38 protein-coding genes and 1 riboswitch (2 of these 39 cut by a window edge) are annotated in these 57671 nt (G+C 72.0%); of the genes, 29 read left to right on the top strand and 9 right to left on the bottom strand.

Translation table 11 applies throughout. The features are described from left to right. Both LP52_RS04285 and LP52_RS04280 read left to right on the top strand, forming a co-directional pair. Window positions 1-332 carry the end of an ABC transporter permease gene (locus LP52_RS04285; RefSeq protein ID WP_040270862.1) on the top strand. It extends 355 nt beyond the left edge of the window, so 332 of the gene's 687 nt are visible here — the last part of the coding sequence; the start codon falls outside the window, past its left edge; it ends in the stop codon at window positions 330-332. A gap of 40 nt (window positions 333-372) precedes the next feature. Continuing rightward, window positions 373-1281, top strand: coding sequence for an ABC transporter substrate-binding protein (locus LP52_RS04280; protein ID WP_040270861.1), 909 nt, complete (start codon window positions 373-375; stop codon window positions 1279-1281). A 349-nt stretch (window positions 1282-1630) separates the two neighbouring features. Here LP52_RS04280 and LP52_RS04275 read toward each other — a convergent pair whose 3' ends face one another. Together LP52_RS04275 and LP52_RS04270 are read right to left on the bottom strand one after the other, a co-directional pair. Then, the gene (locus LP52_RS04275; protein ID WP_040270856.1) at window positions 1631-2134 is read right to left on the bottom strand and encodes a flavin reductase family protein; all 504 of its coding nucleotides are present in this window, start codon (window positions 2132-2134) and stop codon (window positions 1631-1633) included. After that, entirely contained in the window at window positions 2131-3930 is a 1800-nt protein-coding gene (locus tag LP52_RS04270) for a S49 family peptidase (protein ID WP_040270855.1), read from the bottom strand. The genes LP52_RS04275 and LP52_RS04270 overlap by 4 nt, the downstream gene beginning before the upstream one ends. A gap of 210 nt (window positions 3931-4140) precedes the next feature. On the opposite strand from LP52_RS04270, the gene LP52_RS04265 reads away from it, so the two are divergent. After that, a complete protein-coding gene (locus tag LP52_RS04265) occupies window positions 4141-4824 on the top strand; it encodes a hypothetical protein (protein WP_040270854.1) in 684 nt (227 codons plus the stop codon). A gap of 64 nt (window positions 4825-4888) precedes the next feature. Here LP52_RS04265 and glgB read toward each other — a convergent pair whose 3' ends face one another. The 4 genes from glgB to LP52_RS04245 form a co-directional block, all read right to left on the bottom strand. Then, window positions 4889-7099, bottom strand: a complete 2211-nt coding sequence (glgB, locus tag LP52_RS04260) for a 1,4-alpha-glucan branching protein GlgB (protein WP_394298175.1) — start codon at window positions 7097-7099, stop codon at window positions 4889-4891. 29 nt (window positions 7100-7128) lie between these two features. Continuing rightward, window positions 7129-8538, bottom strand: coding sequence for a maltokinase N-terminal cap-like domain-containing protein (locus LP52_RS04255; protein ID WP_040270850.1), 1410 nt, complete (start codon window positions 8536-8538; stop codon window positions 7129-7131). A gap of 20 nt (window positions 8539-8558) precedes the next feature. Beyond that, entirely contained in the window at window positions 8559-10409 is a 1851-nt protein-coding gene (gene treS / locus LP52_RS04250) for a maltose alpha-D-glucosyltransferase (protein WP_394298179.1), read from the bottom strand. Between the two features lie 142 nt (window positions 10410-10551). After that, on the bottom strand, window positions 10552-12537 hold the full coding sequence (locus LP52_RS04245; protein WP_040270849.1) for an alpha-1,4-glucan--maltose-1-phosphate maltosyltransferase: 1986 nt from the start codon (window positions 12535-12537) through the stop codon (window positions 10552-10554). Between the two features lie 574 nt (window positions 12538-13111). Here LP52_RS04245 and glgP point away from each other — a divergent pair. The 10 genes from glgP (at window position 13112) to LP52_RS04195 (ending at window position 26795) form a co-directional block, all read left to right on the top strand. Further along, complete coding sequence (gene glgP, locus LP52_RS04240; RefSeq protein ID WP_040270848.1) at window positions 13112-15736, top strand: alpha-glucan family phosphorylase; 2625 nt, start codon at window positions 13112-13114, stop codon at window positions 15734-15736. Between the two features lie 116 nt (window positions 15737-15852). Next, a riboswitch (TPP riboswitch) is annotated at window positions 15853-15959 on the top strand. A gap of 173 nt (window positions 15960-16132) precedes the next feature. Further along, on the top strand, window positions 16133-16717 hold the full coding sequence (locus tag LP52_RS04235; RefSeq protein ID WP_040270975.1) for an ECF transporter S component: 585 nt from the start codon (window positions 16133-16135) through the stop codon (window positions 16715-16717). Then, window positions 16714-18378, top strand: coding sequence for an ABC transporter ATP-binding protein (locus LP52_RS04230; protein WP_084722859.1), 1665 nt, complete (start codon window positions 16714-16716; stop codon window positions 18376-18378). Before LP52_RS04235 ends, LP52_RS04230 begins: the two co-directional genes overlap by 4 nt. Beyond that, the gene (locus LP52_RS04225) at window positions 18375-19286 is read left to right on the top strand and encodes a CbiQ family ECF transporter T component (RefSeq protein WP_084722858.1); all 912 of its coding nucleotides are present in this window, start codon (window positions 18375-18377) and stop codon (window positions 19284-19286) included. The genes LP52_RS04230 and LP52_RS04225 overlap by 4 nt, the downstream gene beginning before the upstream one ends. Window positions 19287-19520: 234 nt before the next feature. Next, complete coding sequence (locus tag LP52_RS04220; protein ID WP_040270846.1) at window positions 19521-20330, top strand: enoyl-CoA hydratase/isomerase family protein; 810 nt, start codon at window positions 19521-19523, stop codon at window positions 20328-20330. Window positions 20331-20467: 137 nt separating this feature from the next. Then, on the top strand, window positions 20468-21004 hold the full coding sequence (locus LP52_RS04215) for a YbaK/EbsC family protein (protein WP_040270844.1): 537 nt from the start codon (window positions 20468-20470) through the stop codon (window positions 21002-21004). Between the two features lie 418 nt (window positions 21005-21422). Next, complete coding sequence (locus LP52_RS04210; protein ID WP_238580719.1) at window positions 21423-23486, top strand: serine/threonine-protein kinase; 2064 nt, start codon at window positions 21423-21425, stop codon at window positions 23484-23486. A gap of 242 nt (window positions 23487-23728) precedes the next feature. Beyond that, window positions 23729-24508, top strand: a complete 780-nt coding sequence (locus LP52_RS04205; RefSeq protein WP_040270841.1) for an electron transfer flavoprotein subunit beta/FixA family protein — start codon at window positions 23729-23731, stop codon at window positions 24506-24508. Between the two features lie 30 nt (window positions 24509-24538). Continuing rightward, window positions 24539-25483 (top strand): electron transfer flavoprotein subunit alpha/FixB family protein, encoded by a 945-nt coding sequence (locus tag LP52_RS04200; protein WP_040270839.1) that lies wholly within the window; start codon window positions 24539-24541, stop codon window positions 25481-25483. Window positions 25484-25619: 136 nt separating this feature from the next. After that, the gene (locus tag LP52_RS04195; RefSeq protein WP_040270837.1) at window positions 25620-26795 is read left to right on the top strand and encodes a cysteine desulfurase family protein; all 1176 of its coding nucleotides are present in this window, start codon (window positions 25620-25622) and stop codon (window positions 26793-26795) included. Between the two features lie 262 nt (window positions 26796-27057). Here the strand turns inward: LP52_RS04195 and LP52_RS04190 are convergent, their stop codons facing one another. Then, window positions 27058-28242 (bottom strand): DUF695 domain-containing protein, encoded by a 1185-nt coding sequence (locus tag LP52_RS04190; RefSeq protein ID WP_040270836.1) that lies wholly within the window; start codon window positions 28240-28242, stop codon window positions 27058-27060. 145 nt (window positions 28243-28387) lie between these two features. On the opposite strand from LP52_RS04190, the gene mnmA reads away from it, so the two are divergent. The 7 genes from mnmA (at window position 28388) to gatA (ending at window position 38043) form a co-directional block, all read left to right on the top strand. Further along, window positions 28388-29473, top strand: a complete 1086-nt coding sequence (mnmA, locus tag LP52_RS04185) for a tRNA 2-thiouridine(34) synthase MnmA (RefSeq protein ID WP_193789940.1) — start codon at window positions 28388-28390, stop codon at window positions 29471-29473. 150 nt (window positions 29474-29623) lie between these two features. Further along, window positions 29624-30169 (top strand): DedA family protein, encoded by a 546-nt coding sequence (locus LP52_RS04180; RefSeq protein ID WP_040270834.1) that lies wholly within the window; start codon window positions 29624-29626, stop codon window positions 30167-30169. A 204-nt stretch (window positions 30170-30373) separates the two neighbouring features. Next, a complete protein-coding gene (locus LP52_RS04175; RefSeq protein WP_040270833.1) occupies window positions 30374-31396 on the top strand; it encodes a methionine synthase in 1023 nt (340 codons plus the stop codon). 21 nt (window positions 31397-31417) lie between these two features. Beyond that, window positions 31418-33595: an NAD-dependent DNA ligase LigA gene (gene ligA / locus LP52_RS04170; RefSeq protein WP_040270832.1), complete on the top strand. Its 2178-nt coding sequence runs from the start codon at window positions 31418-31420 to the stop codon at window positions 33593-33595. 366 nt (window positions 33596-33961) lie between these two features. Beyond that, a complete protein-coding gene (locus LP52_RS04165; RefSeq protein ID WP_052809402.1) occupies window positions 33962-36043 on the top strand; it encodes a putative bifunctional diguanylate cyclase/phosphodiesterase in 2082 nt (693 codons plus the stop codon). Between the two features lie 201 nt (window positions 36044-36244). Continuing rightward, window positions 36245-36544, top strand: coding sequence for an Asp-tRNA(Asn)/Glu-tRNA(Gln) amidotransferase subunit GatC (gene gatC / locus LP52_RS04160; RefSeq protein ID WP_040270831.1), 300 nt, complete (start codon window positions 36245-36247; stop codon window positions 36542-36544). Beyond that, entirely contained in the window at window positions 36541-38043 is a 1503-nt protein-coding gene (gene gatA, locus LP52_RS04155) for an Asp-tRNA(Asn)/Glu-tRNA(Gln) amidotransferase subunit GatA (RefSeq protein ID WP_040270830.1), read from the top strand. The genes gatC and gatA overlap by 4 nt, the downstream gene beginning before the upstream one ends. Before the next feature lie 227 nt (window positions 38044-38270). Here gatA and LP52_RS04150 read toward each other — a convergent pair whose 3' ends face one another. Then, window positions 38271-39485: a thioester domain-containing protein gene (locus LP52_RS04150; protein ID WP_157036195.1), complete on the bottom strand. Its 1215-nt coding sequence runs from the start codon at window positions 39483-39485 to the stop codon at window positions 38271-38273. A gap of 492 nt (window positions 39486-39977) precedes the next feature. Continuing rightward, window positions 39978-41192, bottom strand: a complete 1215-nt coding sequence (locus tag LP52_RS04145; protein ID WP_040270828.1) for a thioester domain-containing protein — start codon at window positions 41190-41192, stop codon at window positions 39978-39980. 541 nt (window positions 41193-41733) lie between these two features. Here LP52_RS04145 and gatB point away from each other — a divergent pair. The 9 genes from gatB to cimA all read left to right on the top strand — a co-directional run. Then, window positions 41734-43284 (top strand): Asp-tRNA(Asn)/Glu-tRNA(Gln) amidotransferase subunit GatB, encoded by a 1551-nt coding sequence (gatB, locus tag LP52_RS04140; RefSeq protein WP_040270827.1) that lies wholly within the window; start codon window positions 41734-41736, stop codon window positions 43282-43284. A 1131-nt stretch (window positions 43285-44415) separates the two neighbouring features. Continuing rightward, window positions 44416-47118, top strand: coding sequence for a putative bifunctional diguanylate cyclase/phosphodiesterase (locus LP52_RS04135; RefSeq protein WP_040270826.1), 2703 nt, complete (start codon window positions 44416-44418; stop codon window positions 47116-47118). Window positions 47119-47731: 613 nt separating this feature from the next. Continuing rightward, complete coding sequence (locus LP52_RS04130; RefSeq protein ID WP_274518776.1) at window positions 47732-49540, top strand: acetolactate synthase large subunit; 1809 nt, start codon at window positions 47732-47734, stop codon at window positions 49538-49540. Between the two features lie 46 nt (window positions 49541-49586). After that, the gene (gene ilvN, locus LP52_RS04125) at window positions 49587-50111 is read left to right on the top strand and encodes an acetolactate synthase small subunit (protein WP_040270824.1); all 525 of its coding nucleotides are present in this window, start codon (window positions 49587-49589) and stop codon (window positions 50109-50111) included. Between the two features lie 138 nt (window positions 50112-50249). After that, complete coding sequence (ilvC, locus tag LP52_RS04120; RefSeq protein ID WP_193789939.1) at window positions 50250-51245, top strand: ketol-acid reductoisomerase; 996 nt, start codon at window positions 50250-50252, stop codon at window positions 51243-51245. Between the two features lie 322 nt (window positions 51246-51567). Beyond that, a complete protein-coding gene (serA, locus tag LP52_RS04115) occupies window positions 51568-53160 on the top strand; it encodes a phosphoglycerate dehydrogenase (protein ID WP_040270822.1) in 1593 nt (530 codons plus the stop codon). Window positions 53161-53872: 712 nt separating this feature from the next. Further along, window positions 53873-54940, top strand: coding sequence for a 3-isopropylmalate dehydrogenase (locus tag LP52_RS04110; RefSeq protein ID WP_040270819.1), 1068 nt, complete (start codon window positions 53873-53875; stop codon window positions 54938-54940). Window positions 54941-55218: 278 nt separating this feature from the next. After that, window positions 55219-56337 (top strand): branched-chain amino acid aminotransferase, encoded by a 1119-nt coding sequence (locus tag LP52_RS04105; RefSeq protein WP_040270817.1) that lies wholly within the window; start codon window positions 55219-55221, stop codon window positions 56335-56337. 326 nt (window positions 56338-56663) lie between these two features. Continuing rightward, window positions 56664-57671, top strand: the 5' portion of a protein-coding gene (gene cimA / locus LP52_RS04100; RefSeq protein ID WP_040270815.1) for a citramalate synthase. It continues 585 nt past the right edge of the window; 1008 of the gene's 1593 nt are visible here — the first part of the coding sequence; the start codon lies at window positions 56664-56666; its stop codon lies off the right edge, out of view.

Genomic DNA, 57671 nt, shown 5'->3' with positions numbered 1-57671 from the left:
TCACCGACGCGGCCCGGGGCATGGGTATGCGCGGCCGCGAGGTCCTGTGGAGCCTGGAGATACCGATGGCCATGCCGCTGATCCTGCTGGGCCTGCGCACCGCCGCCATCCAGGTCGTCTCCACGGCCACCATCGCCGCCTACGTAGGCATCGGCGGGCTGGGCCGGTTCATCGTCGACGGCCAGTCCCAGCAGATCATCGAGCAGATCCTGGGCGGGGCGCTGTTGGTGGTCCTGCTGGCCCTGGCGGTCACGACCCTGTTCGCCCTGCTGCGCCGCCGGGTGATCGCCCCCGGGCTGCGCGCCCGCTCCGCCGCCTCCCCCGCGAACTGACCGCACCCGCATCCGCACCCGCACAACGAGAAGGTGAACCATGCGCACTCCGACGCGAACCGCGATCGCCACAGCGCCCTTGCTCCTCCTGGCCGCCTGCGGCGGAGGCGGGGACCCCTACTCCGGCGAGGACCAGGGCGGCGGTGAAGGCGGCGGCGCTGTCGTCGTGGGCTCGGCGAACTTCCCCGAGAGCACCCTGCTGGCCCACATCTACGCCAAGGCGCTCGAAGCCGAGGGCATCACGGTGGAGACCCAGCTCGACATCGGAAGCCGCGAGGTCTACTACGACCAGGTCACCGAGGGCAACCTGTCGGTCTTCCCCGAGTACAACGGAGGGATCCTCTACCACCTGAACCCCGAGGCCGAGTCGGGCACCACCGAGGAGACCAACCAGGCGGTGCGCGAGGAGCTGCCGGAGGAGTTGACCATCCTGGAGTCCGCGCCGGCGCAGAACAAGGACTCCATCACCGTGACCCGGGAGACCGCCGAGGAGCACGGCCTCAGCACGATCGGCGATCTGGCCGAGGTGGCCGACGACATGACCCTGGGCGCCCCCGCCGAGTTCGAGAACCGTCCGCAGGGCGTGTCCGGGCTGCAGGACGTCTACAGCGTCGAGTTCGGGGAGTTCCGGCCGCTGGAGGGCAACCTGCTGGTGGAGGGCTTGCGCGGCGGCGACGTGCAGGCCGCGAACCTGTTCACCACCGACCCGGCGTTCACCACGGGCGACTTCGTGGCGCTGGAGGACCCCGAAAACCTGTTCGGCTCGCAGAACGTCACCCCGCTGGTCAACGAGGAGGCGGTCGACCAGCAGGCCCGCGAGGTCCTGAACTCGGTTTCGGCCGAGCTGACGACCGATGCGCTGATCGAACTGGACGCCCGGGTGCAGCTCGACCACGAGGAGGCCGACGAGGTCGCCGCCGACTGGCTGAAGGACACCGGGCTGGCCTAGGCACGCCGCGCACCGCGCACGCCGGACGACGGCGGCGCGGCGCCGGACATCCCGCGTCAGGCGGGCGGCGCCGCGCCGCCGATCCGGGGCGCCCCACGGAGGGCGGGCGCCTGCGGTCGAGACGGGGGCGAGGGCGTGTACGCCGCGGCCGGCATGGCCCTTCGTGGCCGCGGTTCGGCGGTCAGAGGATCATGGCCAGGATGAGCCCGGCCACCAGGATTCCCAGCGCGGTGTAGAAGCCGTCCATGCCTCCATTGGACGATGCCCCGGCCGGTGGGTGAACTAGCCCGGCCGCACAGAAACCCGTGGCGGACCCTCCGCGAAGAGTTATCTCTCTAGCGAGTTTGGCTCAGCCCAGAGCGCGGTATCGGCTGCCGTAGCGGATCAGCGGACGCGCATCGGCCGGGCGCTGGGTGCCCACGGCCGGCAGCGTCTCGACAGCGGCGATGTAGACGACGTGGTCACCGGCTTCCACCCGCTGCCGGACCGAGCACTCCAGCGCCGCGATGGCGGTCTCCAGCACCAGCGCGCCGCTGTGCTCGCCGCGCCGGTGGGGCTCGCTCGCCAGCAGCAGCCGCGCGCTGGGCCGCCCTTCGGCGGAGAACCGGCCCGCCACCGCCCGCTGGCCCTCGCCCAGCACGTTGACGGCGAACGTCCCCTGGGTGTCGATCACCTCGCACAGGTAGCTCTCCGCGGAGAACCCGACCATGATCAGCGGCGGCTCGGCCGAGACCGAGGTGAAGGAGCTGACGGTGCTGCCGACGTCGTCGCGGTCGTCCTGGACGGTCACCACGGTCACCCCCGTGGCGAAGCGGGACACGGTCTCGGTGAACTCCGCCGCTCCGGGGCTCACCTGACCTCCCAGCCGCCGGGCATGGTCAGCGACACGGCCGCGGGCAGGCCCGCACGCGCCGCCATCTCCTGCAGGTCCGGGGCCAGCGCCGACTGGGGCGCGGTGGCGCGGTCCTCGCTGGACTCGGCAGGCTTCAGCCGCTCCCACGGGCCGGCGACGGGGAAGGACCGCAGTCGGCCGCCGGGCAGGTCGGCCTTCTCGCGAGCCAGGCGCACCGCCGCGGGCAGTCCGCCCAGGTCGTCGACCAGGCCGCCCTCGCGGGCGTCGCGACCGGTGAGGATGCGCCCGCGCGCCACCGCGTCGACCTGCTCGTCGCTCAGCCCGCGGGCGCGGGCGACCTTGCCGGTGAAGTCGGCGTAGGTGTGGTCGAGCGCGGCGTTGACGCGCTCCCACTCCGACTCGCTGAACCCGCGGTCGGAACCGAGCATCGCCGCGTGGGCGCCGCCGTCGACCGACTCGTTGTTGACTCCCAGCCGCTCCATCAGGCCCGACAGCACCGGCTTGCCGATGTAGACGCCGATGGAGCCGGTGAGGGTGCCGGGCCGGGCCACGATCGCGTCGGCGTCCATCACGATGTAGTAGCCGCCGGAGCCGGCGATGTCGCCGAGCGAGGCCACGACCGGGGTGCCCGCCTCGCGGGTGAGGGCGACCTCGCGGCGGATGATGTCGGAGGCCACCGCGGAACCGCCGCGGCTGTCCACGCGGAAGACGACGGCGCGGACGTTCCTGTCGCGGCGAGCGGCGCGCAGGGCGGCCGCGGCCGTGTCGGCGCCTACCGTGGTCCCGCCCATCGCCGAGCGGCGGCTGCGCCCGCTGGTGATCATGCCGGTGGCGGTGATCAGGGCGATGTAGCCGCCGGGGCGCACGGGCACCCGTTCGGCGACCAGGGCGCGGTGATGGTAGCGGCCCACGTACAGCAGCCGCGTTCCGGCGGCGTCCGAGTCGGAGCGGGCAGCGCCGTCGCCGCCGGCCCGGTCGCCGTCGTTGTCGGCGCCGTCGTCGGAGCCGGCTTCCGTCCCGCCCCCGGATGCCGGGGACGAGGATGCGAAGCGGGCGCGCAGGTCGGCGTAGACCTCGTCGCGGTAGGCCAGCCGGTCGACCAGCCCGGCCTCCTGCGCCTCGCGCGCCAGCAGCGGAGCGCGGTCGACGAGTTCGCGGACCCGCTCGGCGGTCAGCCCGCGGGCCTCGGCGACACCCTCGACGACCTGCTCGCTGAGCGAGGCCACCAGCCGCTCGGTGATCTCGCGGTGCGGCTCGGTGTAGCCCTGCTCGGTGAACTGGTTGGGGGCGTTCTTGTACTCGTGGCGGGCGCCGCCTTCGAAGCGCACCCCCAGCCGCTCGGCCGCACCGCCGAAGAACGTGGTGCCCACGCTCAGCCCGGTCAGCCCCACCGCCCCCGTGGGGACAACGGAGATCTCGGCGAAAGCGCAGGCCAGGTAGTAGGAGGCGGTTCCGGGGCCGAACTCGCCGAAGGACTCCGCCCACGCGACGGTGTCCTTGCCGGCGGCGCGGAACGACGCGACCGCGTCGCGCACCTCCTGCACCTTGGCGAAGCCCAGGGGCCGCCCGTCGATCTTGGCCACCAGCGCCTTGACGCGCGGGTCGTGCGCACCGCGGCGGACGCCCTCGACGACGTCGCGCAATCGCTGGTGGCGCCGGGCCAGGATCTGCCCCAAGGGGTCGCTCGGCGCCTCCTCCGCGAGGCCGTCGGTGAGGTCGAGTTCCAATATGAGCGGGCCGCTGCGCCGCTGCTGGAGGCGGGAGAAAGGACCGGGCAGCTTGACTGGTTGCACCATGCCCCCAGGCTATTGACTTCCGCTCCCCGGGTTAAATCCCGGGAATTCCCACTGCGGCCGGGCGGCGGTTCGGTCCTACCACTACGCAGGGTGACCGGGGTCCGCCTCCAGGCCGGCGGCCGGAGCACCCGCCCGGCCCCATCGGTGGCGCGGTGGTCGATTCGGACCGTTATCGTCGTGGGGTCAAGCGTGGATGCAGAAGGGAAGCCCATGTCCGGCATGTCCGGTTCATCGCGGTCGCGAACCGCGGCCGCGGCCGCAGCCGCGGCCCTCGCACTGCTGGTGTCGGGGTGCGCAAGCGGCGGCTCCGGTGACTCCGGTGCCGCACCCAGCCCTCAGTCGACCTACAGCGCCGTGGTCGCCGCCGCCGAGCCGACCCCGGACACCGACGACTTCAGTGTGGTCGAGATCCAGGGCATCAAGATCGGCGCTCCTCAGAACTGGAGCATCGACAAGACCGGCGGACTGCTGTGCATGCGCCCGCCGGGCCAGGACTCCTGCGGCTACGGCGCGGTTCAGGTCATCCCGCACGTGGCTGAGAACGACCCGAACGACTGGCCCAAGAAGCAGTTCAACAAGCCCGACGGCTGGGCTTCGGACCCCACCTCCTGCCGCAGCCTGGGCACCGCCGATTCGGGCGGGGCGGGCGTCACCGGCGCTGAGCAGCTCGATGTCGACAACCCCCAAGGACTGACCCAGCACGCCGACGGGCTGCGGTCCCACCATCGCGAGTGGGAGGTCTCCTGCGACAACGGCGACACCTTCGAGACGCGGTTGTGGTTCCTGCCGGAGAGCGACATCGCCGTCTACGTGTGGTCGGTCGACGCCCAGTACTCCGCGCTCTACGACGAGATCGCCGCCTCCATGAACACCGACGACTACAAGCGCGACTGAGACCCGCCGCCCACCGTGTCGGCGCGGCCGCCCGAGCGCCCGGGCGGCCGCGCCGCGGTGCGCATCAGGCAGGCGCCAGCCAGACCGTCCCCAGCGGCGGCAGGGTCACCTCCGCCGATGCGGGCTGGCCGTTCCACTCCACCGCCTCGGCCCGTACGGTGCCCGCGGAGCCGACGGCGCCGACTCCGCTACCGCAGTAGGCCTGGGAGTCGGTGTTGAGCACCTCGCGCCACAGGCCCGTGCGGGGCAGGCCCACGCGGCGGGCCGTGTGCACCTCCGGCGAGAAGTTGACCAGGCACGCCAGCTCCGTCCCGTCCTCGCCGCGGCGCAGGTAGGCCAGCGTGTTGCCGGCGGCGTCGCCGCCCTCCAGCCAGATGAACCCGGCCGGGTCGGTGTCCAGCGACCACAGCGCCGGGGAGTCCCGGTAGACCCGGTTGAGTTCGGCCACCAGCGAGCGCACCCCCCGGTGGTAGGCGTGGTCGAGCAGCCACCACTGCACACCCTCCTCGTGCGACCACTCGTCGCCGTGGCCGATCTCGGAGCCCATGAACAGCAGCTGCTTGCCCGGGTGCGACCACATGAAGCCCAGCAGCCCGCGCAGTCCGGCGAAGCGCCGCCACTCGTCGCCGGGCATCTTGTACAGCAGCGAGCCCTTGCCGTGCACGACTTCGTCGTGCGACAGCGGCAGCACGTAGTTCTCGCTGTAGGCGTAGACCATCGAGAACGTGATCTCGTTGTGGTGGTGCTGCCGGTGGATCGGGTCGCGCTTGACGTACTCCAGGGTGTCGTGCATCCACCCCATGTTCCACTTGAAGCCGAATCCGAGTCCGCCGTGCTCGATGGGGCGGGAGACGCCCGGCCAGGCGGTGGACTCTTCGGCGACCATGATGATGCCGGGGTTGCGGCGGTAGGCGGTGGCGTTGAGCTCCTTGAGCAGCTCCAGCGCGTCGGCGTTCTCGCGTCCGCCGTGCTCGTTGGGCGCCCAGTCGCCTCCCTCGCGCGAGTAGTCCAGGTAGAGCATGGAGGCGACCGCGTCCACGCGCAGGCCGTCGATGTGGAACTCCTCCAGCCAGTACAGCGCGTTGGCGATGAGGAAGTTGCGCACCTCGGTGCGGCCGTAGTCGAAGATCAGCGTGTCCCAGTCGGGGTGTTCGCCGCGGCGCGGGTCGGGGTGCTCGTAGGTGGGCGAGCCGTCGAAGCGCGCCAGCGCCCACTCGTCCTTGGGGAAGTGCGCCGGTACCCAGTCCACCAGCACGCCGATACCGGCTCTGTGCAGCTCGTCGACGAGCGTGCGGAAGTCGTCGGGCGATCCGAAGCGCGACGTGGGCGCGTAGTAGGAGGTCACCTGGTAGCCCCAGGACCCGCCGAAGGGGTGCTCGGCCACCGGGAGGAACTCCACGTGGGTGAAGCCCATCTCGCGGACGTGGGCCACCAGCTGGGTCGCCAGCTCCAGGTAGGACAGTCCGGGCCGCCAGGATCCGAGGTGCACCTCGTAGACGCTCATCGGGCGGCGCTGCCACTCCTGGGTCTTGCGCTCCGCCAGCCACGCGTCGTCGCGCCAGGTGTAGCGGGAGGTGTGGACGACCGAGGCGGTCTGGGGCGGGCGCTGGGCGGCGAAGGCCATGGGGTCGGCCTTGTCGCGCCACACGCCGTCGCGGCCCAGGATCTGGAACTTGTACAGCGTCCCGTCGCCGGTACCGGGCACGAACAGCTCCCACACGCCGCAGGAGCCCAGCGAGCGCATGGGGTGGGCGGTGCCGTCCCAGTGGTTGAAGTCGCCGATCACCCGGACGCCCTGCGCGCCGGGCGCCCATACGGCGAATCCGGTCCCGCTGACCTCGCCCATGGGGGTGCGGTAGGTGTGCACGTGGGCGCCCAGGGCCCGCCAGAGCTCCTCGTGGCGGCCCTCCCGGATCAGGTGCAGGTCGAGTTCGCCGAGGGTGGGCAGGTAGCGGTAGGGGTCGTCGGCGACCGTCTCGACCACGCCGCCGCGGCCGTCGTCGTAGGCCACGGCCAGCCGGTAGTCGCCGGGATCGGCGCCGGGCAGGGTGGCGGCGAAGAGGCCCTGGTGGACGTGCGGCAGCTCGACGCGGGTGCCGTCCTCCAGCACCGCGTGCACCGACCGCGCCAGGGGGCGCAGCGTGCGCACGGCGGTGCCGTCGGCGGCGGGGTGGGCGCCGAGCAGGCTGTGCGGGTCGTGGTGGCGGCCGGCGACCAGCCGGTCGGTCTCTGCGGTCAGTTCTGCGGCGGGGACGCTCATGTGTATCGCGGCCATCCTGGGAGTGTCGTTGCGGGTCGGTCGGTTCACGCGGCCAGCGCCGCGATGGAGTCCAGCGGGATGCGCAGCCACGAAGGGCGGTTGTGCGCCTCGTAGAGCACCTCGTAGACGGCTTTGTCGTATTCGAAGGCGCGCAGCACGGTCTGGTGCTTCTCGGGGTCCACTCCGCCGCCGTAGGCGTATCCCGCGCTGAAGGCGTCGCGGTTGCGCTGGGCCCAGGCGCGCGCGGCCGGGGCCAGTTCGGGTGCCGCGGAGGAGCCCACGAGCTGGTAGCGGGCGGCGTAGTCGAACGAGCGCAGCATCCCGGCGACGTCGCGCAGCGGGCTGGAGGGGCGGCGGCGCTCCTCGACGGGGGCGGCGGGCTCGCCCTCGAAGTCCAGCAGCACCCACCCGGCGTCGGTGCGTACCACCTGGCCCAGGTGGTAGTCGCCGTGCACCCGCTGTATCGGCAGCGGCTCGTCGACCTCGGCCAGGGCCTCGTAGGCACTGCGCAGTACCCCGACATAGGGCTGCAGCTCGGGCACCTCGGCGGTGGCCTGGCGCAGCCGGTCGAGCATCGACCGGGCCAGCTCGCGCAGCGCGTGGGAGGAGAGCACGTCGGTGGGGAGCTCGCGGGCGAGGGCGCGGTGCACGGCCGCGGTCGCCGCGCCCAACCGCTCGGCTTCGCCCGCGAAGTCGCCGCCGGCATCGGCGGGAGCGAGACCGGGGGCGTCGTAGAGGTCGCGGACGCTGGTGGCGGCCAGCACCCACCCGTCGGTCGCGCTGCGCATGTACTCCTGCAGCATCGCCAGCGTGGTGGGGACCGGCCGGCCGTCCTGGGACACGTCGGTCTCGATCCAGGCGTAGGGGCGCGCCACATAAGGGGAGCCGGCCAGGGCGGCGGTCAGCTCCAGGTCGGGGTTGAGGCCGGGCCATAGCCGGCGGAAGGACTTGAGCACGTAGTCCTCCCCGTAGACCAGGGAGGTGTTGGACTGCTCCCCCCTGAGCACGAGGCTGCGCTGCCCGGCGTGCACGTCGTTGCCGTCCAGGCGGCGGAACCGCACCGGTGCCGGAGTCCCGCTCGGGGCGGGACCGCCGATGGCGTCCGCCTCGACGCCGTCGGCGGCGGCGAGGCGGTCCAGCAGGAGCGCGGTCAGCTCGGGATCGTGTGCGGCGTCGTAGACCGTGCGCGAAAGGCCCCCTAGGCGGCACACGCCGATTGCGGCGTGTGCCAGCTCCTCGCGCAGCGTCCCGGCCGGGCGCAGCCCGAGGAGCACCTGGTACCGGGATACGGAGTCCCGCTGACCGACCTCGACGACCAGGACGCGCAGTCCCGGATCACCGCAGACCAGCGGATGCTCCGCTTGGACCGTGACGGTCTCGATGGGTGCCCCCTTTCCGGCGAACCACCGCTGTCGTGGGATCCAGTCGGCCAGGAGCTCCTCAAGCTGAGTCATCTACGAGAGTCCTCTTCCGCTTATCGCCGCGGCCGGGAGGGGCCCGATGCGGTCGAGGCGCCGCCGGCGGACCCGTGGGCCGCCGCGGTGCCCGAACCGCTCGCCGCGACCGCCGGCCGCTGCCGCGCGGTCGCCGTGCCAGGCCGCGGAGTCGTTCGCGTTTGTCGGTTGCGGTCGTCGGTGGTCGGGCCGTCGGCCTCGTCGACGGGAGGCAGTTGGAACCAGTAGAAGCCGTGGCCCGGCAGCGTCAGCAGGTAGGGCAGCTCGCCGATGGCGGGGAAGCGCACCCCGCCCATGCACTCGATGGGCGTGACGCTCTCGAACCGGCGCAGGTCGAGTTCGACCGGCTGCGGGAACCGCGACAGGTTGTTGACGCACAGCATCCGGTCGTCGCCGTACTCGCGGACGAAGGCGAGCACGCTGGGATTGCTGGCGTAGAGCTCGGTGAAGTCGCCGGTGCCGAAGACGGGGTGCCGCTTGCGGATCTGGATCATCTTGCGGGTCCAGTTCAGCAGCGAGCCGGGGTCGTCGCGCTGGGCCTCGACGTTGAGCGCTTGGTAGCCGTGGATGGGGTCCATGACCAGCGGCAGGTACAGCCGGGCCGGGTCGCAGCGGGAGAACCCGGCGTTGCGGTCGGAGGTCCACTGCATCGGGGTGCGCACAGCGTCGCGGTCGCCCAGCCAGATGTTGTCGCCCATGCCGATCTCGTCGCCGTAGTAGAGGACCGGCGATCCGGGCAGCGACAGCAGCAGGGCGGTGAACAGCTCGATCTGGTTCTTGTCGTTGTCCAGCAGGGGCGCCAGGCGCCTGCGGATGCCGACGTTGGCGCGCATCCGCGGGTCCTTGGCGTACTCGGCGTACATGTAGTCGCGTTCTTCGTCGGTGACCATCTCCAGCGTCAGCTCGTCGTGGTTGCGCAGGAAGATCGCCCACTGGCAGTTGCGCGGGATGCGCGGCGTCTGGGCGAGGATCTCCGAGATCGGGTAGCGCTGCTCGCGGCGCACGGCCATGAACATCCGCGGCATCAGCGGGAAGTGGAAGTTCATGTGGCACTCGTCGCCGCCGGCCTCGAAGTCGCCGAAGTAGTCGACGACGTCGGCGGGCCACTGGTTGGCCTCGCTCAGCAGCACCCGGTCGGGGTAGAGGCGGTCGACCTCGGAGCGGATGCGCTTGAGGAACTCGTGGGTCTCCTTGAGGTTCTCGCAGTCGGTGCCCTCGCGCTCGTAGAGGTAGGGCACCGCGTCCAGTCGGAAGCCGTCGATGCCCAGGTCCAGCCAGAAGCGCAGCACCTCCAGGATCGCCTCCTGCACCGCCGGGTTCTCGAAGTTGAGGTCGGGCTGGTGGGCGAAGAACCGGTGCCAGTAGTACTGCCCGCGGACCTCGTCGTAGGTCCAGTTGGACTGCTCTGTGTCGACGAAGATGATCCGGGCGTCGCTGTAGCGCTCGGTGGTCTCCGACCAGACGTAGAAGTCGCCGTAGGGGCCGTCGGGATCCTCGCGCGAGGCGGTGAACCACGGGTGCTGGTCGCTGGTGTGGTTCATAACCAGGTCGGCGATGACCCGGATGCCGCGGCGGTGCGCCTGGTCGACCAGGTCCACGAAGTCGGCGATCTGCCCGAACTCCGGCAGGATCTTCATGTAGTCGGAGATGTCGTAGCCGCCGTCGCGCAGCGGCGACTCGTACAAGGGCAGCAGCCAGACGCAGTCGATGCCCAGCCATTCGAGGTAGTCGAGCTTGTCGATCAGACCGCGCAGGTCGCCGGTGCCGTCGCCGTTGGAGTCGTGGAAACCGCGGACGAGCACTTCGTAGAAGACCGCGTGCTTATACCAGTACGGCTCGCGGGGCTTCTCGTGGGTGAAGGTATCGGGCACGGCCGCGATGGGCGTCTGACTGGTGCCTTGCACCGGCTCTTGTGTGGTCACGAGGCTACTCCACGAGTTGGCTTTCCAGCGCCTGCCGCTTCAACGGCCCGGTGCGCGAAGAGCGGTGCGCCTTAGAGGAAGGCAGAACCCTTTAGCGCGAGCCTTGTCCAGCGGGGCCTGCTGTGAATATGTGTGCGGACTGGAAACGCGGGTCAAGGCGGACATAATTCGCCTCTCCCCAGATGTAAGACTGCCCGGATATCTGATCTGTCACGGTGATCCGGGATCCGGGGTCGAACCCCAGAGCGGGAAGGTCGAGCCGCACCGTAGCCTCATGCGCGTGGTGCGGATCGAGATTCACGACGGCGATCACGACGTCGTCGAGATCGTTTTCGCCTGCCCCGGCCAGCCGTTTGGAAAAGCAGATGAGCTCCGGGCGGTCGGCATGGTGGAACCGCAGGTTGCGCAGTTCCTGCAAGGCAGGGTGTTCGCGCCTGAGCGAGTTTAGCTTGCGCAGCAGGGGCGCGATGGTATTTCCAGCCGAGTCGGCCGCGGCCCAGTCGCGGGGTCGGTACTGGAATTTCTCCGAGTCGAGGTATTCCTCGCTCCCGGGGTTTATCGGGGTATTCTCGCAGAGCTCGTAGCCGGAGTAGACGCCCCACGCCGGAGACGCCAGGGCCGCGATCACCGCCCGCACCTCGAAGGCGGGCCTCCCGCCCTGCTGGAGGTAGCCCGAGAGGATGTCGGGGGTGTTGGTGAAAAGGTTCGGGCGCATGTAGGTCGCGGAGTCCCGGGAGAGCTCGGTGAGGTAGTCCTCCAGCTCCTCCTTGGAATTGCGCCACGTGAAATACGTGTAGGACTGGTGGAACCCGGCTTTGGCCAGCGCCGCCATCATCGCCGGGCGGGTGAAGGCCTCCGACAGGAAGACCACGTCGGGATCGTCGGCGGCGATCTCGCCCAGCAGCCGCTCCCAGAACGCCACAGGCTTGGTGTGCGGGTTGTCCACGCGGAAGATGCGCACGCCGCGCTCCATCCAGAACCGCACGATCCGCAGGACCGCGGCGTAGATCCCCTCGGGGTCGCCGTCGAAGTTCAGCGGGTAGATGTCCTGGTACTTCTTGGGCGGGTTCTCGGCGTAGGCGATGGAGCCGTCGGGGCGGCGGGTGAACCACTCGGGGTGCTCCTGCACCCAGGGGTGGTCGGGCGAACACTGCAGTGCCAGATCCAGCGCGATCTCCAGGCCCTGTTCGGCGGCCTCGGCCACGAACTCCTCGAAGTCGGCGACGGTTCCCAGGTCGGGGTGGACGGCGTCGTGGCCGCCCGCCTCGGACCCGATCGCCCAGACCGAGCCGGGATCGCCGGGGCCGGCGGCGAGCGCGTTGTTGGGGCCTTTGCGGAAGGAGTGCCCGACCGGGTGGATCGGAGGCAGGTAGACGACGTCGAAGCCCATTTCGGCGATGGCGGGCAGCCGCTTGGCGGCGGTGGCGAAGGTCCCCGAGCGCCAGGCGCCGCGGTCGCCGTCCATGACCGCGCCCTCCGAGCGCGGAAAGAACTCGTACCAGGAGCCCACCAGCGCGCGGCGGCGGTGCACCACCAGGGGGAAGCGCTTGGTGCGGGTGACGTGCTCGCGCAGCGGTTCGGCCGCCAGCCGGGCACCGACCTCGGGGCCGGCGGCCGCGGCCAGGCGCTCCTCGGGCGTGCGCGAGCCGTCGCGCAGCAGGGCTGCGGTGCGGGCCATCTCGGGGCGGCGCGGGACGCGCCGGGCGGCGCGGTCGAACAGGCGCGCGCCCTCCTCCAGCACCAGTTCGACGTCCTGGCCCAGCGGGATCTTGACGGAGGCGTCACGGCGCCAGGTGGCGATGGGGTCGCTCCAGGACTCGACGCTGAAACTCCATCGGCCCTCGTGGCCGACGGTGACGTCGGCGCCGTAGCGGTCGGTTCCGGGCGCGATCTCGCGCATCGGGCTCAGCGAGTGCCTGCGGCCCCGCGGGTCGTAGAGGACGACGGCGGCGCCCAAGGCGGCGTGGCCCTCGCGGATCACCGTGGCCCGGACGGGAAGGGTCTCGCCGGCGGCCGCCTTGGCGGTGCCGTAGCCCAGGACGGGTGAGACGTCGAGAATGGGAATACGTCCAATCACAGGTGCACCATCATTGTCGTCATGCCCGATTTTTGATCGGGTTGTCGGGTTTTCCGGGTCGACCCTGCGAGCCGCTGGTGCCACGGTGTCCGTGTGGCACGCCTGAGCCGTGTTCGGGCAGCCCGTGGCACCCGAATGGCCGTTCGATCGGCGTCGGTGATTTCGGTCCGGGCCTGCCCCTCTGTCTATCGTCAGCCCAGAACGCCGGCTGCGCCGACAACCCGAGGCGGGTAATTTTTGTGATTGTCGTCACACAGTCTTGGCGTTCCCCTGACCTGCAGGGATTTCGTGGAGTCAGGATGCGGCAAACCGGACGAAGGTTTATTTTCGGAGCTGGCGCAACTCGCGAACCAGGGGTTTCGGGTGTGTGTGATCCGGTTACACAAGTCCGACTGCGCGTCGGCAAGCACGGGTGCGAGGTTTTTCCCGAAAACTGACGAAATCCGGTATTTACCGGTTTTCGGAGCGATGTGGAGATCCGAAACCGGGGCGCAACGCGGAGTTTCCGTGATCTGTCGCAAAACGGGAGTTGCGGGTCGCGCCGCGGGTGGCGGATTGAGTAGCCTCACGCTGCGTGAAAGCCATTCGCAGGTTCACCGTCCGCACCGCCCTTCCCGACGAGCTGGCGCCCTTGGAGCGGCTCGCCGCCAACCTCCGCTGGGCCTGGCATGCCCCCACACGCGAGGTCTTCGCCTCGGTGGACGCCGAGGTATGGCAGCGCTGCGGCCGCGACCCCTTCCGCATGCTCGGCGAGGTCCCCGCGGACCGGTTCACCGAGCTCGCCTCCGACGAGGGGTTCCTCTCCCGGCTGCACGCAGTCGACGCCGACCTGGCCGCCTACGTCGAGCACGACCGCTGGTACCAGCACTACGCCCGCGAGCGCGAGGCACCCGCGGCCATCGCCTACTTCTCCGCCGAATACGGCCTGACCGCGGCGCTGCCCCAGTACTCCGGCGGCCTGGGCATCCTGGCCGGCGACCATCTCAAGAGCGCCAGCGACCTCGGGGTCCCCGTGATCGGGGTGGGACTGCTGTACCAGCACGGCTACTTCAGCCAGGCGCTCTCGCCCGAGGGCTGGCAGCTGGAGGACTACCCCGAGGTCGACCCGCGCGGACTTCCGCTGTCGCAGCTGCGCGACGAGGACGGCGCCCCTCTCGGCATCGGCCTGGACCTGCCCGGCGGGCGGCGGCTCAGCGCGCGGGTGTGGGTGGCTCGGGCCGGACGCGTGCCCCTGCTGCTGCTTGACGCCGCGCACGAGGACACCCCCGCCGAGCTGCGCGGGGTCACCGACCGCCTCTACGGCGGCGGCAAGGAGCACCGCCTGCGCCAGGAGCTGCTGCTGGGCGTGGGCGGCGTGCGCGCCGTGCGGGCCTACTGCGGGGTGACGGGCCACCCCGAGCCCGAGGTCTTCCACATGAACGAGGGCCACGCCGGCTTCCTGGGTGTGGAGCGCATACGCGAGCTCGTCGACCGCGGGCTGTCCTTCGCCGAGGCGGCCGAGGCCGCCCGCGCCGGCACGGTCTTCACCACGCACACACCTGTGGACGCCGGGATCGACAGGTTCGACCGGGACCTGGTGCGCCGCCACTTCGCCGACGGCGACTCCGTGACCCCGGGCCTGGAGAGCGAGGACATCCTGCGCCTGGGCGCCGAGGACTTCTCCGGCGGCGACCCCGAGGTGTTCAACATGGCGGTCATGGGCATGCGGCTGGCCCAGCGCGTCAACGGGGTCAGCAGGCTGCACGGCGCGGTCAGCCGCGAGATGTTCCGCGGCCTGTGGCCGGGGTTCGACACCGCCGAGGTGCCCATCACCGCGGTCACCAACGGGGTGCACGCGCGCACATGGGTGGCCGAGGAAGCCCAGGAGCTGGCCCGCCGGGTGGTACCCGACTCCGGCGAGTTCACCAGCGCCGAGGGCTGGCGCAAGGTCACCGGCGCCTCCGAGGCCGAGCTGTGGCAGATGCGCCGCACGCTGCGCGAGCGCCTGGTCGCCGACGTCCGCGAGCGCCTGCGCGAGTCCTGGAGCCGGCGCGGGGCCAGCCAGGCCGAGCTCGGCTGGGTCGACGACGTGCTCGATCCCGAGGTCCTCACCATCGGCTTCGCCCGCCGGGTGCCCTCCTACAAGCGGCTCACCCTGATGCTGCGCGACCGCGAGCGCCTGGCCTCGATGCTGCTGGATCCGGACCGGCCGCTGCAGATCGTCGTCGCCGGCAAGGCCCACCCGGCCGACGAAGGCGGCAAGCGGCTCATCCAGGAGATCGTGCGCTTCTGCGACGACCCGCGGGTGCGCCACCGGATCGTGTTCCTGCCCGACTACGACATGGCGCTGGCGCGGTCGCTGGTGCAGGGCTGCGACGTGTGGCTGAACAACCCGCTGCGCCCGCTGGAGGCCTGCGGCACCTCGGGCATGAAGTCGGCCCTCAACGGCGGGCTCAACCTGTCGGTGCGCGACGGCTGGTGGGAGGAGTGGTACGACGGCTCCAACGGCTGGGCCATCCCCACCGCCGACGGCGTCGAGGACCCCGACCGGCGCGACGCCATCGAGGCGGGGGCGCTCTACGACCTCATCGAGCAGCAGGTCGTGCCGCTGTTCTACGACTTCGACGACGACGGGCTGCCCAAGCGGTGGCTGGAGATGGTCAAGCACACGCTCGTCTCGCTGGGCCCCAAGGTCCTGGCCACGCGGATGGTGCGCGACTACGTCGCCCGCCTCTACCAGGGCGCGGCCGACTCCTCGCGGGCGCTGGCGGCCGGGGACATGCGCGGCGCGCGCGAGCTGGCGGCCTGGAAGCAGCGGGTGCGCGACGCCTGGCCGGGCGTGCGGGTGGACCACGTGGAGATGACCGGCTGCGAAGGGCCGCCGCTGGTCGGCGGCGACCTTCGGGTGCGCGCGTCGGTCGCGCTGGGCGGGCTCAGCCCCGAGGACGTGCGGGTCGAGGTGGCCGCCGGGCGTGTCTCCGACTCCGAGGCGCTGGTGGACCCTGTCGTCGCCGGGATGTCGCCGGCGGAGAGCGGCGCAGGCGGCGGCGACGGGCCGCGGTGCTATTACGGCTCGGTGCCGCTGCGGCGCGCGGGCAGCTGCGGTTTCACCGTGCGGGTGCTGCCGGACCACAGCCTGCTCGGCGACTGCGCCGAAATGGGCCTGGTCGCGGTTCCCGAACCCCCGGAAGGCGCCGCAGCAGGCATCGTGCTGCGCTGAGCCGGCCGGCCGCGCCCGAGGAGGGGGCTGTGGCGGCGCGGCCCAACCGGTGGCCGCCGGCCGCACCGGGCCCGTCCGCCTTGACCTCCGGCATGCCGCGGTCCCCATAATGGAGGTGAAACCGACAGGGGAGCGCTGAGGCGCTGAGAGTGCGGCCGCGACCGCAGACCCTCACACACCTGATCTGGGTAATGCCAGCGCAGGGAGTCGTGAACCCGTCCGCCGGTTCGGTGCGACCGCGCATCCCGCTCCATGCGGGACGCTCGGTGCCCGGCCGGCGCTCTCGGCTCGGGCCCCTCGCTCCGACACGCGAAGGGACCTTCCGTGAGTGACAGCACGCCGTCGACCCCCCAGCCGGACGCGAAGCCGAATGCCCGCGGCAACGCGTTCACCCGCCTGCTCGCGCGGCTGCGCGGCGCGCTGCCGCGCTACCGCACCGTGGACATCGTCGTGCCCGCGGTGCTGGGTGTGGCCATCGGCGTGGTCTTCTGGGCGTGGAACCTGCTGTGGCAGATCTCCGCCCCGCTCTTCGCCTTCTTCCCGCCCGCCCAGGCCGCCATCTACGGCATGTGGCTGCTGCCCGGCGTCCTGGGCGCACTCGTCGTCCGCAAGCCCGGCGCCGCCGTGCTGACCTCCACAGCGGCGGCGTTCGTCTCCATGGTGCTCGGTACCCCCTGGGGTGTGGAGGTCGCCCTGGCCGGCTTCGTGCAAGGCCTGCTGCCCGAACTGGTCTTCGCCGCCGCCCGCTACCGCCGCTGGGGCATGGCGATCTCGGTGCTCGCCGGCGCCGCCGCCGGAGTCGCCCCCGCCGTCTGGGACAACGTCCGCTACTACCCCACCTGGCCGCTTTCCTTCCAGCTCACCTACGGCGTGCTCGTCGTGATCAGCGCCGCGGTCATCGGCGGCGCCGGCGCCCGGCTGCTGACCTCGGCGCTCGCCCGGGCGGGCGCGCTCTCCGCGTTCCCCTCGGCGCGCGGATGAGCCCCGCCGGCGCCGCCGGGGCGCGGGTCGAGCTGGCCGACTGGGGATGGCGCCACTCCGGCCGAAGCGGATGGTCGCTGCGCGGCGTCGACCTCGTCATCGAGCCGGGTCAGCGGGTCCTGCTGCTCGGCGCCTCCGGAGCCGGCAAGAGCACGCTGCTGCACGCCATGGCCGGACTGACCGGCGCCTCCGGCGCCATCTCCGGCGACGAGGAGGGGCGGCTGCGCATCGACGGCGGCCCCGCCGACGCGGCGCGCGGATCGCTCGCCCTGGTCAGCCAGGACCCCGAGACCCAGCTGGTCATGGCCCGCTCCGGCGACGACGTCGCCTTCGGCCCGGAGAACCTCGGCCTGGAGCGCGCGGAGATCTGGACCCGCGTGCACGACGCCTTGGACGAGGTCGGCTTCGGCTACGGCCCCGACCGGCCGACCGCGGCGCTGTCGGGCGGGGAGAAGCAGCGGCTGGTGCTCGCCGGCGCGCTGGCGATGCGCCCGCGCCTGCTGCTGCTCGACGAGCCCACGGCCAACCTCGACCGCACCGGTGCCGACCGCGTGCGGCGCGTGCTGGAGCATCTGCTGCGCGGCAGTGAGGCGACCATGGTCCTCGTCGAGCACCGCGTGGCCGAGGTCGTCGGTGGCGCCGCCAACGCAGGCGAGGCCGAGGAAGCCGTGTCCGGCCTGGTCGACAGGGTCGTGGTGGTCGAACCCGGGGGAGGGGTGGTCGCCGACGGCGCGCCCTCCGCGGTCTTCGCCGGCCACGGCCGCAGCCTGGCCGAGCAGGGTGTATGGGTGCCGGGCCGCGAGCCGCGCCCGCGCCTGCAGCCGGGTACCCCCGGCCCGGCGGTGATCGAGGCCGCCGACTGCACGGCCCGGGCGCCCGGCGGCATCGGCCTGCTCGACTCCCCGGGCGGCCGGGTCCTGCACGGGGCCGCAGCCGAGGTCCGCTCGGGCGCCGCGACCGCCCTGACCGGGCCCAACGGCGCGGGCAAGTCGACGCTGCTGGGTCTGCTGGCCGGGCTTGACGCGCCCGAGGCGGGCACCGTGGCGCCGCGCGGCCGCCTGGCCGACGTCAGCACGCGCCCGCTGGCGAAGTGGCCGGCCCGGCGGCTGGCGCGCCATGTCGGCACGGTGTTCCAGCACGCCGAGGACCAGTTCGTCACCGCGAGCGTGCGCGACGAGCTCGCCTTCGCCCCGCGCCGTGCCGGGATGGGGCCGCGCGAGGTCCGGCGCCGCGTGGACGAGCTGCTGGAACGCCTGCGGCTCACCGGCCTCGCCGCCGTCCACCCCTTCACCCTCTCGGGCGGGGAGAAGCGGCGGCTGTCGGTGGCGACGGCGCTGAGCTCGGGCGCCTCCCACGCCCCCGACGTGCTGCTGCTGGACGAACCGACGTTCGGTCAGGACATGCGCACCTGGCGGGAGTTGGTGGAGCTGCTGGCCGAACTGCGAGCCGACGGCCGCGCCGTGGTCACCGCCACCCACGACTCCGTGCTGCTGGACTGCTTCTGCGATGTCGAGATCGCGCTGAAGGACGGATACACCCGGCCGCCGATCGCCCGTACCGGCGCCGCCGTCGGGGACGGGGATTCGGGCGGTGCCGCGGGTAGCGGCCCCGCCGAGACCGATGGGGGGCACGGGCACGACGGCGAGAGGGGGTCCGGATGAGCGCCGCCGGGGCCCACGGGGGAGAGGAGCGCCCACGGGCGCGTAGCCGACCGGGCCCGAACCGGGTCGCGGCCGCCGAGCCGGCGACGGCGAAGCGGGAACCGGTTCCGGCCGGCGGCGGGTCGGCCTCGTCCGACGGCACGGACACCTGCGGCTCCGGCGCCCGGCCTGCGGGCCGCGGTTTCGCACGGCGGGCGTGGCTGCCGGGGGCCGACCCCGCGGGCAAGCTGCTGGCCGCCGTGCTCGTCACCGCGGGGCTGATACCGGTCGTGGATCCGGTGACGTCCGGGATCGTCCTTGCCGCCGGACTGATGCTGGTGCCCTTCGCCGGGCTGGGCCGGGCCCGGCTCCTCGCGCTGAGCGTCCCGCTGCTGCTGATGGGGACATCGATCGGCCTGGTCAATCTCGTCTTCGGCGAAGAGGGGCCGATGGGGGCGCTCGGAGCCGCGGCGCGCCTGCTGGCGATCGCACTGCCGAGCCTGCTCGCCGCGATCACCAGCGACCCCACCGACATGGCCGACTCCCTGGTGCAGCGGCTGCGGGTGCCGGAGCGCCCGGCCATCGCGGTGCTCGCCGCGCTGCGGCTGGTGCCGCTGCTGGTGGAGCACTGGCGCGCCCTGGGGCGTGCCCGTCGCGCCCGCGGCCTGGACGCCGGCGGCAACCCTGCGCGCGCGGTCGCGATCTTCGCGGGCAAGGCCTTCGCGCTGCTGGTGCGCGCGATCCGCACCGGCACGCTGCTGGCGATGGCCATGGACGCCCGCGGCTTCGCGGGCGGGCCGCGCAGCCACGCCCGCCTGAGCGTCTGGCGAAGGGGAGACACCGCCCTCATCGCAGGAACACTCCTCCTGCTGGGCACGGCCCACACCCTCTCGCTCGCCGCCGGCACCTGGACGCCGCTCACGTTCTGAGGGACCTCGGCGATCCCGGGCGGTCCCGGACCCGCCGCCGCTGGGAAACCGCGCGGCGGTGCGGGTCGGCGACTGCGGGATCGGCGCTTCGCGGGGTCCCTCCGGGTGGCGGCCCGCAGGGCGGGCAATGGTAGGTATTGATGCGCGAGCGCCGGAAGGCCGGGCGCGGGCGCCCGACGGCGTCTTCGGCCCGGCCGGACTGCGGCGGGGCAGCCGATGTCGGGAGAGGACCGGATGACGACTGTGGACGAGGGCGCGGGCGAGTTCGTCCGGGTGGAGCGCGACGCGGACAACCCGGCGGTGGCCGTGATCCGGCTGGACCGGCCGAAGATGAACGCCCTCGACGCGCAGATGCAGCGGGAGATCAGAACGGCGGCCGAGCGCGTCAGCGCCGATGACGAGGTGCGCGCCGTTGTCGTCTACGGCGGTGAGCGGGTCTTCGCCGCCGGTGCCGACGTCAAGGAGATGTCCGAGATGGGCTTCGCCGAGATGGCGGCCCACTCGCGCGTCCTGCAGGACGCGCTGACCGCCGTGGCGCGCATCCCCAAGCCGGTCATCGCCGCGATCACCGGGTTCGCGCTGGGCGGCGGCTGCGAGCTGGCGCTGTGCGCGGACTTCCGGGTGGTGGCCGAGGACGGCCGGCTGGGCCAGCCCGAGATCCGCCTCGGTGTGATCCCCGGGGCGGGCGGCACCCAGCGCCTTGCCCGGCTGATCGGTCCGGCCCGGGCCAAGGACCTCATCTACACCGGGCGCCACGTCGCCGCGGAGGAGGCCCTGTCCATCGGCCTCGTCGACGCCGTCGTCGCGTCGGCCGAGGTCTACGACCACGCGGTGGCCATGGCCGCCAGTTACGCCAACGGCCCCGCCCTCGCCCTGCGCGCCGCCAAGCAGGCGATCGACGGCGGTCTGGAGACCGACCTGGCCACCGGACTGGAGATCGAGCGGATGCACTTCGCCGGGCTGTTCGCCACCGAAGACCAGAAGGCCGGGATGCGCAGCTTCATCGAGGAAGGCCCCGGCAAGGCCCGCTTCTCGGGCCGCTAGGCCGGTTGGTCGAACGGCGCGAGGAACCTCGCGGGATGCCCTGGAGCCGGTGGCGGGTAGCGGGCGGTTCCCGGAGGGTTCCTGACCGTGTCCGTACGCCTCCGGACGCGACGTCGCACGAAGGGAGGGATCAGACGATGTGGGAACTCGAGACCGAACCGGCCCGGGAACGCCCCGACCTGATGGCCGACCGGGTCGCAGCCGGACTCGAGGGCTGGGAGCCCGCCGCGCGGGTACTGGCGGCGCCCATCGACCCCGATCTGGCCGACACCGGTGAATGCGCCGCCCACTACGGCATCCCGCTGGGAAGCTCGGCCAACTGCGTGGTGATCGCCGCCAAGCGGGCGGGCCGGGTGCGCATGGCGGCGTGCATGGTGCTGGCCACCACCCGTGCCGACGTCAACGGGGTCGCTCGCCGCCACTTGGAGGCCCGCAAGGCGTCCTTCGCCCCCCAGGGCGACGTGGTCGCCGCGACCGGCATGGAGTACGGCGGCATCACCCCCATCGGCCTGCCCCGGGACTGGCCGGTCCTGGTCGACGAGGCGGTGCTGGAGGCGGGCCCCGTGGTGATCGGCAGCGGGCTGCGGTCCTCCAAGCTGGTGCTGCCCGGAGCCGACCTGGCCGCTCTGCCCGGTGCCGAGACGGTCTCGGGCCTGGGGGTGCGCACCGACTGAGCGCCGACCCGCCGCGGTGTGCCTGCGCCCCCGTCGGCGGCCCGCGCACGTTCCGCCGCCGCTCTGCCGGCCCGCCGCCGCGCCCGGCCGGCTCTGCGGACGTGAGCGGGAACGGCGGAGCCGCGGAGGAACCACGGTGCCGCAATGTGCGTCATACTCATGTAGTCGCGGGGACGGCGGATCCCGCGCGGCCCGGTCGCCGCTGCGGTCTTCCCGCGCCGGCGCGACCCGGCTAGCTTTGCCTTGGGGAGTCGCCCGCGGACCGTGGCCTTCGGCCGCGGCGCTGACGGATGTGAGCGTCGTGCGGCGAGAGCGGTGGCGGCTCGGCCGTCGGCCGGATCCGTCTCTGCCGGTCCGGCCATCCCCAGCGGATAGGCTTGATGTCGTGGTGTGCCAGGTTTGAGGGGATGAATTCGCAATGGCAATGTCGGCAGGTTTCCCCGATGGCGAGGAGCTGCCGGAGCGCGTCGGCCCGTACACGATCCGCCGCCGGATCGGCCAGGGCGGCATGGGCGTCGTGTACCAAGCCGTCGATCCCCGGCACGACCGGCTCGTCGCGATCAAGGTGCTGCGCCCCGAGGTCGCCGGCGACCACATCGCCCGCGCCCGGCTCGCGCGCGAGGTCACCACGATGCGCCGCGTGCAGAGCACCAACGTCGCCGAGGTCATCGACGCCGACACCGACGCCGAACTCCCCTGGGTGGTCACCGAGTACGTCCCCGGTCCCACGCTCGACTCCACCGTCACCGACCACGGCCCGCTGCGCGGCAGGGCGCTGAGCCGGTACGTGACGGGCCTGGCGCGTGCGATCAAGGACATCCACGCCGTGGACGTCATCCACCGCGACCTCAAGCCCGGCAACGTCATCATCTCCAACGGCGAGCCGATCGTCATCGACTTCGGCATCGCCCACGCCGTCGACGGCGCCAAGCTCACCCAGACCGGCACGTTCGTGGGTACCCCCAGCTACCTCTCGCCGGAGGTCATCGAGGGCACCGACCTCGGCCCTGCGACCGACATCCACGCCTGGGGCGGCACGGTCGCCTTCGCCTCCACCGGTACTCCGCCCTACGGTGCGGGGTCCTTCGAGGTCATCTTCTTCCGCATCCTCAACGGCGAGATCACCCTCGACGGGATGCCCGAGCAGCTCAAGCCTCTGGTCCAGGCCGCGGTCTCGCGTGACATGTCCGCGCGCCCCACGGCCGCCGAACTCGTCGCCCAGGCCGGCCGGCTCAACCTGGACCTGCCCCTGGACGAGGACGTCGCCACCTACGTGAGCAGCGGGCTGACCGGCAACCACACCATGCAGGCCGCCACCTCCGAGCCCGCGCAGGACGGCACCGGCACGTCCGGCGGCGGAGCTTGGGGCTCCATGGCCGCGGGCGCCGCGGCGGGCGCGGGAGCCGGCGCCCTGGCGGGCTCGGCCGCCGAGGGTGACGGCCCTCGCTCCGAGGCGCACGAGGCGGGTCGCACGATGGCCGCGGGCCACGGCGGTACCGGGTCCGACCAGACGTATGCGGCCGGTGCGGGCGGCGCGGACCGGACGCACGTCGCCGGGTCCGGCGGAGCCGACCAGACCCGCGTCGGCGGTCCCGACCAGACGATGCGCGCCGGACCCGAAGAGTCCCGTTCGCCGGAGCAGTCCGGCATGCTCGGTACCTACGAGGCCGACGAGTCCCAGAGCGCGGGCCCCTCCACCCAGTACTTCAACTCCACTCTGCGCCCTGAGGACTTCCGCGACATCCTCACCCCGGTGGACGAGCGGCCTGCTGCGCAGCGCTCCGGCCACAGCGACGAGTCCGGCGGCCTGCTCGGCAGGTTCCGCGGATCGAGCAGTGACCGCCTCGACGACTACTTCGACTCCGGCGACGACGACAGCGGCTACTACGACGCCTACCGCGAGGCCCGCCCGCTGCCGTGGCTGATACTGATCCCGATCCTGGTCTTCCTCGCCGGCCTCTGCCTGACCGTGCCGCCGCTGGGCCTTGTTGTGGGACTGCTCACAGCGAGCGTCCTGGCCGCGCTCGACACGGTCAAGGCCGAGCACGCCCGGCGCCTGCAGACCCGCGGCCCGCGCAGCTCCGACACCATGGTCATCGCGCTGAGCATGCCCTGGGCGCTGGTGCGCTCGCTGGGCACCAACCTGCTCTACGGGCTGGGCTACCTGTTCGCCGGCATCCTGGTCGGGATCGTGATCACGCTGCTGACCAGCGGCGGCACCAACACCCCCAACTTCGTGGGTTCCTACGCGTTCACCCTGGTGGTGGTGCTGAGCTTCCTGGGGCCCAACGGCCGCGGGGCGGTGCGCCAGGCGCGCTCGGCCGTCGACTCCATCACGATCCGCAACACCTACGTCTACTGGAGTGTGATCGTGGCGTCGGTGCTGCTGGCGATGCTGGTGGTCTCCTACGGCATCGGCTCGGCGCCGTCGTGGTGGCTGATGGGCAACGGGCCCTCCGGCTGGGCGCTCTTCGGCGGCTGAGCGCCGCCGGTTGCCCGGCGCCGCTGCCCCAGCAGGGGCGGGGGCGCGTTCGCCCCAGGGGCTACTAGCCAGTAACATCGGGATGGTATAGCGGTATCCGCAGGCGGGAGGCGTGACGTGAACGCAGCCCGCCCCCCGATGGCAACAGTGCATCTGGCACCGTGAGGGGCCACGGGCGCGCCAGGCGTCCGCGCCGTCCGAGTGGGCGACGCATGGGAGTGCAGGGAGGTCGGCCACCGGCCATGAATATTGTCGTATTGGTCAAGCAGGTCCCCGACACGGCGACCGAGCGCAAACTCTCGTCCGACGACAACACGCTGGACCGCGCGGCGTCGGACGGCGTCATCAACGAACTCGACGAGTACGCCATCGAGGAGGCGCTGCTCCTCAAGGAGAAGCACGGCGGCGAGGTCACCGTCCTGACGATGGGACCCGACCAGGCCACCGACTCGATCCGCAAGGCGCTGTCCATGGGCGCGGACAAGGCCGTACACCTCGTCGACGACGAGCTGCACGGCTCCGACGCGCTGCAGACCGCCTACGCGCTGTCCAAGGCGCTGGGCACCGTGGAGTTCGACCTCGTGGTGCTCGGTTCCGAGTCCACCGACGCCCGTACCGGCGTGGTCGGCGCGGCGCTGGCCGAGTACCTCGGCCTGCCGCAGCTCACCCTCGCCGGCAAGGTCGACGTCGACGGCTCGGCCATCCGCATCCAGCGCGCCACCGACTACGGCTACGACGTCGTCGATGCGCAGCTGCCCGCGGTCGTCTCGGTCGTCGAGAAGATCAACGAACCGCGCTACCCCTCGTTCAAGCTGATCATGCAGGCGAAGAAGAAGCCGGTGGAGAAGTTGTCGGTCGCCGACGCCGGTATCGACGCCGCGCAGGTCGGGCTGGCCAATGCGGCCACCGAGACCTCCGACTTCGCGCCGGCTCCGCCGCGGGCCGCCGGCACCGTCGTCAAGGACGAGGGCGACGGCGGCGCCAAGGCCGCGGAGTTCCTCGCCGAGAAGAAGTTCGTTTAGGTCCGGCGGAGACGAAGGAAGGATTGACAGATGGCTGAGGTCCTCGTCCTCGTCGACCACGTCGACGGAGAGGTCAAGAAGGTCACCACCGAGCTGCTGACCGCCGCCCGCCGCATCGGCGAGCCCGCGGCCGTGTGGGTCGGCGAGGGCGCCGAATCCGGCAAGGCGAAGCTGGCCGAGTTCGGCGCGGAGAAGGTGTACTCGGCTCCGTCCGAGCTGAACGACTACGTGGTCGCGCCCAAGGCCGAGCTGCTCGCGAAGCTGGCCGGCGAGAAGTCGGCCGCGGCCGTGCTCGTCTCGGCGACCCCGGAGAACAAGGAGATCGCCGGGCGGACCGCCGTCAAGCTGGGCTCGGGTGTGCTGACCGACGTGGTCGACATCACCGGCGAGCTGGTCGCCGAGCACAGCGTCTTCGGCGGCGCCACCGTCACCCACTCCCGGGTGCGGTCGGGCGTGCCGGTCGTGGCCGTGCGGCCCAACTCGGTTCCGGCCGAGGCCGCCTCGGGCGCCGGCGAGCTGGAGGAGGCCGCGGTCGAGCTGTCCGAGGCCGCCACGGGCGCCAAGGTCGTCGAGCGCGTCGTGCAGGAGAAGGGCGCGCGCCCCGAGCTGACCGAGGCCGCGATCGTGGTCTCCGGCGGGCGCGGCGTCGGCTCCGACGACTTCTCCGTCGTCGAGGCGCTGGCCGACTCGCTGGGTGCCGCCGTCGGCGCCTCCCGCGCGGCGGTCGACTCCGGCTGGTACCCCAACCAGTTCCAGGTGGGCCAGACCGGAAAGACGGTCAGCCCCAACCTCTACGTCGCCCTGGGCATCTCCGGCGCGATCCAGCACCGGGCCGGCATGCAGACGTCGAAGAACATCGTCGCGGTCAACAAGGACCCCGAGGCTCCGATCTTCGAGCTGTCCGACTTCGGCGTGATCGGCGACCTGCACACTGTGGCGCCGCAGCTCACCGAAGAGGTCGACAAGCGCAAGTAGGCACCCGCCGCCGAGGCGGACCGGCCACGCGGCCCCGGGCACGCCGTCCCGGGGCCGCACGCGTGTCAGCCCCCGGGGCCGCAGAGCCGGGCCGCGGAGCTGCGGGCGAAGGCGCCGCCGTATCCTGGAAAGCGCCATGGTGTACCTGGATCACGCCGCCACGACCGCCGTTCGGCCCGAGGCGATCGCAGACATGACCGAGGAGTTCGGGCGCCTCGGGAACGCCTCCTCCCTGCACGGGGCGGGCCGCCGGGCGCGGCGTGCCGTCGAGGAGGCGCGCGAGAGCATCGCCGAGTCGCTCGGCTGCACCCCCAACGAGGTGGTCGTCACCGGGGGCGGCACCGAGTCCGACAACCTCGCGCTCAAGGGCCTGTTCTGGGCGCGCAACCAGGCCGATCCCGCCCGCAGGCGCATCCTCGTCAGCGCGGTCGAGCACCACGCCGTACTCGACCCGGTGCACTGGCTGGCCGAGTCCCAGGGCGCGGTCTGCGAGGAGGTGCCCGTCGACTCCCACGGCCGCGTCTCGCCCGCCGACCTGCGCGCCGCCATCGCCCGCGACCCCGCCGACGTCGCACTGGTCTCGATCATGTGGGCCAACAACGAGGTCGGCACCGTGCAGCCGGTGCACGAGCTCGCCGCCGTCGCCCGCGAGTACGGGGTGCCCTTCCACACCGACGCCGTGCAGGCGGTGGGCAGCGAACCCGTGGACTTCGCCGCCAGCGGTGTCTCGGCGCTGACCCTCACCGGCCACAAGGTGGGCGGCCCCGTGGGCGTCGGCGCACTGCTGCTGGCCCGCGGCACCGACCCCGTGCCGGTGCTGCACGGCGGCGGCCAGGAGCGCGAGGTGCGTTCGGGCACGCTGATGACCCCGCTGATGCGCGGGTTCGCCACGGCGCTGCGCCTGGCGGCAGAGGAGCGCGAGGACCACGTCCACCAGCTCGCCCGACTACGCGACGGCCTGGTGGCGACCGTGCGCGAGCGCGTGCCCGACGCCGTGCTCAACGGCCACCCGGACCGGCGCCTGCCCGGCAACGCCCACCTGTCCTTCCCCGGCTGCGAGGGCGACGCGCTGCTGATGCTGCTGGACGCCCACGGCATCGAGTGCTCGACCGGGTCGGCCTGCTCGGCGGGTGTGGCCCAGGCCAGCCACGTGATGCTGGCCATGGGCGCCGACACCGAGACCGCGCGCAGCTCACTGCGGTTCTCGCTGGGCCGCGGCTCCACCCGCGCCGACGTCGACGCGCTGGGCGAGGCCATCGGCCCCGCCGTCGAACGCGCCCGCGCCGCCCGCCGCAAGCGCCGCGCGGCCTGACTCCGGGCGAGAGACCCTCCGGAGACCACCCGGCCACCCGCCGCCGCAGAGCCTGCGGCGACGGGCGTGCGTGCGAAGCGCCGTGTGCCCGCCCGTCTGCCCACCACCGCCGATGGCGCTCCGCGCCGCGTGCCCTTCCGATGCCGCCGAGCGCACGTCGCCCACGCGAACGGGACGCCACCGCCGTCGCGACCCGCGGGCCCTGCGTGTGGCCCGTTCTCCTTCGGTCTCGGCCTCGGGCCGGGCGGCCGGGCGGCGCCGCTCAGCCGCCCATTTGGCGGCGGATCGGGCGCATCAGCTGATCGATGGTCTGCCACTCCGGGTCCAGGCGGCTCTGCACCGTGGGCTGGCCCTCGCCCCATTCGCGCACCGCGGCCTCGAAGTCGCTCAGCACGCCGGAGTCGGGGTCCAGGTAGAAGTAGAACTGGCGCTGCCCGCCCGCGGTCTGCTGGGCCAGTAGCGCGCCGTTGTCGTCCAGCATGGCGCGCAGGCCGGCGGCGAACTCGTCCAGCGCCGTGGTCGAGGGCTCGGCCGGCAGCCGGTCGCTGTCGCTGTTGGCATAGGGCAGCGCGACGTGCACATACAGGGTCAGCGCGGGGAAGTCCCGCCGGTGCAGCGGGTGGCGCGCGGCGATCTCGATGATGCCGCGTAGCGGCACCCGCCCCTGCAGGGTCACCCAGCCGCCGCTGCCCATGGTGCTCGCCAGCTGCTCCACCACCGACGGCATGGACGCGGGAGGCAGCGGGTCCAGCGGTTTCTCCACCAGCGGCTCGACCTTGGAGATCCAGCGCACGTAGTCGTCCTCGCCCAAGGCCAGCATCGCCACGTGGTCGCTGACCCCGGTGCGGATCTCGTCGGCCAGGAACATGAAGTCGGGATGGTAGACGCCGATCTCCATCCTGCTGCGCTGCTGGTCGACACGCATCGCCACGGTGCAGTGGGACAGGTCCAGCTCGTGGCCCTCCCACTCGACCGGCTTGCCCAGCCTGTCGTGGTCGCGGGGGAAGGCGGGGAAGAACCGCCAGCCCTGCTCCTGCGGCGCCGCACGCGCCCAGCGCTCGGTGAGGACCCGCGCCTGGTCGTCGGCCCCGGCGCTGAGCGTGAGCGCGTAGTCGCCGCCGCCCTCCAAGGAGGCCAGCGGATCGTCCAGCGCCGCCAGGCGCTCCAGCAGCTGCCCGGGATCGCTGTCCTCGTCCAGGTCGAGGTCGCCCGCGTCGCCGAGGCCGCTGCCGGCCTCCTGCGGCGCCCTGCCGACCTCCCACGTCAGACCGGAGTGGATGCGCCGGACGGCCTCGTCGAGGCGCTCGGCGACGTCCTCGGGCAGCGGAGTGCCGCTTTCGGCGAGATCGGCCAGAGGTGCCCGGAAGTCGGGCCACTGATGCCAGAAACCCTCAACGGCGACGGCGGAGTCGGATTGCGTTGAGCGGCGGCGACGGAACAGAGCCATGGTAAAGATTTTCGCAGAGCCCGAGGGGTGCCGCGCCACCCAGGCGTGTGTGCCGCCCCGCGTCCGCGCCGCTCGGGCTACCGGCGGACCTCCGGTGCGAACCGGTCGAGACGAGGCCGCGCGGGCGCATAGTCTGGAAGGTGCTATGACTTTGCGTGTACTGGCCGCCATGTCCGGCGGCGTCGACTCCGCGGTCGCCGCGGCCAGGGCCGCCGAGGCCGGCTACGACGTCACCGGCGTGCACCTGGCCCTCTCCAAGAACCCCAAGTCCTACCGCACCGGCGCGCGCGGCTGCTGCACGGTCGAGGACTCCCGCGACGCCCAGCGGGCCGCCGACGTGATCGGCATCCCGTTCTACGTGTGGGACATGGCCGAGGAGTTCGACCGCGACGTCGTGCAGGACTTCGTCTCGGAGTACGCGGCGGGGCGCACGCCCAACCCGTGCCTGCGCTGCAACGAGAAGATCAAGTTCGAGGCGGTTCTGGACCGCGCGATCGCGCTGGGCTTCGACGCCGTGTGCACCGGCCACCACGTGCGCAAGAGCGACGGCAGGCTGCGGCGCAGCGTCGACGCGGACAAGGACCAGTCCTACGTGCTGGGCGTGCTCGACCGCGAGCAGGTGTCACACGCCATGTTCCCGCTGGGCGACTGCACCAAGGACGACGTCCGCGCCGAGGCCGAGCGCCGCGGGCTGGCGGTGGCCGACAAGCCCGACAGCCACGACATCTGCTTCATCGCCGACGGCGACACCGCCGGGTTCCTCAACGAGCGTCTGGGCGGCGAGCCCGGTCCGATCAAGGACGAGTCCGGCGAGGTGCTGGGCACCCACCAGGGCGCGCACACCTACACGGTCGGCCAGCGCAAGGGGCTGAACCTCGGCGGTGCCCCCGAGCGCCGCTACGTGCTTTCCATCGAGCCGGTGGACAACACGGTCACGGTGGGCCCGCGCGAGGCGCTGCAGGTCGACGAGATCACCGCCCAGCGCCCGGTGTGGAGCGGCAGCGAGCCCTTCACCGAGCCCACGGCCTGCACGGTGCAGCTGCGCGCCCACGGCGAGGTGTACTCGTGCACGGCGGTGCAGCGCGACGGCGAGCTGGTGGTCCGCCTCGACGAGCCCGCCACGGGCGTGGCCGCGGGCCAGGCGGCGGTGCTCTACGACGGAGACACGGTGCTGGGCTCGGGCACCATCGCGGCCACGGCGCGCAGCGGCGAGCCGGTCCCGGCCACCTGAGGCCCCGCGCCCGCGATCGGGACCGGGGCGACCAGCGCCTCCGCCCAGGGCGAGTTCGGCCACATCTCCGATCTCGGCTCTGTCGCCGGAAGTTAGGTTAGCCATAACATAGTTCCGCGCGTCAATGCGGCGAGGCGACGGAGGGGTGCGATGGACTACGGGTTCCTGGACGGCCGCCCCTTCTGGATCGTCTACGCCGCGCTGTTCGCCATCGCCTTCGCGCGCACGCAGACCATCTACTGGATCGGCCGCGGCGTGGGCGCGGGTCTGCACAGGTCCCGGCTGGCCGACCGCATCGGCGACCGCCTGACCCGCGCCGAGCGCCTGATCAACCGCTTCGGCCCGCCCGTGGTCACCGTGTCCTACGCCACCGTGGGCGTCCAGTCGGCCATCCACCTGGCCGCGGGCGCCATGCGCATGTCCTACTGGCGCTATCTGGCGGCCATGCTCCCCGGCTGCGCGGGCTGGGCGGCCATCTACAGCCTCGGCGGCCTCGCCGTGATGGCCGTGTGGTGGGAGCTCTTCCTCCGCTCGCCCTACCTCGCCGCGGCCTTCGGCGTGCTCGCCGCCGCGGCGGTGGCCGCCCTCGTCCTCATCCGCCGCCGGCAGGGCGGCGCGTCCTCCGGCACCGGCGCCGCGGCGCCGTCCGATCAGGCCACTTCGCTCGACCGGGCCGAGGACAGCCGCACGACCTGACCGCGGCCCCTCCCGGCCGTGCCGGTGCCGGCCCTCCTGCGCCCGGCGGGACCCGGCCGACCGGTGGGCGCCGCGACCGCCGCGCCGCTGCGCCGGCGGTCGGCCGTCAAGGAGCCCTGAGCGCCGCGCCGACTCCGGCCGGCCGGTCCCCGAGGCCGCCCGGGGCCGGTCGGCCGGTGCCGCCTGTGCTCTAGCCTTGGGGATGTGACTGAGCAGCGATATCCCTGGCCGGAGGCGAGCTACACCGGTGTCGGGTCCGTCCCGGGCACCGATCCCGAGGAGGCGGTGCGTACCGTGTTCGGGGAACTGCCCGACCTGCCGCACCTGCCCGAACTTCCCGAGCGGGGCGCGGGCGCCGACATGGTCGGACGCACCGCCGGGATGCTGGTGGAGCTGCCGGTGGAGGTCCGGCCCTCCGGATGGCGGGTGGCCCTGCGGCCCGGCCGCGACGTGCAGCGGGCGCGCAGCTTCCTCTCCCGCGACCTCGACGCGTTGGAGGACGAGTCCCAGGGCTTCGAGGGGCCGCTGAAGATCCAGGTGGCCGGAGTGTGGACGCTGGCCGCATCCGTCGAGCTGCGCTCGGGTGAGAAGCTGCTGGCCGATTCCGGCGCCGTCGCCGACCTGGCGGCGTCCCATCTCGAAGGGGTGCTCGCCCACGTCGGCGAGGTGCGCAAACGCGTGCCCGGCGCCGAGCTGCTCGTCCAGGTCGACGAGCCCTCCCTGCCTGCGGTGCTCGCGGGCTCGGTGCCCACCGCCAGCGGGTACGGGCGGCTGCCCGTGCCCGACCGCGTCACCGTCGAGGCGCGGTTGCGCGACCTGTTCGGCGCGCTGAGCGAGGCCGGCGCCGTACCGGGCGCACACTGCTGCGCCGCCGATGCGCCGCTGGATCTGCTGCGGCGCTCGGGCGCCCGCGCCGTGGGGCTGGACGCGACGCTGATCGGCCCGTCTCTGGACGACGAGGTGGGCACGGCGATCGAGAACGGCGTGGGACTTTTTGCGGGTGTCGTGGCGAGTGCAGGAGGGGTTCTGTCAGCCCCGGCGGCTAACGTCGATCCTGTACGTGAACTGTGGAGCCGCGTCGGGTTCGCCCCCGAGCTGCTCTCCCGCGCCGTGGTCGTCACACCTTCGTGCGGGCTGGGTCGGGCGCAGCCCGACCATGCTCGCGCGGCAATCGAGGCGTGCCGCCAGGGGGCCCGAGCGCTGCGCGAGGAGCCGCGGCGCCAGTGACTGCGGAAAGGACGGCCGAGGGTGAGCGCACAGGAACCGACGGCTGACGAACAGGTCCCCGCCGAGGTGCGCGAGCGCCACGCTCAACTGTGCCAGGAGCTGGACGACCACAGCTACCGGTACTACATGGGCAAACCCGTCATCCCCGATGCCGAGTACGACACGCTCATGCGCGAGCTGAGCGGCATCGAGGAGCGCCACCCCTCGCTGATCACCCAGGACTCGCCCACGCAGAAGATCGGCGCGCCCGTCAGCGTCGATTTCGCACCGGTCGAGCACCTGGAGCGTATGCAGAGCCTCGACAACGCGTTCTCGGACGAGGAGTTCGAGGCGTGGGTGCACCGGGTCGAGGCCGAGGCCCCGATCGACGCCTATCTGTGCGAGCTCAAGATCGACGGCCTGGCGGTCGACCTCGTCTACGAGCAGGGCCGCCTGGTGCGCGCCGCCACCCGCGGCGACGGCCGCGTAGGCGAGGACATCACCCTCAACGTCCGCACCATCGAGGGCGTCCCCGAGCGGCTCGACACGTCCTCGCGCGCAGCCCCCGAGCTGCTGGAGGTCCGCGGCGAGGTCTTCTTGCCCGGCGAGGAGTTCAAAGAGCTCAACGCCCGGCTCACCGAGGAGGGCAAGGCCCCCTTCGCCAACCCCCGCAACGGCGCCGCCGGCTCCCTGCGGCAGAAGGACCCGCGCGTGACGGCCACCCGCCCGCTGCGCATGCTCGTGCACGGCGTGGGCGCTCACACCGGCGTGGAGTTCACCCACCAGTCCCACGTCTACGACCTGCTGCGCGAGTGGGGGCTGCCGGTGAGCGACCGCTACCGGGTGCTGACCACCCGCGACGAGGTCCGCGACTACATCGGCTACTACACCGAGCACCGCCACGATCCGGCCTATGAGATCGACGGCGTGGTCATCAAGGTCGACGACGTCTCCCTGCAGCGCCGGCTCGGTTCCACCAGCCGCGCGCCGCGCTGGGCGATCGCCTACAAGTACCCTCCCGAGGAGGTCACCACCCGTCTCCTCGACATCCGGGTCAACGTCGGCCGCACCGGCCGCGTGACTCCCTACGGCGTGATGGAGCCCGTCCGGGTGGCCGGTTCCGAGGTGGAGCTCGCCACACTGCACAACGAGCAGGAGGTCGTCCGCAAGGGCGTCCTGATCGGCGACACCGTGGTGCTGCGCAAGGCCGGCGACGTCATCCCCGAGATCCTGGGTCCGGTCGTCGAGCGCCGCGACGGCTCCGAGCGCGAGTTCGCGATGCCCCGGACCTGCCCGGAGTGCGGCACCGAGCTGGGTCGGCAGAAGGAGGGCGACGTCGACCTGCGCTGCCCCAACACCCGCGACTGCCCGGGGCAGCGCCGCGAGCGCCTGGCCTACATCGCCAGCCGCAAGGCCCTGGACATCGAGGCGCTGGGCTACGTGGCGGCCACCGCCCTCACCCAGCCGCTGGAACCGAAGACCCCGCCGCTGCGCGACGAGGGCGACCTCTTCGACCTGACCGTCGAGGACCTGCTGCCGATCAGGTCGCTGGTCCTCGACCCCGACACCTCCGAGCCCAAGCGCGATCCCGAAACCGGTGAACCCAAGGTCGTCACCTTCTTCGCCAACAAGGAGGGCGAGCCCAAGAAGGCCGTCGAGAAGCTCTTCGAGGAGCTGGAGCAGGCCAAGCAGCGTCCGCTGTGGCGGGTGCTGGTGGCGCTGTCCATCCGCCACGTGGGCCCGCGCGCAGCCGAGGACCTGGCCCGCCACTTCCGCTCGATCGAGGCGATCGCCGAGGCCTCCGAGGAGGAGCTTTCGGCCGTCGAGGGCATCGGACCCGCGATCGTCGCCTCGCTCAGCGAGTGGTTCGACGTCGATTGGCACCGCGAGATCGTGCGCAAGTGGCGCGAGGCCGGCGTGCGCATGGAGGAGGAGGGTGCCGGCGGGCCGCGCCTGCTCGACAACACCACGGTGGTGGTCACCGGGTCCCTGAGCGGTTTCAGCCGCGACGAGGCCAAGGAGGCCATCGCGGAGCAGGGCGGCCGGGTGACCGGGTCGGTTTCCAAGAAGACGGGATTCGTCGTGGTCGGCGACAGCCCGGGGAGTAAATACGACAAGGCGGTGCAAGCGGGGGTTCCCGTCCTCGACGAGAACGGCTTCCGGGTGCTGCTGGGGGATGGGCCGGATGCGGCCATGAAGCACCGGCTGAATACGGATTGAGGGTGCTCAGCGCGGTGACCGGCGCGATCTCCCACTCGCGCCGGGCACCGGCGTCCCTGCAGGCAGTGGCGTCTACGATCCGCGATCATTAGGCTACGTGTCGCAGTATTTCGGGGCGAATCGGGCGATCGTTCCAGGCGGCGCCCAGTTTTACCGAAAGTTCCTGATCGGCGACACCTGGTTATGAAGGGTCGTAAGCTGAAATCGGAATCGATCGGATGTAGCTGCGCATTGCAGACGCAAGGACCGGGCTGGTCATGGGGGGACCACCCGCCGGAGGAGTTGACTGACCTCGACCCGAAAGCCGCGGCGCCGCGGGGGGAGCAAGCTCGGCGCCGGGCACCGTGAATCCCCCTGAGGACGTCTATGTTGGATCCCAACAGCACCCGGGACGTCGGACCCCGGACAGGGACGCCACTGTGGCTCTACCTCGCCGTCATCACGACGGCGGGGGGCGGGGTCCTGGGTGCCGCGCTCTACCTCTACGGCCTGGACCGGCTGCAGCAGCTGAGCGCCATGCCGCTGGTCTGGCTGATGCTGTGCATGGTGGTGATCGGCGAGCTGCGCCCCATCGCGTCGCCGCGCGGTACACCCGACCAGGGCGCCCCCACCTCGCTGCCCTTCTCGTTCGCGCTGCTGGTCTCCTTCGGCCTGCCCGTGGCGGCGCTCGTGCAGGCCGTGGCGTCGGTCATCGCCGGGGTCGCCCGGGGCCAGGCCCCGCACCGCGTCGCGTTCAACATCGCCCAATACGTCCTCAGCTTCGGCGCCGCCGATGCGGTGCTGTTCCTGCTGGTCTCCCAGGAGGCCGCCGCGCCCCGGCCGGTCTCCGGCCCCGACCTGGCCGGCGTCGCGCTCGCCGGTGCCGTCTACTTCGTGTGCAACCTGGCGCTGGTCGACACCGCCGTGGCCGTCCACGAGCGCGTCCCCATGGGCGCCACCCTGCGCAAGGACCTCACCCAGCGGATCTTCGTTCACGGCGTGCTGCTCAGCCTCGCTCCGCTGGTGTCGGTGTCCATGACCCACGAGATCTGGCTCGTGCCGTTGTTCTTCTTCCCGCTGGCCGCCCTCTACACCAGCGCCACCCTGTCGGTGAAGCGCGAGCACCAGGCCAACCACGACGAGCTGACCGGCCTGGCCAACCGCAAGCTGCTGATCCTGCGCACTCAGGAGGCGCTCGCCGAGGCCCAGCAGCGCAGGAACCGCGTCGGCCTGCTGCTGCTCGACCTCGACCGCTTCAAGGAGGTCAACGACACCCTGGGCCACCCCACGGGCGACCGCCTGCTGCAGACGGTCGCGCGGCGGCTCACCCACAGCGTGCGCCCCGGCGACCTGGTCGCCCGCCTGGGCGGCGACGAGTTCGCGGTGCTGCTGCCCCAGGTGCGCGACGCCGCCTCCGCCCGCGAGGTCGCCGCCCGGCTGCGGGTCTCGCTGGCCGAGCCCATGCGGCTGGACGGCATGGACTTCGACCTCGAAGCCAGCGTCGGCATCGCCCTCTACCCCAACCACGCCCCCGACTTCGAGCTGCTGATGCAGCGGGCCGACGTCGCGATGTACGTCGCCAAGGAGCGCCGTACCGGCGTCGAGCTCTACGAACCCGACAAGGACCGCAACTCCACCGCCCGCCTCAGCCTCTTCGGCGAACTGCGCCGCGCCCTGGTCGACGACGAGCTGCTGATGTACTACCAACCCGAGGTGGGCCTCGCCGACCACCGCGCCGTGGGGCTGGAGGCGCTGGTGCGCTGGCGCCATCCCCAGCGGGGCGTGCTGCCCCCTGAGGACTTCGTCCCGCTGGTCGAGCAGTCCTATCTGATGCGCAGCTTCACCCACGAGGTCTTGGAGCGCACCCTGCCCCAGATCGCCCGCTGGTGGGACCAGGGGGTGCGGCTGCCCGTGGCGGTGAACCTGTCGGCACGCGAGCTGCTCGACCCGACCCTGCCCGACATCGTCGCCGCGGCTCTGCGCCGCCACGGCGTCGAGCCCCAGGCCCTGCGCCTGGAGATCAGCGAACGCGTGATGGTCGCCGAGGCCGACGCGATCACCCCCACCATGCTGGCGCTGGCCGACCTGGGCGTCTCGCTGGTACTGGACGACTTCGGCACCGGTTACTTCACCCTCGCGCGCCTCAACGGCCTGCCGGTCGAGGAGATCAAGATGGACGAGTCCTTCGTCCGGCGCAGCCTCGCCGACCCCGACGGCCATCTGATCGTGCAGTCGGCGGTGGACCTGGTGGGCACACTCGGCATGCGCGCCGTCGCCGAGGGGGTCGAGTCCGCGGGCGTGGCCGACGACATGCGATCGATGGGCTGCTACGCCGCCCAGGGCCGCTACTTCGCCGCTCCGCTGCAGGCCGCCGACGTGGTCGGCTGGCTGGTCGAGCACGGCGGTCTGGAGCCCCCGGCGAGCTATCGCGCCCCCTCTCCCAGCGAGGAGCACAGCCGCTCGGCCTGACCGGCGCGCCGACCGGGGCCGACCGCGGCGGGGGCACGTGAGGACGAGCGCGCCCGGCGCCGTCTCGGCGGCAATAGGATTGAGCTGTCCGAATCCACCGAGCCGTCGGCGCCACCGACCACGCCGCGGCGCGCGGCCCCCCGGGCCGGCGGCTCAGCGGAGCAGACACGTCCGATTCCGCCGAAGAAACGGTTTGCCTACATGTCCGCCATCACCCGTGATGAGGTCGCACACCTCGCCCGGTTGTCGCGGCTGGCGCTGCACGAGGACGAGCTGGACCAGCTCGCCGCCCAGCTCGACGAGATCATCTCGGCTGTGGCCAAGGTGCAGGAGGTCGCCCAGGGCGACATCCCGCCGACCTCGCACGCCCTGCCGCTGACCAACGTCTACCGCCCCGACGAGGACCTTCCCGGGCTCTCGCCCGACCAGGCGCTGGCGGGCGCGCCCGCGGTGGAGGACCAGCGCTTCCGCGTCCCGCAGATTCTGGGGGAGGACCAGTGAGCGCCGCCGAGCTGCTGCGGAAGAGCGCCGCCGAGCTGGGCGGGGCCGTCCGCGCCGGCGAGACCACCGCGGTCGAGGCCGCCACCGCATACCTCGACCGCATCGCCGAGGTCGACGGCGACGTCCGCGCCTACCTCCACCTGGACCGCGAGGCCGCACTGGCCCAGGCCCGCGAGGTCGACGAGCGCATCGCGGCCGGCGAGGACCTCGGGCCGCTGGCGGGAGTCCCGGTGGCCCACAAGGACGTCTTCACCACCGTGGACATGCCCACCACCGCGGCCTCCAAGATCCTCTCCGGATGGCACCCGCCCTACGACGCCACGGTCACCGCGCGGCTGCGCCAGGCCGGCATGGTGATCCTGGGCAAGACCAACATGGACGAGTTCGCCATGGGCTCCTCCACGGAGAACTCCGCCTTCGGCGCCACGCGCAACCCCTGGGACCTCGACCGCATCCCCGGCGGTTCCTCGGGCGGGTCCTCGGCGGCGGTGGCCGCATACGAGGCGCCCCTGGCCACCGGCACCGACACCGGCGGCTCCATCCGCCAGCCGGCCGCGGTGTGCGGCCTGGTAGGCGCCAAGCCCACCTACGGCGGCTCCTCGCGCTACGGGCTGATCGCCTTCGCGTCGTCGTTGGACACTCCGGGCCCCATCGCCCGCACCGTGCTGGACGCCGCACTGCTGCACGAGGCCTTCTCCGGCCACGACCCGCGCGACTCCACGTCGGTGGACGCCCCCGTCCCTCCGGTGGTCGAGGCGGCGCGCCGCGCCGACGTGGCCGGCCTGCGGGTGGGCGTGGTCCGCGAGCTGGGCGGCGAGGGCTACCAGCCGGGCGTCCAGCAGCGCTTCCAGGAGTCGGTGGAACTGCTGGAATCCTTGGGCGCCAAGGTCGTCGAGGTCTCCTGCCCGAGCTTCGACGCCGCGCTGGCCGCCTACTATCTGATCGCGCCCAGCGAGTGCTCCTCCAACCTGGCCCGCTTCGACGCGATGCGCTACGGCCTGCGCGTGGGCGACGACGGCAGCCGCAGCGCCGAGGAGGTCATGTCGCTGACCCGCGCCGAGGGGTTCGGTCCCGAGGTCAAGCGGCGCATCATGCTGGGCACCTACGCGCTCTCCAGCGGCTACTACGACGCCTACTACGGCTCCGCCCAGCAGGTGCGCACGCTGATCAAGCGCGATTTCGACGCCGCCTTCGAGAACGTCGACGTGCTGGTGTCGCCCACGACGCCGACCACGGCCTTCCCCATCGGCGAGCGCACCGGCGACCCGATGTCGATGTACCTGGCCGACCTGTGCACCATCCCGACGAACCTGGCGGGCAACGCGGCGCTGTCGGTGCCCTGCGGGCTGGCGCCGGAGGACGGCCTGCCGGTGGGACTGCAGATCATGGCCCCGGCCCTGGCCGACGACCGCACCTACCGGGTCGGCGCGGCAGTGGAGGCCGCCCTCGACGAACGCCAGGGCGGTCCGCTGCTGGCCCGGGGAGCGTTCGCGGTGTAGCCGCCGAGCGGCCGCGTCCCGGCCGCACGGAAAGGGCGCCGGGTTCCCCGCGGGGAACCCGGCGCCCTTCGCTGTGCGGTGCCGCGGGCGGCGGGAGCGGGGGAGGGGTAGGCGCCGCCCCGCACACGCGAAGCGCCCGCCGCCGCGTGATCGCGGCGACGGGCGCTGTCCGCTGTCCGGCCCCCGGGCGGGGGCCGGACGCCCATCGAAGGGGTCGGGCTTCAGCCCTAGCCGATGGAGGAGGTGCGGCGCTTGCGGCTCAGGTACATGACCGCGGCACCGGCGCCCAGAGCGGCGACGGCTGCGGCGACCAGGCCGCCCAGGGCGGCACCGGTGACCGGCAGGCCGCCGTCGGCCTCGTCGTCCTTGCCCTCGTCCTCGTCCGCAGGCGGGGCCTCAGCGGACTCGGTCGGGGTGGGCTTGTCGTCCGGGGTCTCCGAGGGCGAAGGGCTCGGGCTCGGAGAGTCGGTCTCGCTGGGCGAGGGCGTGGGGGTGGGCTTGTCGCCCGCGGTCCAGGTGAGCTTCGCGCCCGCGTCGGCCGGGATGTCCTTCGACTCGGCCGAGATCAGCGTCTGGGTCTCCTTGCCCTTGGAGCCCTTGAACAGGCGGCCCATGTGCACCGTGGTGGAGATGGAGGAGGAGATGCCCGCCTCGCCGGCCTCGGCGTCCTCGGGGATCTGCACGCCGAACTTCGTGCCGTTGGCGACGTCGCCCTCGATCGGCTCGCCGCTGCCCAGGTCGACCAGCGTGAGGCCCTCGGGGCCCGACAGCTCGACCGGAGCGCTCTCGGCGCTGGTCTCCAGCAGGAACTCGCCGACCGTCTCGCCTGCCTTGCCCTCGGCCTCGGCCGGGGTGATGCTCAGCGACATGTCGGGCTCTTCGCTCTGCTTCTCCTCGACGGCGTTCTCGACGAGGTAGTCGTAGAGCTTTTTGACCTCGGGGTCGTTGCCGTTCTCGCCCAGCTTCACGCCGTTGCTGAAGTGCCAGATGGCGGCCTGGGTTCCGGCCACGGCGTCCTTCTGGTTGAGGGCGCCGATCTCGGTGTTCGCCGCGAGGGAGGCGACGTCGACCTTCGGGAAGCTGTTCTGCAGCACCCAGTGGACCTTGGCCGGCTCGGCGAAGTCGCCCTTGCCGGGGTAGTTGTCCCAGGCGTCCTCTTCGTACTTGGCGCCGCCGACGATGTCGGTCTCGAAGTCGATGCAGTAGGTCTTGAGGACGGTGCCGTCGTCGAGCTTCAGCTTGAACAGGGTCGTGCCGACCTCGGCCCCTCCGGCCGTCTTCACGGCGTGGCCCTTTTCGGCGTTGCCGACGTACTTGCCGGTGGCGCCTTCAGCGGCGGCGGGGGCGGCGGCGAGACCGAGGGCCAGGGTGGCGGCCGCGGCGGTGGCCGCGAACTTGGTGACCGCGCGACTGCGGCGCGTGTCGGGCAGGGGGTGACTCATTACGCTCAAATCGTGTCCCGGTGGGATATAGGGGAAACCGGACGGTGCTTCGTTCGCGCTTGCGCGATGCGAACAGCATTCGGCCGACCAGGGGCGTGCGTCGACGCCGACTGCTGGTGCGGTGTTCGGCCGAAACGGATCAGACGCCGTAGGGCGTGGTGTACCGATCGCCGAGGACGGTAGCGGGGGCCGCGACGGCGATTTCTCGTCTACCGCACGGCAGATCCTAGCGATCCCGTTCGGGCCTTCCAACCTGCTTCGCCGAATTTATGGAATCTGTTCTGTGCTGTCCGTTATCCGGGGCTTCGGGGGTGCACGTGTCCGCCGCCGGCGGCGAAACCGCCCGGCACCTGTGCGTTTGCATGAAACATCGGATCGCCGGGCGTGTGGGGGAAGCCGGACGAGCGGGATGCGACCGCCTTCATCAGAGGAAACTTTGGCCGCAGGTGGCCACTGTGTCATCCGAATCCACTCCTGAAACGCCGTCCGAAGTCACAGCGAGCGGCGCCGCCGAGCCAGGTAAAGCGCCGCTGTACCGGCCGCCGCGAGGATCAGGCCGACGATGACGACGCCCCTCACCCATGCCCCCGTATACGCGAGGTGGTCGTCGGGGCGGCGGTCCTCGGCCACGACCAGCTCTCCGGACGAGGACGACGCCGACGGCGCCGGCCGGGGCCGGGCCGAAGGAGCCGCCGATGGAGCTTCGGCCTCGTCGGCCTCACCGGCCGCGGGCGCCGACGCGGAGGGGGAGGACTCCGCTTCCGTGTCGGCGGAGCCGCCGTCGGTCACCCAGTCGATCTTGACCGCGGCGTTCGCCATGGCCACGGCGGAGTCGGCCACGACCAGCGGCTGGGTCTCGACCCCGTCCTTGCCCACGAACAGCCGGCCCGGTTGCACCCGTGCGTCGGTCACCTGCGCGTAGACGGTCGCCACGCCCGCCGGCGCCTCCGAGGGCAGCCGCAGGAAGAACTCCTCGCCGTCGTGGACGAGGTCGACGTCCTCGCCTCCGGTACCGGTGAGTCGCCCGTGCCGCGCGCCCTGCACCCATACGGCCACCGGACCGGGCGAGGTGGTCCGCACGGTCAGCGGTCCGATCGGTGCCTCCGGATCGGCGCCCTCGACCCGTTCGGGGGTGAGTTCGAGCGTCGACTCCGGCACCTCGCCGGCGTGCTCCCGGGTGCCCTGCACCAGGTAGTCGTAGAGCTCTCGTATCGGAGTGGCGTTGCCCGGCCCCTGGGCGGACTCCCGTACCAGGTCGACCCCGTTGGTGTGGTGCCAGATCGCCGCCTGGGTCGCCGCGATCGCCTGGGGCGGGCCGAGGTCCGGCACACCGCTCTGCTCACGCAGATGCTCCAGCCCGACGTTCGGGTAGGAGTGACCGGTGATCCACGCCAGCGCTTCCGGGGTGCCGGGATCCACCGCCGGCGCGGTGTCGGAGCCCCAGCCCGTCTCGGTGTAGGCCGCCTCGGTGCTCACGCTGGCGCTGATGTCGGCGCAGTATGCCGTGACCGACGTGTTCTCGCCCACGGTCAGCCGGTACAGGGACGTCGTGGCGGCCTCGCCCCCCTTCAGCCGGAGCGTGGCGCCCTGTTCGGTCTCCGGGGCGACACGCGACAGGTCCTGGGCCGAGGCCGGCGCGGATACGCCCGCAGCTATGGCGAGCGTGGCGCCGACCGCGGCGAGGCACCGCCGCAGGATTCCGGACATGGGGGTGCGATCCCTCCCCGAGGAGCGGGCCGGTGCGGGACCGGGGCGGGCATGGGCGGGCAGGGCGTCGCCGAAGCGGCGGACCTGCACGAGCGACCTCAGATTAACCTTGCGCAGCCACGTGGACCGGGTGTGTACGACGAGGTGAAGTCGAATCGTGCGCAGGCCGTGACATTGCGGGCCTGGTGAGTAATCACTCCGTCGCTCAGCGGGAAGAGGGACCGCACGAGTGCCTGCTGTGCCGGGGGCGCCGTGGGGCCCTGCCGATGCGGGGTGGCGGGCGACCGGTGGGTGCGTGGCGCGGAGTGCTCCCGGCGAAGGGCGGTGGGGGCGAGGGGTGGGAGTGTGCCCGGACCTCCTGCCGCATCGGTAGGCTGCAAGTGGCGGTCCGCGGCCTGCCCGCAGGCGGGCGCGGCGCGCACCTTTCGGCGGTCGTGCCCCCGCGCGACCGCTACGCACGGGTTCGGGGCGACCCCGCCCGGCCCAGTCGGCGCGGGCCCCGCACGGATACGGATCTCGGATAAGGAAACGGGTTGCGGCGATGGTTGGCGCGGTAACGAGTAGCCCTGCCACGAGCGGTGACGGTCCGGCCCCCGTGGCCTTCGACGACGCCATGCGCTCCTATGAGCCGGTGCTGGGGCTGGAAACCCATGTCGAGCTCGGCACGGCCTCGAAGATGTTCTGCTCCTGCGCCACGGCCTTCGGCGCCGAACCCAACACCCAGGTCTGCCCCGTGTGCCTGGCTCTGCCGGGCGCGCTGCCGGTGGCCAACGAGACCGCGGTGGAGAGCGCGATCCGGCTGGGGCTGGCGCTGAACTGCTCGGTGGCGTCGTGGTGCCGCTTCGCGCGGAAGAACTACTACTACCCCGACATGCCGAAGAACTACCAGATCTCGCAGTACGACGAGCCGCTGTGCACCGACGGCTACCTCGACGTAACCGTCGACACGGCCGAGGGCCCGCGCGAGATCCGGGTGGACATCGAGCGCGTGCACATGGAGGAGGACACCGGCAAGACCGCCCACATGGGCGGCACGACCGGCCGCATCCACGGCGCCGAGTACTCCATCGTCGACTACAACCGCGCCGGCATCCCGCTGCTGGAGATCGTCACCAGGCCGATCGAGCACACCGGCGACCTCGCCCCGCAGGTGGCCCGCGCTTACGTCACCGAGCTGCGCGACCTGGTGCGCTCGCTGGGGATCTCCGACGTCCGCATGGAGGAGGGCTCGCTGCGCTGCGACGTCAACGTCTCGCTGATGCCGCGCGGCGCCGACGAGTGGGGAACCCGCAGCGAGACCAAGAACGTCAACTCGCTGCGCTCGGTGGAGCGCGCGGTGCGCTCGGAGATCGAGCGCCAGGCCGGCGTGCTCGGCGCGGGCGGGCGGGTCGTTCAGGAGACCCGGCACTTCCAGGAGAACACCGGAGGCTCCGTCTCGGGCCGCAGCAAGGAGGAGGCCCAGGACTACCGCTACTTCCCCGATCCCGACCTCGTCCCGGTGGCGCCCGGCGCCGACTGGATCGAGCGGCTGCGTGCCGGACTGCCCGAGCTGCCCGCCGCCAAGCGCGCCCGGGTCAAGGCGGAGTGGAACCTCGCCGACGAGGAGCTGCGCGACCTGGTCAACGCCGGGGCGATCGACCTCGTCGCCGCCACGGTCGATGCCGGCGCCTCCCCGGACGAGGCCCGCAAGTGGTGGCTGAACGAGCTTTCCCGCCGCGCCACCGAGACCGAGGTCGAGCTGGCGGCGCTGCCGATCACGCCCGACCAGGTGGCGCGTGTCGCTGCCCTGGTGGCGGAGGGCACGCTCACCAACAAGCTCGCCCGCCAGGTCGTCGAGGGCGTACTCGCAGGCGAGGGCGACCCCGACGCGGTGGTCGAGGCGCGCGGTCTGAAGGTCGTCAGCGACGACTCCGCGCTGGGCGCCGCCGTCGATCAGGCCATCGCCGACAACCCCGACGCCGCCGACAAGGTCCGCGGCGGGAAGGTCGCCGCAGTCGGCGCCCTCGTCGGTGCGGTGATGAAGGCCACCAAGGGGCAGGCCGACGCCGGTCGTGCCCGCGAGCTGATCCTGGAGCGCCTCGGCGCCCAGTGAGGCCCCCGGCGAGGCCTCCGTGCGAACCCGGCGGTGCGCGGCGGGCGGATGCGGTGCCGATCGGCGTCGCTGCGCCCGCGTGCCCCGGCACCGGCGGGCGCCGGATCCGCGGCCGCGCACGTCCGGAGGTGCACGGGAGGCGTCCCGGCGGCGCCTGTGCCGTGGATGCGGGGACAGGCGAGAGGGAATGCCGGCGGCCGTCGGAGTGTCCTAGAGAGGTCGGGGCCCGGGCCGCGCTCTCGGGCGCGGCGGCCGACGTCGCATCCGGTCCGCGGCCGCGGTACCGTCCGCCCCGGCGGAATCGGTCGACGGGACCGTGTCGGCGGTGCGCCGGATGGACACGCGCCCGCTTCGCGGTAATCGGGGTGAGACACGCGGCGCGGAGGCGCCGCCGAGTTCTGCACGGTTGCGGAGAATCGGGGGGAGCCGTTGAACACGGGGAGTTCCGCGGCGGTGGGCGCGCATCCGCTCGGCGACGTGGCCGGACCACGGACGGTGACCGGGTCGTCGCCGTGTCTCTGCTGCATCTCTACCTCAGCGTGACCTTGGGTGACTAGCCTGATCAAGCGGGAACCGGATGCACCGGCAGACACGCGACCAGCGAGTCGGCGGCGGACCCGATCCGCACCGCGGTGCGGAACGGATGCTGCGGGGCAGCAGTGCCGGTACCCGCAGTCGACGCCCCGGCACCGAAGGGGACCGGCCTCACGACCGCGGCCGCGCCCCGTGGGTCGGCCCCGACCGTCGAGCGCCGGCCGTGCGGGAGGAGGATCCCTTCGTTGACCGCTTCGCCGCTCGCGTCGGCGCCCGGGCACCCCTGCCGCCGAGCCTTCCGCCCCACAGGGCGGGCTGCGCACGGGAGCGGTGCGCGGCGGCAGCACTCGATCAGCCGCTCGCAGAGGCCTCTGCGGCGGTGCCCGGGGGCGCGCAGCCCTCGACCATCCCCCAGATCCGCCCTGCAGGGCCGAAACGGCCCGCACGACTCGTACAGGGCACGCATTCCGGAAGGAGGCGGGTGCCTTCGCCGCGGCCGGGAAGCCGCTGCCGAGGCGCCCTACCAGTGATGATCACGGTTGCCGCGGTGGGATCCGCCGCCCATCCGGTCTTCAGCGCCCGCTCGGGAGGGCTGCGATGAAGGCCGATTCGCGCATCTGGCTGGGAGCCGTCGTCGCCCTCGCGCTCTTCTACGCGCTGGGCTCGCTCGTCAGCGTCGGCGAGACCACACTCACCGTCTGGCTGGGGTCGTGGCCGCCCGCGGTCGCCGCGGCGGGCGCCGCCGCGTCGCTGCTGTACGCGTCGCGCCTCAGGGCCGCCACGGACGCCGACAGCGAGGCCAACTCCGAGGGCGCCGACGGAGCGGGTGCGCTGCGCCTGCTGGGGTTCGCCGCCGCGGCCTGGAGCGCCGGTGCGCTCGTCTACGCGGTCACCGGCCTGCTGAGCACCAACGCAGCGGTCTCGCTGAGCTTCGGCGACCTGTTCTCCCTGGTGGCTCTGCCGCTGTTCGTCGCCGGGTTCGCCCGCTTCGCGCCGCTGCCGCGCGGCTTCCGGCCGGTCATCCGGCACGTCACCGACAGCTACGTGTGCGCTGCGGCCCTGTTCTCGATCGTGTGGCTGCTGCTGTTCGCGCCGCTGTACAGCGAGTTGGGCGAAAGCGGCGGCTTCCTCGCGTTCGCGCTGGTGTACCCGGTCGCCGACATCGTCGTGCTGTGCCTGCTGGCCCCGCTGGTGTTCACCTCGCCGCACAGCACACGCCGCGCCGTGCTGCTGGCCATCGGCGCGTTCGTGATCATCTGCGGTGCCGACCTCATCGGCGCGGTCACGCGGCTGACCGGCGGGCTGCCCGCAGGCGGCATCGAGTACCCGGTGCGGTTCCTCGGTTTCGCGCTGCTGGCCAGCCTGCCGTGGCTGATCACCGACCGCGCCGGCGCCCGTCCGCGCACGATCACCGGGCGCGGGCTCTACCGCTTCGCCCCCGAGATCGCCGCCTTCGGCGCGCTTTTCGCGGCCGCGGTGGTGCTGACCATCGCGGCGGTGCGCGTCGACGGGTGGGCGCCGGTGCTGCCGCTGGCGGCGGGATCGGCGGTGCTGGTGCTGCTGGTGCGGATGAGCGGGCTGCTGGAGGAGAACGCCACGCTGTCGCGGATGGTGTACACCCGCGAGCAGCACTTCCACGAACTCGCGAAGAACAGCGGCGACGTCATCCTCATCCTCGACTTCGACGCCCGCATCTTCTACGTCAGCCCCGGCGCGGCCGAGGCGTTCGGCTACCGGCTCGACGACCTGCTCACCGAACCAGTCACGTCGATCGTGCACCCCGAGGACCTGCCGCTGGTCGAGGAGGCGATGGCCTCGTTCGACCGCAGCGGCGGCGAGGGCATCCACCTGCGGCTGCGCGTGCGCGCCGGTGACGGAACCTGGCGCCACACCGAGTCCACCGCCTCGCTGTACGAGCAGCCCGGCGAGCCCGACCGCCTGCTGGTGACCACCCGAGACATCAGTGCCCAGGTGGCGCTGGAGGACCAGGTGAACCACCTGACCTTCCACGACGGCATCACCGGCCTGCCCAACCGCGCCTACCTGGAGGAGCGTGCGCGCGAGGTGCTGGTGCGCCGCGAGCGCGGCCAGGCCGGAGGTGAGATCGCCGCGGTCTTCCTCGACCTGGACGGCTTCACCGCGGTCAACGACTCCGCCGGGCACACCTTCGGCGACTACCTGCTCGCCCAGGCGGGGCGGCGGTTGCGCGCCACCACCGACTCCGGATTCACGCTGGCGCGCTGGGGCGGTGACGAGTTCGCCGTGCTCATCGAGCACAGCTCCACCGCCCAGCACATCGTCGATTTCGCCGAGCGCCTGGTACGGGCGATCAGCGCCGACCCCTTCCAGGTGGCCGACCGCGAGGTGGTGCTCTCGGCGAGCGCGGGGGTGGCCTTCGCCGAGACGGGCATGGAGAGCGGCGAGCTGCTGCGCAACGCCGACATGGCCCTGGCCCGTGCCAAGGAGATGGGCGGAGGCGGCCGCCTGGAGATCTACGCCGCCCACATGCACGCCAAGGTCGTGGGCCGCCTGGAGCTGCAGACGCAGCTCCGCCAGGCGCTGGCCAACGGCGAGTTCCTGCTGGAGTACCAGCCGGTGGTGGACCTGGAGAGCTCCCAGGTGACCGGCGTGGAGGCGCTGGTGCGCTGGCAGCACGGCGACGAGCGGGTGCTGCCGGAGGGCTTCATCGGCCCGGCCGAGGAGTCGGGGCTGATCGCGCCGCTGGGGGAGTGGATCCTGCGTGAGGCCTGCGAGAAGGTCGCGCTGTGGCGGGCCTCGGAATGGGACATCACGCTGTCGGTGAACCTGTCGGTCAAGCAGGTTCTGGCGCCGCGGTTCGTCGAGACGGTGGCCGGCGTCCTGGCCGACAGCGGTCTGCCCGCCGAGGTGCTGACCATGGAGGTCGACGAGGAGGTCGTGCTGGAGAGCCAGGGCGAGGCCGTGGAGCGGCTGGCCCAGCTGCGGCGGCTGGGCGTACGCCTGGCCATCGACGACTTCGGCATGGGCTACGCGTCGTTGGCGCACCTGCGCGAGCTGCGGGTGGACACCATCAAGATCGACCCGTCGTTCATACGCGACCTGGGCACCGACGGCACCGTCACCCTGCTGACCCACACCATCATCCGGCTCGGCCAGGACCTGGGCGTGCAGGTGGTGGCCGAGGGCATCGAACGCAGCGAGCAGCTGGAGCAGTTGCGCACGATGGGCTGCGGCTACGGCCAGGGCTTCCTGGTGGCCCGCCCCATGGTCGCCGAGGGTGTCGAGGCACTCGTGGGCGGCGAGGCCGGTATCCCCCTGTAGACCTCCACTAGACGCTCCGCGGCGCGGTGGCGCAGGAGCGGGGAGAGGCTCCGCGCCATCGGCGTCCGGGGGTGGGGAGCGCCTCCGCGCCGCGGGTGTGCAGGTGTACCGTCCCCACCCCGGCGGCGGTGCCGTGTGCACGGGGCGGTTCCCCCTCGTTCGGCGCCAGGCGGGCGCATGCGCTCCGCGCTCGGAGCCCTGTTGCCGCGGCCTCCGGGGGCCTGGGGTCACCGGCTCCAGGCGGATCGCGGCGGGGCCTCACCCCTCTCGCGTACGCGCCCTCCCGTCTCCCCGACCGATCCTCCGGAATGCCGAAGAATGCTCCGGAAAGCCCGGTGGATACCGAATGGCGGAATTCCACCGCGCTCGGGAGTCGATTCCCGCTGCGCACGGACGTGACTGTGACCTGGGTCGCACTCGCATGATGATCGATGCGTCTCAGATCATGAGATAAATTTGCGTTCCAGTTGACGGGCGTCTGTCGGCTCGGCCATTGTTGTGACCGTGCAGAGCGACTTCTTCCTCATTCTCGTACTTGGTCGGCGCGCAGCCAGCTGACCAAGTCTCTTGCTGCGCGCGCCCTCCAACCGCACTCGCGGTGGGGGGTTTTTTGTTGCTCAAGCACCTCCCGACTGACGAGCCCTCTCCGAAGGATCTTGTGATGACCGAGCAGATGACCGGAGCGCAATCGCTCATCAGGTCACTGGAGCATGCCGGTGTCGACGTGGTTTTCGGGATCCCCGGCGGGGCGATCCTGCCCGCCTACGACCCCCTGTACGACTCGGCCAACGTGCGGCACATCCTCATGCGCCACGAGCAGGGGGCCGGCCACGCAGCCGAGGGCTACGCCTATGCCACCGGGCGTCCCGGCGTCTGCATGGCCACCAGCGGCCCCGGCGCGACCAACCTCGTGACCCCCCTCACCGACGCCCACATGGACTCGGTGCCCATGGTCGCCATCACCGGGCAGGTGGCCACCCCGATGATCGGCACCGACGGCTTCCAGGAAGCCGACATCTGCGGCATCACGATGCCCATCACCAAGCACAATTTCCTGGTCAAGAACGCCGAGGACATTCCGCGCACCATCGCCGAGGCCTTCCACATCGCCTCCACCGGGCGTCCCGGCCCCGTCCTCGTCGACATCGCCAAGGACGCGCTCCAGGCCTCCACCGAGTTCGCATGGCCGCAGAAGCTGGACATGCCCGGCTACCGGCCCGTCACCAAGCCGCACGGCAAGCAGGTGCGCGAGGCCGCCCGCATGATCGCCGAGGCCCGTCGGCCCGTCTTCTACGTCGGCGGCGGCGTGCTGCGCGCCGGCGCCGCTCAGGAGCTGCGCGTGCTGGCCGAGCTGACCGGAGTTCCGGTGACCACCACGCTCATGGCGCGCGGAGTCTTTCCCGACAGCCATCCGCAGAACGTGGGGATGCCGGGGATGCACGGCACCGTCGCCGGGGTGGGGGCGCTGCAGAGGGCCGACCTGATCGTCGCCCTGGGCGCCCGCTTCGACGACCGCGTCACCGGGCGCCTCGACAGCTTCGCTCCCGAGGCCAAGATCGTCCACGCCGACATCGACCCGGCCGAGATCTCCAAGAACCGCCACGCCGACGTGCCCATCGTCGGCGACTGCCGCGAGGTCATCGCAGACCTGGTCGTGGCGGTCCGCAACGACCAGGCGTCCGGCCGCCAGGGCGAGTACGAGGCCTGGTGGTCCCAGCTGAACCGGCTGCGCGAGGTCTACCCGCTGGGCTACGACGAGCCCGATGACGGCACCCTGGCCCCGCAGCAGGTCATCGAGCGCCTGGGGCAGATCGTCGGTTCCGATGCGTCCTACGTCGCCGGAGTCGGCCAGCACCAGATGTGGGCCGCCCAGTTCATCGGCTACGAGAAGCCCGGCACGTTCATCAACTCCGGCGGCCTGGGCACCATGGGCTTCTCCGTGCCCGCCGCGATCGGCGCGAAGGTGGGCGATCCCGAGCGCACCGTGTGGGCCGTCGACGGCGACGGCTGCTTCCAGATGACCAGCCAGGAGCTGGCCACCGCCGCCATCGAGGGCATTCCGATCAAGGTCGCCGTCGTCAACAACGGCAACCTCGGCATGGTCCGCCAGTGGCAGACCCTCTACTACGAGAGCCGCTACTCCAACACCGATCTGCAGACCGCGCCGCGCGACGCGAAGGTCCGCGTTCCCGACTTCGTGCGCTTGGCGGAGGCGTACGGTTGTGTCGGACTGCGCTGCGAGCGGGCCGAGGACATCGACGCCACCGTCGACAAGGCGATGGCCGTCGAGGACGCGCCGGTGGTCGTGGACTTCTCCGTCAACCACGACGCGATGGTCTGGCCCATGGTCGGCCCCGGAACCAGCAACGACCACATCCAGTACGCGCGCGACATGGCGCCCGACTGGGACGACGAGGACTAGAGGACCGGGTACCGGTCAGGTTCACGAAAGAGGCGATGACGTCACAATGAGCCAACACACCCTTTCCGTCCTCGTGGAAGACACCCCCGGCATCCTCGCCCGGACATCGGCGTTGTTCTCGCGGCGCGGGTTCAACATCAACTCGCTCAGCGTCAGCACCACCGAGTACGAGGGCCTGTCCCGCATGACGATCGTGGTCAACTGCGACCGCCACCCCTTGGAGCAGGTGACCAAGCAGCTCAACAAGCTGGTCAACGTCATCAAGATCGTCGAGATGGACAACGACGCCGCGGTCCGCAGGGAGCTCCTGCTGGCCAAGGTCAAGGCCGACACCGCCAACCGCGCCGCCGTCATCCAGACGGCCGAGCTCTTCCGCGCCAACATCGTCGACGTCGGACCCGACGTCGTGGTGATCGAGGCCACCGGCAAGCCGGAGAAGCTCGACGCGCTGGTGCGCAACCTCGAACCGTTCGGCATCAAGGAACTGGTGAAGTCGGGCCTGGTCGCGCTGGGCCGCGGCCCCCGGTCCATCACCGACCGCTCACTGCGCGCGGTAGAACGCAGCGCGTGAGCCCCGGCGCGGCCGGCGCCCACAAGGCGCGGCCGCCCGGGCGGAGTTCCGCACCCGCCGCGCGTCCCGGGGCGCGCGGCGGCCCCCGTTCGAAACCAGACGACACACGCTTTCCATACACGCAAGGAGTAGGCCGAAGTGGCAGCAGAGATGTACTACGACGACGCCGCCGATCTCAGCATCATCCAAGGGCGTACCGTCGCCGTGATCGGTTACGGCAGCCAGGGGCACGCGCACGCGCTGTCGCTGCGGGACTCCGGCGTGGACGTGCGCATCGGCCTGGCCGAGGGCTCCCAGAGCCGCCAGAAGGCCGAGGAGGCCGGGCTGCGCGTGGCCACCCCCGCCCAGGCCGCCGAGGAGGCCGACCTCATCGTGGTGCTGGTCCCCGACCACATCCACCGCGACCTCTACAACAACGAGATCGCCCCCCACCTCAAGGCCGGCGACGCGCTGTTCTTCGGCCACGGCTTCAGCATCCGCTACGGCCTCATCCAGCCGCCCGCCGACGTCGACGTCGCCATGATCGCCCCCAAGGGGCCGGGTCACCTGGTGCGCCGCCAGTTCGAGGAAGGGCGCGGCGTACCGGTGCTGGTGGCGGTGGAGCAGGACGCCTCCGGCTCGGCCTGGGGCCTGGCGCTGTCCTACGCCAAGGGCATCGGCGGCACCCGCGCCGGCGCGCTGAAGACCACCTTCACCGAGGAGACCGAGACCGACCTCTTCGGTGAGCAGACCGTGCTCTGCGGCGGCCTGTCCGAGCTGATCAAGGCCGGGTTCTCCACCCTGACCGAGGCCGGCTACCAGCCCGAGGTCGCCTACTTCGAATGCCTGCACGAGGTGAAGCTCATCGTCGACCTCATGTACGAGGGCGGCATCTCCAAGATGAACTGGTCGGTCTCCGACAACGCCGAGTACGGCGGCTACACCCGCGGCCCGCGCATCATCACCGAGCAGACCCGCGAGGAGATGCGCCGCGTGCTCTCGGAGATCCAGGACGGCAGCTACGCCCGCGAGATGGTGGCCGAGTTCGACGCCGGCCGTCCCACCTTCGTCAAGCGCCGCGAGGCCGAGCAGAACGAGCCCATCGAGAAGGTGGGCGCCGAGCTGCGCCCGCTGATGAGCTGGCTGCAGGGCTGAACTCAAAGTCCGCCGACCGGCCGCTCCCGCGTCGCCCCGCCCTCGCACGGGCGGGCCGCGGGGGCGGCCTGCCGCTGTCTGGGGCGAGCGCGGCACCGGGTGGCCCGCTTCGGCGGCCCGGACGCGGCGACGCCGTGTGCGGGCAGGCCATGATGCCTGGTCACAGCGCTCTTCCGCGGCGTAGCGGTACCCCCTTTCCCGAGCGAAACCCACCGGCGCACTAGACTTTTGGTGGCCGTCACAACCGAACGAGCCCACCGATGTGGGAAAGGACCAGCCGCGAAAACGCGGCCACGCCGCAACCCGAATAAGGAAGCAAGCTGTGCCTAAGCCCTCCGTTCTCGTCGCGGAAGAACTCTCCCCCGCCGGTCTCGCGCTGCTGGAAGGCGACTTCGAGGTCCGCCACGCCAACGGCGCCGACCGGTCCGAGCTGCTGCCCGCCCTCGAAGACGTCGACGCTCTGATCGTCCGCAGCGCGACGCAGGTCGACGCCGAGGCGCTGGCCGCCGCCCCCCGGCTCAAGGTCGTGGCGCGCGCCGGGGTGGGACTGGACAACGTCGACGTCGACGCGGCGACCAAGGCCGGCGTCCTCGTCGTCAACGCCCCCACGTCCAACATCATCAGCGCCGCCGAGCAGGCCATCAACCTACTGCTGGCGACGTCGCGCAACACCGCGCCCGCGCACAACGCGCTGATCAACGGCGAGTGGAAGCGTTCCAAGTACACCGGCGTCGAGGTCTACGACAAGACCGTGGGCGTCGTCGGCCTGGGCCGCATCGGCCAGCTGGTCGCCCAGCGGCTCGCGGCCTTCGGCACCCACATCGTCGCCTACGACCCGTACGTGCAGCCCTCCCGCGCGGCGCAGATCGGCGTCGAGATGGTCAGCCTCGACGAGCTGCTGCGGCGCAGCGACTACATCACCATCCACCTGCCCAAGAACAAGGACACCCTCGGCCTCATCGGCGACGAGGCGCTGTCCAAGGTCAAGCCGGGCGTGCGCGTCATCAACGCCGCGCGCGGCGGCATCCTGAACGAGGACGCGCTCTACCGCGCCATCAAGGAAGGCCGTGTGGCCGGCGCGGGCATCGACGTGTGGGCCTCCGAGCCCTGCACCGACAGCCCGCTGTTCGAGTTCGGCGACAACGTCGTGGTCGCCCCCCACCTGGGCGCCAGCACCGCCGAGGCCCAGGAGAAGGCCGGCACCCAGGTCGTCCGCTCGGTGAAGCTCGCCCTGTCCGGCGAGTTCGTGCCCGACGCCGTCAACGTGCAGGGCGGCGCTGTGGCCGAGGACGTCAAGCCGGGCCTGCCGCTGACCGAGAAGCTCGGCCGCATCTTCACCTCGCTGGCCCGCGGGGTCGCCGACCGCATCGACATCGAGGTCCGCGGCGAGATCGCCGCCCACGACGTCAAGGTGCTGGAGCTCGCGGCGCTCAAGGGCGTCTTCGGCGACGTCGTCGAAGAGACCGTGACCTTCGTCAACGCCCCGCTGCTGGCCAAGGAGCGCGGTGTCGAGGTGAACCTGGTCACCAGCGACGACAACTCCGACTGGCGCAACCTGATCACCGTGCGCGGGCTGATGCCCGACGGCCAGCGGGTGTCGGTCTCGGGCACGCTGACGGGCCCGCGCCACCACGAGAAGCTGGTGGAGATCAACGGCTACAGCATGGAGATCCCGGTCAGCGAGCACATGGCGTTCCTCTCCTACCACGACCGCCCCGGCATCGTCGGCAAGGTCGGCGCGCTGCTGGGCGAGGCCCAGGTCAACATCGCCGGCATGCAGGTCAGCCGGGACACGGAGGGAGGTACGGCGCTGATCACGCTGACCGTCGACTCCGAGGTCCCCAGCCCGATCCTCGAGGAGATCTCCACCGAGATCCAGGCGTCGCAGACCCGCCAGGTCAACCTGGAGGACTAGCGGCACGTCCCGCGGCGCCCCGCTGAGCCGGGGGCGCCGCGAGCACGCTGAGGGCCGTCCGCGACCGCGCGGACGGCCCTCAGCGTTGTTTCACGGCTGCGCTCGCAGCGCCGTTCGGCATGAAGTCGCCGGCGCAGGCTGGCGGGTTATTCGGACGTCCGATAGTCTGTCTTCCTAAGAGATGGCGCGCGGCGACACAGCCGCCGACGCCTCGCGCACGGCCCGCCCGGCACATCGGGGACCGCGGCCGCCCGGCACCACCCCGGCTCGGGACAAGTGCGCGCTTCGCCCGCTGTCCGCGCCGACGTCCGTCGCGGCAGCGTCCGTCCCGGCCCCTGCCGAGCCACCCGTTCGGCGGACTGCCGCGCCGTGCCGCCCGCACCGGCGGCGCCGGAGCGCCGGGATCCCGCTTTCGCTTCCCGATCAGCTTGTACCGCGGCCCGGCGTGGCCGCGGCCGCGTCACCCGGAGGAGAGCCGTGTACGACACCACTCCCGCACCCGCCGATACCGATTCCGCCGAAGCCACCGAGGCTGTGCAGGTCGCATTGGACCGCCGCGACAACGGAGGCTCCGCGGGGCGCTAGTCTTGTCTCACTGAACGTTGTCTGGGGTCTCAGCATGTGAGAGGCGGTCGGGTTCGCGCGGACCCGCCCGCCCCGCGCCGAGGCCGGTCCGACACCACCGAATCACTGAGTAGGGGCTGGGCTGCTAATGGCTGCGCGCACCGTGAATCTGGCCGTCATCCCCGGCGACGGGATCGGCCCCGAGGTGGTGGCCGAGGGACTCAAGGTCCTCACCGCCGCCGCCTCGGAGCACGACGTCGTCTTCGAGACCACCGAGTACGAGCTCGGCGCCCGCCGGTGGCACCGGACCGGCGAGACGCTGCCCGACTCGGTCGAAGAAGAGCTGCGCGGCCACGACGCCATCCTGCTGGGCGCGGTGGGCGACCCCAGCGTGCCCAGCGGCGTGCTGGAGCGCGGCCTGCTGCTGCGGCTGCGCTTCGCCTTCTCCCACTACGTCAACCTGCGCCCGGTGCGGCTGTATCCCGGTGTGGGCACGCCGCTGGCCGGTGTGCGGCCCGAGGACATGGACATCCTCGTCGTGCGCGAGGGCACCGAGGGGCCTTACGCCGGCATGGGCGGCGTCCTGCGCAAGGGCACCCCCGACGAGATCGCGACCCAGGACAGCGTCAACACCCGCCTGGGTGTCGAGCGCGTGGTGCGTTTCGCCTTCGCCAAGGCCGCCCAGCGCCCGCGCAAGAAGCTCACGCTGGTGCACAAGGACAACGTGCTGACCTACGCCGGTGAACTGTGGCAGCGGGTCGTGCGCGAGGTCGGAGCGGAGTTCCCCGAGGTCTCGGTCGACTACTCCCACGTCGACGCCGCCGCGATGTTCTTCGTCTCCCAACCGCAGCGCTTCGACGTGGTGGTCACCGACAACCTCTTCGGCGACATCATCACCGACCTCGGGGCGGCCGTGGCCGGCGGCATCGGTATGGCCGCCAGCGGCAACATCAACCCGGAGAACGACTTCCCGAGCATGTTCGAGCCCGTGCACGGCTCGGCGCCCGACATCGCCGGCCAGGGCAAGGCCGACCCCACCGCCACCGTGCTGTCGGCTGTCATCATGCTCGACCACCTCGGCCTGGACGCCGCCGCCCGCAAGGTCGAGGAGGCCGTCTCCGAGGACCTGCGCGTGCGCGCCGAACTCGCCGCCGACGAGCGCTCCACGTCGGCCATCGGCGACGACATCGCCAAGCGAGTAGCCGGGCAGGGCTGAGCCGCGCCGCGCCTCGGCCCTGCTGATTCGACGATCGGCACGGCCGGGTGCGCGGACACCCAGGAGTTCCACGCCGCAGCGGGCGCGCCGATCGACCGGCGCGCCCGCCGTGTGCTGCCCTTCCGCGCCGCCGCCGGCCGGTGTCCTGGCCTTTCCGGTACCGGTTCCGGCAGGGTGGCGGCCTGTGGAGGTCTATGGCCGCGGGTGCGTCGTTTCCGTCACACTGGAATCCGGGGCGGCAGTGCTGCCGCCCCGATGTACGGAGAGGACCTGACCCAATGAACAGCAGCACCACCACAAGCGGGTTGACGTTCGACGTCCAGCTCTCGGCCCAGCGGAAGACCCCGCAGGAGCGCGAGCAATTGCTGGAGAATCCCGGGTTCGGCACCGTGTTCACCGACCACATGGTGAGCATCGACTACATGGAGGGCAAGGGCTGGTACGACCCGCGCCTGGAGCCCTACGGTCCCCTGACGCTCGATCCGGCCACGGCTTCCCTGCACTACGCGCAGGAGATCTTCGAGGGGCTGAAGTCCTACCGCCACCCCGGCGGCGAGGTCGCCTGCTTCCGCCCGGAGGCCAACGCCGCGCGGTTCAACCGCAGCGCGCGCCGCATGGCGATGCCGGAGCTGCCCGAGGAGCTGTTCCTCGGTGCGATCGAGACCCTGCTGAGCCACGACTCCGAGTGGATCCCGTCCCAGCCCAACAGCAGCCTGTACCTGCGTCCGTTCATGTTCGCCACCGACGTCGGACTGGGGGTCAACCACCCCTCGCGCAGCTACAGGTTCGTGCTCATCGCCTCGCCTTCGGGGCCCTACTTCTCGGGCGGCATCAAGCCGGTCTCGGTGTGGCTGAGCGAGGACTACACCCGCGCGGCGCCCGGCGGCACCGGCGAGGCCAAGTTCGCCGGCAACTACGCCTCCAGCTTCGTCGCCCAGTCCCAGGCGGTGCAGCAGGGCTGCGACCAGGTCGTCTGGCTCGACGCCAAAGAGCACCGCTGGGTCGAGGAGATGGGCGGGATGAACCTGTTCTTCGTCTTCGGCTCGGGCGACGAGGCACGGCTGCTCACCCCGGCGCTCACCGGCACGCTGCTGCCGGGCATCACCCGCGACTCCCTGCTGACCCTGGGGCCCGAGCTGGGCTTTCCCACCGAGGAGGGCTCCATCTCCACCGACGAGTGGCGCCGCGCCGCCCAGAGCGGTGAGCTCACCGAGGTCTTCGCATGCGGAACGGCCGCGGTCATCACCCCCGTCGGCCACGTAAAAGGCCCCGGTACCGAGTTCACCATCGGCGACGGCCAGGCGGGCCCGGTCACCATGGGGCTTCGCGAGGAGCTCGTGGCCCTGCAGTACGGCACCCGCCCCGACACCCACGGCTGGGTGCGCACGCTCGCGTAGGCCGCTGCGCGACGCGGCCCGCTCGCCTCCCCGGTCGGCTCCCCAGTCGGCTCGGGCGCACTACGGCGAAGCGGGCGGGCCGCCGCATACCAGTCGGAACACCCACGGCGTCTCGCTATTCGAGACGAAGATGTCGATTATGCGGACTCCGGCGCGCACGTGTGGCACACTGATGAACGTGCCGTCTCAGGTGATCATTATCGTGAGGCGCGCTGGCTGAAACCGGACCTCGCCAGCGCGCTGACCTCTCGTGTCCACGAGGGGTCTTTTTTATTGCCGCCGGCGGGGCCGCGACAACGACAGCACACATCCGGGAGTTCGCACCCATGCCTGACGACCGTTTCCACGTCTTCGACACGACTCTGCGCGACGGGGCCCAGCGAGAGGGCGTCAACCTGACCGTCGCCGACAAGCTCGCCATCGCCAAGCTCCTCGACGAGTTCGGCGTGCGCTTCATCGAAGGCGGATGGCCGGGAGCGAACCCCAAGGACACCGAGTTCTTCCAGCGGGCTTCACAAGAGCTGGCGCTGGAGCACGCGCAGCTGTGCGCGTTCGGCGCGACCCGCCGGGCGGGCGTGCAGGCGGCCGAGGACCCGCAGGTCGCCGCGCTGCGTGACTCGGGCGCTCCCGTGGTCACCCTGGTCGCCAAAAGCGACATCCGCCACGTGGAGCGCGCGCTGCGCACCACCGGCGAGGAGAACCTCGCCATGATCGCCGACACCGTCGCCCACCTGCGCGAGCACGGCAAGCGCGTCTTCCTCGACTGCGAGCACTTCTTCGACGGCTACCTCCACGACCCCGACTACGCCGTCAGCGTGGTGCGCGCCGCGGCCGAGGCCGGCGTCGACGTCGTCGTGCTGTGCGACACCAACGGCGGGATGCTGCCCTGCGACGTCACCCGCATCGTCGGCGACGTGGCCGCCGCCTCCGGCGCACGGCTGGGCATCCACGCCCAGGACGACACCGGCTGCGCCGTGGCCAACACGCTGGCCGCCGTCGATGCCGGCGCCACGCACGTGCAGTGCACCGCCAACGGCTACGGCGAGCGGGTGGGCAACGCCAACCTGTTCTCGGTCGTGGGCGCGCTGGCGCTGAAGCAGGGCCGCGACGTGCTCCCGGAGGGCTGCCTGCCGCGGATGACCCGCGTCTCCCAGGCCGTCGCCGAGATCGTCAACATCTCGCCGTCCACGCACCAGCCCTACGTGGGGGTCTCGGCCTTCGCGCACAAGGCCGGGCTGCACGCCTCGGCGATCAAGGTCGACCCCGACCTCTACCAGCACATCGACCCGGTGCTGGTGGGCAACGACATGCGGATGCTGGTCTCGGACATGGCC

This window comes from Streptomonospora alba (genome assembly GCF_000826685.1).
Taxonomy (GTDB): Bacteria; Actinomycetota; Actinomycetes; order Streptosporangiales; family Streptosporangiaceae; genus Streptomonospora; species Streptomonospora alba.
This window is presented reverse-complemented; position numbering and strand designations above follow the sequence as displayed.

Coding starts and splice junctions, on each gene's coding strand:
- LP52_RS04225 (WP_084722858.1), top strand. CDS start 18,375: ATGAGCGCCGCCGGGGCCCACGGGGGAGAGGAGCGCCCACGGGCGCGT.
- LP52_RS04135 (WP_040270826.1), top strand. CDS start 44,416: ATGAAGGCCGATTCGCGCATCTGGCTGGGAGCCGTCGTCGCCCTCGCG.
- LP52_RS04180 (WP_040270834.1), top strand. CDS start 29,624: ATGGACTACGGGTTCCTGGACGGCCGCCCCTTCTGGATCGTCTACGCC.
- glgB (WP_394298175.1), bottom strand. CDS start 7,099: ATGGCCGCGATACACATGAGCGTCCCCGCCGCAGAACTGACCGCAGAG.
- gatC (WP_040270831.1), top strand. CDS start 36,245: ATGTCCGCCATCACCCGTGATGAGGTCGCACACCTCGCCCGGTTGTCG.
- LP52_RS04220 (WP_040270846.1), top strand. CDS start 19,521: ATGACGACTGTGGACGAGGGCGCGGGCGAGTTCGTCCGGGTGGAGCGC.
- LP52_RS04230 (WP_084722859.1), top strand. CDS start 16,714: ATGAGCCCCGCCGGCGCCGCCGGGGCGCGGGTCGAGCTGGCCGACTGG.
- LP52_RS04190 (WP_040270836.1), bottom strand. CDS start 28,242: ATGGCTCTGTTCCGTCGCCGCCGCTCAACGCAATCCGACTCCGCCGTC.
- LP52_RS04195 (WP_040270837.1), top strand. CDS start 25,620: ATGGTGTACCTGGATCACGCCGCCACGACCGCCGTTCGGCCCGAGGCG.
- LP52_RS04145 (WP_040270828.1), bottom strand. CDS start 41,192: ATGTCCGGAATCCTGCGGCGGTGCCTCGCCGCGGTCGGCGCCACGCTC.
- mnmA (WP_193789940.1), top strand. CDS start 28,388: ATGACTTTGCGTGTACTGGCCGCCATGTCCGGCGGCGTCGACTCCGCG.
- LP52_RS04210 (WP_238580719.1), top strand. CDS start 21,423: ATGGCAATGTCGGCAGGTTTCCCCGATGGCGAGGAGCTGCCGGAGCGC.
- LP52_RS04165 (WP_052809402.1), top strand. CDS start 33,962: ATGTTGGATCCCAACAGCACCCGGGACGTCGGACCCCGGACAGGGACG.
- gatB (WP_040270827.1), top strand. CDS start 41,734: ATGGTTGGCGCGGTAACGAGTAGCCCTGCCACGAGCGGTGACGGTCCG.
- LP52_RS04255 (WP_040270850.1), bottom strand. CDS start 8,538: ATGACTCAGCTTGAGGAGCTCCTGGCCGACTGGATCCCACGACAGCGG.
- LP52_RS04205 (WP_040270841.1), top strand. CDS start 23,729: ATGAATATTGTCGTATTGGTCAAGCAGGTCCCCGACACGGCGACCGAG.
- LP52_RS04280 (WP_040270861.1), top strand. CDS start 373: ATGCGCACTCCGACGCGAACCGCGATCGCCACAGCGCCCTTGCTCCTC.
- ilvN (WP_040270824.1), top strand. CDS start 49,587: ATGAGCCAACACACCCTTTCCGTCCTCGTGGAAGACACCCCCGGCATC.
- LP52_RS04265 (WP_040270854.1), top strand. CDS start 4,141: ATGTCCGGCATGTCCGGTTCATCGCGGTCGCGAACCGCGGCCGCGGCC.
- LP52_RS04150 (WP_157036195.1), bottom strand. CDS start 39,485: ATGAGTCACCCCCTGCCCGACACGCGCCGCAGTCGCGCGGTCACCAAG.
- LP52_RS04110 (WP_040270819.1), top strand. CDS start 53,873: ATGGCTGCGCGCACCGTGAATCTGGCCGTCATCCCCGGCGACGGGATC.
- LP52_RS04105 (WP_040270817.1), top strand. CDS start 55,219: ATGAACAGCAGCACCACCACAAGCGGGTTGACGTTCGACGTCCAGCTC.
- LP52_RS04270 (WP_040270855.1), bottom strand. CDS start 3,930: ATGGTGCAACCAGTCAAGCTGCCCGGTCCTTTCTCCCGCCTCCAGCAG.
- LP52_RS04200 (WP_040270839.1), top strand. CDS start 24,539: ATGGCTGAGGTCCTCGTCCTCGTCGACCACGTCGACGGAGAGGTCAAG.
- LP52_RS04215 (WP_040270844.1), top strand. CDS start 20,468: ATGTGGGAACTCGAGACCGAACCGGCCCGGGAACGCCCCGACCTGATG.